We start from the raw sequence: 45,682 nt of genomic DNA, 5'->3' as shown, positions 1-45,682 counted from the left end.
GCGCCCCCCGGCCCCCCCCCCGCCGGGCCCCCCCCCACCACCCCCGCCCCCACCAACAACCCGCCCCCGGGGGTCTGAGCCCCACGCGCTACCCACCCCCCCCCGCGGGGCCCCCCCGGCGGCCCCCCCCCCCACCGCTGAGTGCGGGGCTGGTACTGCTCGCCTGCGGCATCACGGTGCCCGCCAACGCCGTCATCATCACGGTCAGCGACAGCGCAAGCACCGCCAACTATGCGCTGTCGCTGCAGGTGGGATCTGCTGCCGGTACCGATACGGTGCAGTTCAATGTCTCAGGCAACAATGCGGGCCTTACACCCACCGCCGTCACCGGCTCACCCGCCATTGATATCTCGGTCACGCCGGTGCGCCCGATCATTGCTTCGGAAGTCGCCCGGCCCGTCACCTTGCGGGTGGACTCCAGCGCCGGCCTGGTCTGCCAAAGCGGCGCCTGTGGCAGCACCGTCATCCCGTTCAGCAAGATCAGTTGGACAGTCAGCAACAGCAGTGGCTCGGCAGCCGGAGATATTCAGAGCGGTCAGTTCAACGGTGCGACCAACCAACAGATCGCCAGCTTCAACGCCAATGCCAACATCTGCTCGATTCCGATCATCATTCTTTGTCTGGGCACCTGGACGTACCAGACGCGCAACATGAATGCTACGCGCATGACATTCAGCTATGCCAACGACACGTTCTACCCGGCAGGGACCTACCGGGGCACGGTGTATTTCACCGCGTCGATGGAATAAGGAGACGGGTACATGCCCAGCTTTCGCCTTCGCTGTTGTGCTGCTCTATTGGCCATGGCCGGCGCCTGCGGCCAAGGCGCCCATGCCCAGGCCACCCGGCTGGACGACTCCAGCTCCCCACGTCCCCAGATCAACTCGGATTTTCGCAATGCGCAGATGCTGGATCCGAACACCATCAGCCTGCCTTTCGGACATGTGGAATACCGCTTGGCCACCGCCGCCTATGTGGGCAAGCAGGCCCGCATTTACTACGTCATCCCGTTGGCAGTAGCCGGCCTGCGCTCGCCCGCGGGCATGCAGGTGCAGTGGCGCAGCAGCGGCCAGTTCCAGCCCGGCATGGGCCGCCCCGGTGACCGGGTTCAGGTCTGGACCGGTGTGGTGCGCCCCCCCTGGATCACCGAAAACTTTGACCTGCAGCTGCGCATTGACCGCCGCGAGCTGCAGATGGGCCAGGGTGGCAGCCTGCGCTTTGAATCCTATTTTGAAATCGAGACCCAGCCATGAGCTTTTTCACTTTTGCGCGCTGCGCCCTGGCCCTGGCCTTGCCACTTATCACTGGCCTGGCCCAATCCGCCGCTTTCGAGATGGCCGTGTCGCCCTCGCGCTTTGAGCTGACTGCCAAAAACGGCGAGCGCATTGGCCAGTCCATTGACCTGCACAACCTGGGCTCGGCAGCGACTGCCTTGTCGGTACGGACCCTGGACTGGAGCTACTCGGCCGAAGGTCAGATCAGCTACCACGACGAGCTGCTGCCCGGCAGCTGCCGCCCCTGGGTGGCACTGGAGCGCCGCACCGTCAAGGTGCCGGCGCAGACCAAGCAGGCCTTTCGCTTCCAGATCACGCCGCCGGCCGATGCGCCGCGTGGTGAATGCCGCTTCATGATCGCCATCGAAGGGGTGGAGCCCGCCCAGCAGACCATCATCCAGAGCGGTGGCGCCAGCCTGAGTCTGCCGGTCACCGGCCGCATTGCCGTGGCCGTCTATGTGATGCTGGGCGGCGCCGAGCCCAAGCTCGAAGTGCAGCAGATCGGTATGCGCGAGATGGCTGGCAAGCGTGTTCCCGCCATCACCGTGCGCAACAGCGGCGATGCCCATGGCCGGCTGGATGGCACCGTCGACGCCAAGGATGCACAAGGCCGCGACTTTATGCTCGCCGTCGAGGGAACCCCCATCATGCCGGGCCAGACCCGGCACCTGGCCTTGGTTCCCAAGGCGGACGACGGCCAGACTGCGCTGCAGCCCAGCTACCCTGTCAAGGCCAGCGGCATGCTGGACTGGGACAAGGGCAGCTTCAAGCTGAATGCTGAGTTCCCATGAGCAGACAGCGCCGCCAGTTGGGTCTTATGCGTCAGGCGCTACTGCTGATGCTGGCAGCGGGGAGTGCCGGGGTGCAGGCTGCCAGTTCAACCGCAGGCCCTAGCAACAATCCGGCGCTCACAACCCCCCGGGTGGCGCTGAACTTCTCCATCCAGATCGACAAGTTCCTGTTCTTCCGTATCGGCGACGGTGCCTGGCCCACGCCGGGCGGCACCACCTCGCAGGTCAGCTTTAATCTGAGCCCCTCTATCCCTGCGGTGCCCACCACGCCGACCACGGGTAACAACACGGCCGTCAACTGGAGTGGCACGGCGCCCACGTTTGCGGTTGCCGCCAGCGGCAATGTGCTGCCGGTGGAGGTGCGCAGCAATGGCGGCCAGGTCAGCGTGTTTGCCACCGTCACCACGGCGCTGACCAGTGGCGCCAACACCATTCCGATGAACATGGTCAGCATCACCAGCAGCGACGCGGCGCTGCCGGCGCCCACCATTCCGGCCAGCGGTACCGGCACCAGTGTCAATGTCACAGGCGGCGGCACCGGCACGGTCAACAGCCTGGTCACCATCCGCACGGCCAACTGGACCTTTGGCTACAACAGCACCATCAGCCGCACGGCCGGCAACTACAGCGGGCAGTTAAGCTTCACAGCGTCCGTGCCTTGAGGCCCTGCGCGAGACCCTGCAGCCCCTGGTTATTGGTTACGATGGCATTCCCATCTGACTTTTGAATGATTTCGCCATGCCCACCAGCGCCGAACGCCTTGCCCAAAGCCTGCAGACCCTGACCACGCTGGGCGACGAGGCGCAGCGCATCTTCACCCAGCTCTACCCCGAGTCCGCCCAAGAGGCCGCGCAGGCCGCAGACCAGCGTGCAGCGCGCGGCCTGTCGCTGGGCCCTCTGGATGGCAAGCTGGTGTCCATCAAGGACCTGCTCGATGTAGCAGGCCAGGTGACCACCGCCGGCGCAAAAATGCGCCGCCACAGCGCCCCGGCCGCGCAGGATGCGCCGGTGGTGCAGCGCTTGCGCGCTGCCGGCGCAGTGATCGTCGGCAAGACGAATATGACGGAGTTCGCGTTCTCGGGCGTGGGCATCAACCCCCATTTCGGCACGCCGGGCAATGCGGCCAATGCGCTGCACATCCCCGGCGGCTCGTCCTCCGGCGCTGGGGTCAGCGTCGGCCGGGGCCTGGTCGATATCGCCATTGGCTCGGACACCGGCGGCTCGGTGCGCATCCCCGCCGCCTTCAATGGCGTCACCGGCTTCAAGCCCACGCAGGCGCGGGTCTCGCGCGACGGGGCATTTGCGCTGTCCTACACCCTCGATGCGCTGGGCCCGCTGGCCCGCACGGTGGCCGATTGCGCGGCCGCCGACGCCACCATGGCCAGCGCCATCCCCCAGCCTCTGCCCCAGCGCAGCCTGCAAGGCCTGCGCATTGGCCTGCCCCAGGGCCTGCCCTGGACCGATTGCAGCGACGAGGTGCTGGCCCAGACCGAGCAGGCCATCGCCACATTGCAGGCGCAAGGCGCCAGCATCCGCAAGCTGCCCTGGCAAGCGCTGATGGCCGCGCCCGCGCAGCTGCAAAGCGAGGGCACCCTGATTGCGGCCGAGGCCGCCGCCATCCACCAGCAGGCGCTGGTAGACGCGCGCGATGCCTTTGACCCACGCGTGCTCTCGCGCATGGACAAGGGCCGCGCCTTGACGGCGCCCTACTACATCCAGCTGCTGCAGCAGCGCCAGCAATGGATGGCCCAGATGGATGCCGCCATGCAGGAGGTGGACCTGCTGCTGCTGCCCACCATCGCCATCACCGCGCCAGCCATTGCACCGCTGCTGGAGGACGACAGCGCCTTCTTCGCCGCCAATGCACTGATTTTGCGCAACACCTCGATCTTCAACTTCTACGACCTGCCGGCCATCTCGCTGCCGCTGCCGCGCTCTGCGGGCAGCCTGCCCGTCGGCCTGATGCTGGTGGCTGCGCGCATGCAGGACGCCAGCTTGCTGGCCCTGGCCGCTGCCGCCGAGCAGGCGCTGGCCCAGGCATAAGGACGCCGCATGGGACGCGCAAGCCTGCAATGGACCGACGAGATGCTGGCCGCCTTGGGGACGGACAAGGATGCGGTGCTGGCCGAGCGCTGGGGCACCAGCGCCAAGACCGTGAACCTCAAGCGCAACAGCCTGGGCATTGCCGCCTTTGGCCATGTGGACTGGACGCCGGAGATGCTCGCCGCGCTGGGCCAGGACAGCGATGCCAGCCTGGCTACCCGCTGGGGCATCAGCAAGGCCAGCGTGGTGGCCAAGCGTGGATCCCTAGGTATTGCGCCGCAGGACAGCAGCCGGGGCAAGCACAGCCAGCACAGCTGGCAACCTAACGAGGTGATGCTGCTGGGCACCGCATCCGACGCCGATGTGGCTGCGCAGTTGGGCCTGAGCCTCGCCGCAGTGCGCAATGCGCGCATGGCCCGCGGCATTGCAGCGGCGCGCCCGAACAAACCGCCGATCGCCAAAAACTAAGCCCCCCAGGCCGGTACCGACCAGAGAGGGCTTGGGTCAGCGGCGGCCATCCCGGGATGGCCGCTGCGGATGCGGCTTAGAACTGCTCGTTCTCGCCCAGATAGCGCCACTGCCCCACCGGCAGATTGCCCAGCACCACCTTGCCGATGCGGATGCGCTTCAAGCCCACCACAAACAGGCCCACGGCCTCGCACATGCGGCGGATCTGGCGCTTCTTGCCTTCGCGCAGCACAAAGCGCAGCTGCTCGGGGTTTTGCCATTCCACGCCTGCGGGCAGCAGCGCTTCGCCATCCAGCGACAGGCCATGGCGCAGCAGCGCCAGCTTGTCGCCAGGGAAGTGCTGCTGCACATCCTGCTCAACGGCGCCATAGGTCACACGCACCAGGTATTCCTTCTCGACCTCGGAGTCCTCGCCAATGATGTGCTTGGCAATGCGGCCGTCCTGGGTCATCACCAAGAGGCCAATCGAGTCGATATCCAGACGGCCGCAAGGGGCCAGGCCCTTGAGCTGGCTGAAGTTGAAGCGGGTCTTGCTATGGTCCTCGCGCCAGTGGTTGGGCGGGTTGACCAGCACCACCGCCGGCTCATGGCCATCTTCGGCCTGGCCGCTGACATAGCCCATGGGCTTGTTGATCAGGATCGTCACCTGCTGGGCCTGCAAGTCCTGCGCCTCGCGCTGGATCTCGATCTTGTCGGTCAGCTCCACCAGCTGGCCCATCGTCGCGACCACGCCATTGACCAGCACCCAGCCGTTCTCGATCCAGGCATCGCCCTCGCGGCGCGAGCACAGGCCCAGGTCGGACAGGCGCTTGTTCACGCGCACCTGGCCTTCGGCCTTCAACTGCTCATTCTGGGCCTGGGCCTTGGCGGTCTGCATGGTGCGCTGGGGCGCATCGGCACGCCAGACGTTGGACGGCATCTCGCGGCGCGGGGCTTCCCGGCGCGGGGCATCCCGGCGCGGAGCTTCGTCGCGTGGACGCTCCGAGCGGAAGCCATCCTGGCGTGGGCCGGCGCCAAAGGAACGGGGTCCGCCCTTACGTGGGCCGCCCTCGCGGGGGCCGTCCGAGCGGGGGCCAAAACCACGGGGACCGTCATTGCGGCGGTCGTCCTGGCGTGGGCCAAAGCTACGTGGGCCCTCGTTGCGACGGTCATCCTGGCGGGGGCCTGCGGGGCGGCGGCCATCCTGGCGCGGGTCGCGCGAGCCAGCACCTACCGAGACAAAGTCACCGCGCCCGGCATAGGGGCGCCCGGCGGAGGGGCGGCCAGCATCGGGGCGACCCGCATAAGGGCGCGCATCGTCACGGCGGCCACCATCAGCGCGGTCGCCAAAACGGCGATCCTGGCCGTAGCCACCACCGCGTGCCTCGCCACGGCCAAAACCGCCGTCGCGGCTGTCGCGGCCCGGCCTGTCGCGGCCCGGCCAGCTATCCCGGCTGCCATGCTCACCCCGGTTGTCGCGCGCGTCACGACCATCGCGGCCATCACGGCCATCACGATCGCCTCGGTTGTCGCTGAATCGGCTGTCGCCGCCAGGACGAGGCCCTGAGGGGCGTGGGCCACCAGCTGAACGCGGACGGTCCGCACCCGGCCCTCCGTCACGGCCACGCGCGACGGGAGCGGGCGCGGGTTTGCGGGTCAGGGTGAGTTTTTTGCGGCCTTCGCCATCGTCGGCGGCAGGCGAATCAGCTGGAGAGCGGGGATTTGACATAGCCCGCTATTGTCGCGTGTCTTGCCATTCCAAGCAGGGCGCACGGCTATGAAGGCTGTGGACAAGTCTGTGCAGAACTGCCAGCGGATAGCCCTGGCCCCGGCCGGTGCGTTTACAACTTGCGCCGGTTTTTTACGCCAAACCCCGCTCTGCGGCTCGACCAGCGCCGCCCAGCCCTGCATCTGTGGACGCCGCAGCCCCGGCCTGCGAGGGCGCAGCCGATATGCATCGGAATGCATACAGATGTGAGCACTGCAAACCAGCCTGAAATGCTTCAATTATTGAGGCGTAGCATGGGCTTATCTACTTTTAGGAGATTCCCATGGCACAAGCACCGTCCTTTCTCTCATCGCAACCGGCGCTGCGCTGGCTGCCCGCGCTGGCCCTGGTGCTGGGCGCAGCGGCACTGAGCGGCTGCGACAAGGGCGCCTCGACCGCGCCTATGCCGCGCGCCACCCCGGACAACACCACGCCCGGTGGCTCAATGCCCGCACCGCCACCTGCAGGGGCGACGCCAGAAACACCCGCAGCGCCAGCCACCAAGCCATAAGCGCCAGGCCAGCGCTACAAATCGAAATCGGCGCGCTGCGGCTTGACCAGCCAGCCCTGTCCGCGCAGGGCCTGCAGATCGAGCACACGCAGGCCGCCGTATTCGATGCGGATAAAGCCCTGGTGCTGCAAGGCCGCCAGGGCTTCGTTCACCCGCTGGCGCGACAGGCCCACCAGGTAGGCCAGTTCCTGCTGGGTGATGCGCAGCACGTCGCTCACCCCCGGGCAGAGCACGGGGTTGAACAGCGCAGCGAGCGTGCGGGCCACCCGCTCCTCGGGCCGGTTCAAACGGTCGATCTCGCGGGCGCTGATGAACTGCGCCAGCCGCTCGTTGAGCTGGTGCATCACAAAGCGGTTAAAGCCCAGCGAATGGTCCAGCAGCCAATGGAAGGCATCGACGGGGATGCCGCAGACGGAGCTTTTGCGCAGCGCCTGGATGTCGTAGCGGTAGATCTCGCGCTTGAGCGCCGTGCCCTCGCCAAACCAGCCGGTGCGCGGCAGGCCGGCAAAGGTCATCGTGCGGCCCTCGCTGTCTTCGGCGCTCATCTTCAAGAGGCCCTCGATCACGCCAAACCAGTAGGTCACCGGCTTGCCGACGCGGCAGACATACTCGCCCTGCTCGGCCTCGGTCACCATCAGCTGGCGCACGGCATAGTCGCGCTCGGCAGGCTGCAGAACGGGGATCCAGGGGATGTCGGCCACTTCCGCAGCATGCGGGGCACGGCGGCGTTGGTAGAGAGAGGCATGCGGGCTCATGGCGGCCAAGAATGCACCAGCTTGATGCGGCTGCAAAGGGGGTGGTTACCAAGGCCAGTCCTGCATTTGTCACCTGCGCAGCAAGCCGGCGCTGCGGGCGGTCGCAGCCGTGAGACATCAGAAAAAAGCCCGGACTTGCGCGCGCTGCTGCAGGCTACACTGGCAGCCCTGCTCCATCATCCCCACACCATGAGGTCCCCATGTCCGATCTGAACACCGCTTTTGAAGCCGCCAAGGAAGCCGCCCTGAACATGAGCGAGCGCCCCGACAACCAGACCCTGCTCAAGCTCTATGGCCTGTACAAGCAAGGCGCGCATGGCGACAACAACGAGCCCAAGCCCGGCTTTACCGACTTTGTCGCCTCGGCCAAGTGGAACGCCTGGAACCAGTGCAAGGGCATGGCGCAGGATGATGCGAAGCAGCAGTACATCGACATGATCCAAGAGCTGCTGTAAGCAAAACTTCTCTATAGTTGCAGGCGGAAAAACGCCAGCACCTCAGCCGCCCAGCGCTGTTGGAAAGCGCGGCGGTCAAAGCCCGCCGGGTCGCTGCAGATCTGGGGCGCGGCGGCCGCCAGCTGCGCACTGCAGGGCGCCAAAAACGCAAAGTGCGCGGCACCTGCCACCCCATGCACAGGCGTCTTGGCAGTCTTACCGGCAGGCAGCCATTGGGCCAGCGCCTGCACCGAGCCTGCAGGCACGCCCTCCCCACCTTGTTCTGACGCCCACAGCTGCAGCGGCAGCTTCAGCTTTTCCAAACCACTGCTGGCACCAAAAGCCGCCAGCGGATCGGCCAGCACCATGGCTTTGATGCGTGGCTCCGGCTGGGGCTTCAGCGCAGGCGCCTGTCCCTGCGCGATCGCCTGGCACAGGGGCGACTGCGGCTCGGGGCAATGGCCCGCCAACTGCGCAAAATCGGGCCTGGCACCGGCGAGTACCAGGCCGGTATAGGCGCCGCGTGAAAAACCCAAAAAGCCGATGCGCTGCGCATCCAGCACGGCGCTCCAGCGGCTGTCTGCCAGCACGCCATCGATCGCGCGGCGCACATCGGCGGGCCGCGCCTCCAGCGCCGCAAAACTGCCGCCTTGCGCCAGGTTCATGGCAGAGTCCAGGCGGTGGTTCAGGCTCAGCACGGCGATACCGCCATCGGCCAATGCGGAGGCCATCGTCCAGTGGCTGAGCGCACTGCCCGCATAGCCATGCGAGAGGACCACCCAGGGCAGCTTGCCGCTGGCAGCGACCGGGCAATTGTCCGTCGCCATCAGCTCAAAAGGCCCGCGCTTGATGGGCTCTGGCGGCTGGGCGCAAGGCGTCCAAAGCATGGCCTGCAGCGGCGGCTCGCCCGCGACCGTGAACCGCTGCAGGCCCGCGCTGTGTGCCGCCCAAGCGCTACCCGCCAACAGCGCTGCCAGCAGCGCAGATCGACAACGTCCCATCCGATATCTCCCCTTCTTCGGCCCAAGCGCCGGAATATTTGCCAGCCGCAGGAAAGTACCTACAGCGTTTTCCCGCAGATTGTCGTCATAAAGACAAAACAACGTCAAAGCTGAATCTACATTCGGTTTCAACAGGACGCAAGGCATGGCACTTGTGATCTACAAAAAACGGCATAGGAGACAACCATGTCAACGACATTTCCCAAGCTATTGCTGCAGCACGCGGCCCAGCGGCCCGGGGCCGCAGCATTGCGTGAAAAGGAATACGGCATTTGGCAAAGCTATAGCTGGTCCGAGCTGGCCGTGATGGTGGCAAAGATAGCGGCCGGTCTGTCGCAAGCGGGCCTGGCGCGCGGCGAGCACCTGGTGCTGATGGGGGCCAACCGCCCGCGCCTGTATGCCAGCATGCTGGCCGCCCAGTCGATTGGCGCCATCCCTGTGCCGCTCTACCAGGACGCGGTGGCGGCCGAATGCGTGTTCCCGCTGAACAATGCCGAGGTGCGCTTTTGCCTGGTCGAAGACCAGGAGCAAGTCGACAAGCTGCTGGAGCTGCGCGAGCAATGCCCGCAGATCAGCCATGTCTACTACGACGACCCGCGCGGCCTGCGCAACTACGAAGAGCCCGGCCTGGCCTCGCTCGACAGCCTGATCGCCAGCGGCGAGACCTTTGTTACGGCCAACCCCGGCTGGTTCCAGCAGCAGGTCGAGGCCACCCACAACGGCGATGTGGCGGCGATGTTCTTCACCTCTGGCACCACCGGCAACCCCAAGGGCGTGGTGCACACGCATAGCTCCTTGCTGGAGAGCGCCTCGGCCGGCGCCGAGTTTGAAAAGCTCGGCCATGGCGAGGAAGTGCTGGCCTACCTGCCCCCGGCCTGGATCGGCCAGAACATCTTCAGCTACTCGCAATGGCTGGCCTGCGGCTATGTGGTGAACTGCCCCGAGTCCAATGCCACCGTGCAGATCGACCTCAAGGAAGTCGGCCCCACCTACTACTTTGCACCTCCGCGCGTGTTCGAAGGCATCCTCACCAGCGTGATGATCCGCATGGAAGACGCCGGCCTCATCAAGCGCAAGATGTTCCAGCACTTCATGGCGGTGGCCAAGCGTGTGGGCCCGGCGCTGCGCGATGGCCAGCCGGTGAGCCTCTTGGACAAGATCAGCTACAAGCTGGGCGACCTGATGGTGTTTGGCCCGCTGCGCAACAACATGGGCTTTAGCCGCGTGCGCGTGGCCTATACGGCCGGCGAGGCGATTGGCCCCGACCTGTTCAGCTTTTTCCGCTCCATCGGCATCAACTTGAAGCAGCTCTACGGCTCGACCGAGACCGCCGTGTTCGTCTGTATCCAGCCGGACAACCAGGTGTTTGCCGACACCGTGGGCAACCCGATTCGCGGTGTCGAGATCAAGATGGCCGACAACGGCGAGATTCTGGTCAAGTCCCCCGGCCTCTTGAAGGAGTACTACAAGAACCCCAAGGCCACCGCCGAGGTGCTGAGCGAAGACGGCTGGTACCACACCAGCGATGCCGGCTTTCTGGACAAGAGCGGCCAGCTCAAGATCATCGACCGCGTCAAGGACGTCGGGCGCCTCAAAGGCGGCAGCAACGACGGCGCGATGTTTGCACCCAAGTATGTCGAGAACAAGCTCAAGTTCTTCCCCTTCATCAAGGAGGCCGTGGCCCTGGGGGATGGGCGCGAGAAGGTCTGCGCGATGATCAATATCGACTTCGAAGCTGTCGGCAACTGGGCCGAGCGCCAGAACCTGCCCTACGCCGGCTACACCGACCTGGCACAAAAGCCGCAGGTCTACACCTTGATCCAGAACTGCGTCGAGAAGGTCAATGCCGACCTGGCCACCGATGCCATGCTGGCCGGCAGCCAGGTGACGCGCTTTTTGATCCTGCACAAGGAGCTCGATGCCGATGACGGCGAGCTGACCCGTACCAACAAGGTGCGCCGTGGCTTTATCGCCGACAAGTACGGCGTGCTGGTCGATGCGCTCTACGCCGGGCGCAGCGAGCAGTTCATCGAGACCCAGGTGAAGTTTGAAGACGGCCGCAGCGGCAGCGTCAGCGCCACCTTGAAGATCGCCGACAGCAAGACCTTCGCGCCGCTGAAGTCGGTTGCCTGAGCGCCCAGCCAAGAGAAAGCCACCCATGAGCAAGAAAATCGGTGACGTCATTCTTGACATCAAGAACATCAGCCTGCGCTTTGGCGGCGTCAAGGCGCTGACGGATATCTCCTTCAACGTCAAGGAGCATGAGATCCGCTCCATCATCGGCCCCAACGGCGCCGGCAAGAGCTCCATGCTCAACTGCATCAACGGCGTCTACACGCCTTCCGAAGGCGCGATCAGCTTTCGCGGCCAGACCTTTGCGCACATGAACAGCCGCCAGGTTGCCGAGATGGGCGTGGCCCGCACCTTCCAGAACCTGGCGCTGTTCAAGGGCATGAGCGTGATCGACAACATCATGACCGGCCGCAACCTGCAGATCAAAAGCAACCTGCTGCTGCAGGCGCTGCGCCTGGGCCCGGCCCAGCGCGAGGAGATCCAGCAGCGCGAGTTTGTCGAGCACATCATCGACTTTCTGGAGATCCAGGCCTTCCGCAAGACACCCGTGGGCCAGCTGCCCTACGGCCTGCAAAAACGGGTCGACCTGGGCCGCGCGCTGGCGATGGAGCCCAAGGTGCTGCTGCTCGATGAGCCGATGGCCGGCATGAACGTCGAGGAAAAGCAGGACATGTGCCGCTTCATCCTCGATGTGAACGACGAGTTCGGCACCACCATCGTGCTGATCGAGCACGACATGGGCGTGGTGATGGATATCTCCGACCGGGTGGTGGTGCTGGATTACGGCAAGAAGATTGGCGACGGCACGCCCGAAGAAGTCCGCAATAACGAAGATGTGATCCGCGCCTATCTGGGCGCGGGCCACTGAGCACAGACCCCAGGGGACCGCAATGGCATTTTTTCTTGAAACTTTGTTTGGTGGCCTGATGGTGGGCATGCTCTACGCGCTGATCGCGCTGGGCTTTGTGCTGATCTTCAAGGCCTCGGGCGTCTTCAACTTCGCCATGGGTGCGATGGTGCTGTTTGCCGCGCTGGCGATGGCCCGCTTTTCGGAATGGATTCCGAAGTGGCTGGGCATGGAGCCCGGTGTGCTCAGCATTGCGCTGGCGCTCGTCGTCGCCATGGTCATCATGGTTGGCGTGGCCTGGGCGATCGAGCGCTTTGCGCTGCGCTACCTCGTCAACCAGGAGCCCATCGCGCTGCTGATGGCCACCTTGGGCATCGCCTACTTCCTCGACGGCCTGGGCCCGATGATCTTTGGCTCGGCCGTCTACAGCATCAATGTGGGCATGCCCAAGGACCCCATGTTCGTCCTGGAAAACATGTTCCAGGGCGGCGTGCTGATCAGCCAGGAAGACCTGTATGCCGCCGGCATTGCCGCCGTGCTGGTGCTGGTGCTGAGCGTGTTCTTCCAAAAGACCAAGACCGGCCGCGCGCTGCGCGCCGTGGCCGATGACCACCAGGCCGCCCAGTCCATCGGCATTCCGCTCTCGCGCATCTGGGTCATTGTCTGGTCGGTGGCTGGCTGTGTGGCGCTGGTGGTGGGCATCATCTGGGGCTCCAAGCTGGGCGTGCAGTATTCCCTGTCGCTGGTCGCCCTGAAGGCCTTGCCGGTCGTGATTCTGGGCGGCCTCACCTCGGTGCCCGGCGCCATCGTCGGCGGTCTGATCATCGGCGTGGGCGAGAAGCTCTCCGAGGTCTACCTGGGCCCCTATGTGGGCGGCGGTATCGAGACCTGGTTCGCCTACGGCCTGGCACTGTGCTTCCTGCTGTTCCGTCCGCAAGGACTGTTCGGCGACAAAATTATTGACCGTGTATGAAATACATCTACAAGAATTTTGCGAAATCGGCACTGCATTCGCTGTGCGAATGCGGTGGCTGCAGCAAGCTGCTGCAGCAGGCAGCCGCAGGCTGCGCCCATGTGTACAAGATCATTGACCGCGTGTAACTGGAGACTGACCTATGTTTTATCGTGAAAATGGCCAGTTCAAGTCCAGCTACGCGGCCGATCAGCAGATCTTCCCGGTGCTGCAGGACAAGTGGGCGATGCTCGCCCTGCTGCTGGTGGCCTTTGTGCTGGTGCCCCTGGGCTTTAGCGACTACACCTTCAAGGCGGTGCTGATCCCCTTTCTGATCATGTCGCTGGGCGCCATCGGGCTCAACATCCTGGTGGGCTACTGCGGCCAGATCTCGCTGGGCACCGGCGCCTTCATGGCAGCCGGCGCCTACGCGGCCTACAACTTCCATGTGCGCTTTGAAGGCATGCCATTGATCCTGTCGCTGATCGGTGGCGGCCTGGTGTCCATGCTGGTGGGCGTGCTGTTTGGCCTGCCCAGCCTGCGCATTCGTGGTCTGTACCTGGCCGTGGCCACCCTGGCGGCCCAGTTCTTCATGGACTGGCTCACCAGCCGCGCCGCCTGGGTCAGCAACTACTCCTCGTCCGGCTCGGTCAGCGCCGGCAAGCTGTCAGTGTTCGGCATGCCGATCGAGACGCCGGTGCAGAAGTACCTGTTCTGCCTGGTCATCCTCTGCGTGCTGGGCCTGATGGCCAAGAACCTGGTGCGCAGCGCCATCGGCCGCGAGTGGATGGCCATGCGCGACATGGATGTGGCCGCCAGCGTGATCGGCATCCGCCCCATGTACGCCAAGCTCTCGGCCTTTGCCGTCAGCAGCTTTATCGTCGGCATTGCTGGCGCGCTCTGGGGCTTTGTCCACCTGGGCGCCTGGGAGCCCGCCGCCTTCAGCCTGGACCGTTCCTTCCAGCTGCTGTTCATGATCATCATCGGCGGCCTGGGCTCCATCGTGGGCAGCATCTTTGGCGCGGCCTTCTTTGTGCTGCTGCCGATCTTTCTGACCCAGGTGCCGCACTGGCTGGGCCTGCCGATCTCGACGGCGACCGCCACCTACCTGGAGCACATGGTGTTTGGCGCGCTGATCGTGTTTTTCCTGATTGTCGAACCCCATGGATTGGCCAAGCTGTGGGCCACGGCCCGCCAGAAGCTGCGTCTGTGGCCGTTCCCGCATTGAGTGTTTTTTACCGAGAGCAACGCAGAGTGTTCGCAAGTGGGGGTCACCCGCCCCAACAACCCTAAGGAGATAGAACCATGTCTTTCAAGAAAGCTGTGATCGCCGCTGCTACGGCAGCCCTGGGTATGGGGGCCATGATGGCTGCCCCGGCCGCGCAAGCCCAGGAGCAATTCGTTCCGCTGCTGGTCTACCGCACCGGCCAGTTCGCACCGCTGGGCATCCCATGGGGTGACGGCAAGCAGGACTACCTCAAGCTCGTCAATGCCAAGGGCGGCATCAACGGCGTGAAGATCAAGTTCGAAGAGTGCGAAACCGCCTACGACACCGCCAAGGGCGTGGAATGCTATGAGCGCCTCAAGGGCCGCGACGGCGGCGCTTCCGGCTTTGACACGCAATCGACCGGCATCACCTTTGCCGTGACCGACAAGGCCGCGGGCGACAAGATGCCCGTCATCACCCCTGGTTACGGCCTGTCGCAATCGGCCGATGGCAAGGTGTTCGAGTGGAACTTCCCGCTGCTGGGCAACTACTGGACCGCTGCCGATTCCATCGTGCAGGACATCCTGAAGAAGGAAAAGGGCAGCCTCAAGGGCAAGAAGATCGCGCTGGTCTACCACGACTCGCCTTATGGCAAGGAACCCATCCCGCTGCTGCAAAAGCGCGCCGCCAAGGAAGGCTTTGACCTGATGCTGCTGCCCGTCACTGCCCCCGGCGTGGAGCAGAAATCCACCTGGCTGCAGATCCGCCAGAACCGCCCTGACTATGTGCTGCTGTGGTCGGCCGGCGTGATGACGCCGACTGCCGTGCGCGAAGCCCAGGCCACCGGCTACCCCCGCGAGAAGATGTACGCCATCTGGTGGGGCGGCTCCGACCATGACGTCAAGGACATCGGTGCCGGCGCCAAGGGCTACAACACCGTCACCATCCACAACACCGCCGAGCGCGACAAAGTGCATGACGACGTCAAGGCCTCGCTGTACGACAAGGGCCAGGGCACCGCGTCCGATCCCAAGGAGCTGGGCCAGCTGGCACACACGCGCGGCATGGTGATCGCGATGCTGCAGGTCGAAGCCATCCGCACCGCCCAAGAGAAGTACGGCAAGGGCAAGGTCATGACCTCCGAGCAGGTGCGCTGGGGCCTGGAAAACATGAACATGACCCAGGAGCGCTTGAACGAGCTGGGCTTTGGCAAGATCATCCGCCCCTTCAAGACCAGCTGTGACAACCACCTGGGTGCCGACTGGGCCCGTATCGCCACCTGGGACGGCAGCAAGTTCAACGTGACCTCGGACTGGTACCAATCGGACAAGACCTTGATCGACCCACTGGTCAAGGAATACGCCGACAAGTACGCCAAGGAAAAGAACGTGACGCCGCGTTCCTGCAGCTAAGGCTGCGTGGTCCCTGGGCCTGATGGGCCCGGAGCCTCTCGTGGCTGGCCCCTGGCGCCCTTCCCTTGCGGAAGGCGCCCGCTTCCCCGGGGCCGCCCGCCCTCCATTTTGTTGAGAGATCAGGTGACGGCATGACCGATTCCCCGCAAACAGCTTCCACCCCATCCGCAGCAGCGCCGCTTTTGGTCGTCAACGGCATCGAGGTGATCTACAACCATGTGATCCTGGTGCTCAAAGGCGTCTCGCTGTCGGTGCCGCGCGAATCGATCGTGGCCATCCTGGGCGGCAATGGCGCCGGCAAGACCACCACCTTGCGCGCTATCTCCAACCTGCTCAAGGGCGAGCGCGGCGAAGTCACCAAGGGCAGCATCGAGCTCGAAGGCGAGCGCATCGAAGCACTGACCCCGTCGGACCTGGTCAAGCGCGGCGTCGTGCAGGTCATGGAAGGCCGGCACTGCTTTGCCCACCTGACCATCGAAGAAAACCTGCTCACCGGCAGCTACACCCGCACCAGCAAGGGCGAGATCGCCGCCAACCTGGACAAGGTCTACAACTATTTCCCCCGCCTCAAGACGCGCCGCACCAGCCAGGCGGCCTACACCTCGGGCGGCGAGCAGCAGATGTGTGCCATTGGCCGCGCGCTGATGAGCAACCCGCGCCTGGTGCTGCTCGATGAGCCCTCGATGGGCCTGGCGCCGCAGATCGTCGAAGAAGTCTTCAACATCGTGCAGGACCTGAACCAGAAGGAAAAGGTCACCTTCGTGCTGGCCGAGCAGAACACCAATATGGCGCTGAAGTACGCCGACTACGGCTACATCATGGAGAGCGGCCGCATCATGATGGACGGCGCCGCCAAGGACCTCGCCAACAACGAAGACGTCAAGGAGTTCTACCTGGGCATGGGCGGCGGCGAGCGCAAGAGCTTCAAGGACGTCAAGAGCTACAAGCGCAGAAAGCGCTGGCTGGCCTGACCGCACCGCCTCAACGCACCGATTACCGCGCCGGCCGATGCCCAGATGCCGGCGTCTGCGGCAGATTCGCCCCCAAAAAATACCGATTACCCGTCCCGGAGAAACCGCATGAGCCCGCACTACGACGATCTGGAGTCCCGCGCCCCCGCTGCCCGCGAAGCCGATCTGATGGCCCGCCTGCCCGCCCAGATTCGGCACGCCCAGCAACACTCCCCCGCCTTTGCCAGCATCCTGCAAGGCGTCGATGCCGCCAGCATCAACAGCCGCGCGGCGCTGGCGCAGCTGCCCGTCACCCGCAAGCATGAGCTGCTCGAGCGCCAAAAGGCTGAGCGCGCCCAGCACCCGGGCCGCGCCATCTTTGGCGGCTTCAACACCGCGCCGTTTGGCAGCGCCATGCCGCGCATGTTTGCCAGCCCCGGCCCCATCTATGAACCCGAAGGCCAGCGCAGCGACTACTGGCGCATGGCCCGCGCCATCTATGCGGCCGGCTTTCGCGCTGGCGAGCTGGTGCACAACAGCTTCAGCTACCACTTTGTGCCCGCCGGCTCGATGATGGAATCGGGCGCCCAGGCGCTGGGCGCCACCGTCTTCCCCGCCGGCACCGGCCAGACCGAGCAGCAGGTGCAGGCCATGGCCGATCTGCACCCCCATGGCTACATCGGCACGCCCAGCTTTTTGAAGATCATCCTGGAAAAGGCCGAAGCCCAGGGCCAGCGCATTGCATCGCTGACCAAGGCGCTCGTCTCCGGCGAGGCCTGCCCGCCTTCGCTGCGCGACTGGTTCAGCGCCCGGGGTGTCGCCGCCTACCAGTGCTATGCCACCGCCGACCTGGGCCTGATCGCCTACGAGACCGAAGCCCGTGAAGGCCTGGTGCTGGACGAGAACGTGATTGTCGAGATCGTGCGCCCCGGCACCGGCGACCCGGTGGCCGAAGGCGAGGTCGGCGAGCTGGTCGTCACCACGCTCAACACCGACTACCCGCTGATCCGCTTTGGCACCGGCGACCTCTCGGCCATCCTCCCCGGCCAATGCCCCAGTGGCCGCACCAACACCCGCATCAAGGGCTGGATGGGCCGCGCCGACCAAACCACCAAGGTGCGCGGCATGTTTGTGCACCCCGGCCAGATCGCCGAGGTCGTCAAACGCTTTCCCCAGGTGCAAAAGGCGCGCCTGGTCGTCAGCGGCGCGATGGCCCAGGACCAGATGAGCCTGCAGGTGGAAACCACCGAGCTGGGCGCGGGCCTGGCCGAACAGATCGCCGACGCCGTGCGCGAAGTCACCAAGCTGCGCGCCGACATCGCGCTGCTGCGCCCGGGCGAGCTGCCCAATGATGGCAAGGTGATTGAGGATGCGCGGAGTTACGACTGAGTGGGCTTTTTTGGCAATAGGCGGGGGAGCGGAGGCCATAGGAGGTGACTTCCTCTCGTCCCATTTGATGCTTTGTCTGGTTTATTCACCGCAAGATTTGCGGTGAATAGCACTTTTAATCGCCGCATGACTGCCTGGGCGGCCGCTGCTGTCCTGATTTTCGCCTAGAAAATACGCCGCACGCCAGCGCTAGGCCTGCGCCAGACTCGCCACCCATGGCGCGGCAATGCCCCAACCGATCAAAAAGTCGTGATCATTGCAGCAGAGCAAATAGCGCGCCTCGTCGTCGCACACATAGAACTCCATTGCAGAGGATTCCTTCAACACAAGCAGCAGGTCAGCGCCACTGCCAAATTGCCAGATTGCTGTTGCCCCTGGCAGGAACATGAGGCAGCTCGCAGCGCCAACATACTGAGGAATGAGCTCCCAGCCATCGGCTCGAGGACATCCTTCAGGTGCAGAACGGCTTCCCCAAGGTGAGGGATGCAACACATCAACGCCGAGCTGCTCTCGCAATTGCGCAACGACGGTCGTCCGCTTGACCGCGCTCAATGCCACTATCTGGATATCGGCGCTTCTGACGACCACAGAAACAGAGTCGGTAATCATTGCAGTTCTCAGCCCTCCAATGTGCTCCAACCGCTGATTGCGCCTACGCGTCTTCCCTACGGTCTGCTTGCAACCTGCCATGCCGAAGCAGACGTGATGTGATACCACCACGAGATCGCTCATGTGCCTTTGCCAGCGCTGACACATCCGACCCCGCATCAAAAGCTGAAAGCAGTTGCTCATCCTCTTCCGGCGACCATGATTGCCCTGCCTTGCTCGCCCCCTCCATCTTGGGCCGCAACGGCTTTTCAACGGTCTTGTCCAGTGCCATGACCGCCATGTTCAGCGCCCGGATGACATCAGGGCTATGAACGGGGTTGTCCTCAGGCAGCACAAGCCCAGTTTTTGGGTCCAACCCTCGCGCCAATAATTCGAGCACTTGTTGTGCGTCAGCCAATGTCATTTTTCCTCCTCGCCGTCAGAGAGACGACACAGACGGCCAAGCTCTATTTAAAAGAAAAACAAAAGCGATGCCCAGAGCACTATGTGCCAATACCGTTTTGCCTCCTATTTCAAGCGGCCGGATTCAAGCAGATAACTCACAAAGCCATCGTGCAGACTTTCACCTAAGTTATTGCCGTCCTCATCCACCAGATGCACGCGCCCCTTCTCAGCCAAGGCAGTTCCTCCATCGATGGAAGTCAAAATGGAGACCGCAAAACCTCTCAGGCATTCTGCAAATACCTTTCTGAGGTCGTCCTCATCTACTCCTGCTGCAACAAGAGCTCGCTGGAGATTTTGGTAGGGCTCTTGCTCCTCGACCCATACCAAGTCAGTTTCAGGTTTCGTCAAGGCATCTCCCGCTGCCTTGACCCAAGTGTCCATCGATACCGCTATGTCCTCAAAAAAATCTGATTCGTGCATATTTCCATCAAAAAATGACAAAGACTGAAGTCAATACTTCTGCAATTCACTATCAAGCGCGATATTCAACTCATCTACACTTGGAGTCATCCCTTTACCCTCAGGCTTGAAAAAAAACCCCAGGCAATACCCCATCTTTTTTTAGTTTAGGGAACAAATCCTCCATCAACTCTGCAAGCGTAATAAGACGTGGCTCATAACCCTCCCACTCACTGACTGCACATAACTGAGCATAGTCTTTGGCTGGCCAAAGTGGAAATACCGTAACACCATCATTTGTAGCGGCAAGAGCCCACCCATCTTGATAAAGACCCCAGGCCTCTTGCCTATCAGCCACAACTTTGACAAAGTGATCAAAACGCTTCTTATCAGGCAGCGCGAGAACAATCTCGATCTGCTTGAAATTTAGTGTCATTGCCTTTGATAATGCTTTAGCCATCTATGGCTATGTACCGGTTTGCAATCTGCCCACAGACATACAGCGCAATGTACCCTGCATTTTTCACATTATCAAAATCATCCAAAAATGCGACCAATTCAATTGAAAGAAAATAGTCTATATCCCAACGCTTCTCGCTTTCCTCAGTCAGCGGCAGATTGTGGATCAAATTTAAAATTCTCCCAGCACTGATGTATTCCGAGCCTCTAATTTGATCTACCGCTTCCTTTACACAATGAACCAAGATGCGCTTACTACTTGAAACATTGACTAAACTTGCTGTCGCAAGTACATTTTCTAGACAAGGTAAAACATGCTCATTAGAACGTCCTGTCATCAAAATATTTCGACTTGAAATTATCTCTGCTGTAATCGAACTAACCGTATTCATCAGTAACCTCCGGGTGTAAAATCCAAATCTGCTGGAGTTTTATATGCTCCATATGGCAGCTCTACACGATTGATCGGAACATCAATAATACCAGCTCGAGGGGCAGCTAGAGCACGATGATGTCCATCAAGGATATACAAACTACCTTTGTGAGAAGTAACTGTCAAAGGTTCGATGATTCCCTCCGCTCTTATCCTCTTAGTCAACCTATCAAAGTCTTTACCGCTCATGGTTTTACCATGAGTTGCAATCAAATTCCCGACTTTTGCAGTTTCCTGCACCACGCTTTTAACTGCTGTGGCACCTGCCAAAACTGCCCCCCCCGCCAAAGCAGCACCACCTAACGCCTCCCCTGCCGCAATCTCACCAGCTACGATGCCAACCCTTGAGGCATTCACAGTAGCAGTGACGGCAAACCTCAAAGCTACTGTTCTAGCAGCATGCGCCGTTGCAGTCAGCGCAAAGGGGATTAGAAAGGCAATGCGCCCATCCGGATCCAGATATTTAGTTGGGTTGTTATTCCCATACGCATAGCGGTTGAAGCTGTGCAGGTTGCCATCTTGGTAATCAACCGGGTCTATGCCAAGAAACCGCCCAATCCCAGGATCGTAGTAGCGCGCTCCAAAATACTGCATGGTGGTGTCGGCATCTTGCTCTTTGCCGTGAAACCACTGGGTCTGCGCTTCGCTCTCTGGCTGCCACTCCGTCTTTTGGCCGTAGGCGAAATATGATTCCTTCCAGAGCACATTACCTGCCGCATCGGTTGCGGCAAGGGGGCTGCCGCTGATGTCGCTATGGATGTAGGTGATAGTTTCCTTGGCGGTGGCCAAGCCGCCTGTGCCTAGGAGCAGGCTGCTGATGACGACGGTGAAGATCGCTTTCAGCCACACACTACTCCCCTCTGCTTGATTGACAGGTTTGCGCCGTGTGGTGCTTCTCTGCCAGAAGGCGGAGATCAACCGAAAGAATAAGCTGAACGAGGACGATTGCTTCAAGTGCTGTTCCATGGTTCTCCTCCATTCAGTTGTCTTGCGTGCAAAGCACTTGGTTTTCGTCTGTCAGCTGCCGCGCCTCTTCTTGGGTGACGGCTCTGGTGGTGCAGGTCTCAGGGGTACTGACCGTGCCACCACCCAGTTTTGGTATGCCCTGGAGCTTGTGGGCCTCATATTTCAGCTGCCCTGCGTTGACTACGGCCTTGGCTGTCTCCATGCCACGCGGTGTTGCCCATACCGGCAAGGGAATGGATTCAGGAGCCGCCTTCAGATCGCTGGTTTGCAAAGGAGCAGAGGGCTTGTTGTCTGGTAGCTCGATCGTTATGCCGCTGCCAACGGGAACCACCACCGCCTGGGCATGGGTAGCACCTGCAAACAGGCTCAAGGCCAGCGACAGGGCGAGGGTTCCAAAGCGTGTGCAGAGGGGAGAGCACATAGGCCGCGATGTATGCGAGTTATTCATGGCGTAGATCCTTGGTGGTTTAGTTCAACTCGATGCTGCGTTCCGCCACCTGCCGCCGCCCCAGATAAATGAGCTCTTTGCGCAGGCTCGAATCCATGGTCTGCATGAGCAGGCCTTGTGAGTCATGCAAATACTGGGTGGTGCCCTGCGCAGCTACGGCCTGAGCCCGCATGTTGGAGCCGTCGTAGTTATGCAGCTTTTGCGCGGCCGTCCCACAATCGGTGCAGCGCAGGTTGTTGGCACGGTCGTGACCAAAGGTGTTGTATCCGTTGGCCCTCACGTTACCCGCCTGGTCGTATTCAAAGGCTCGAGAGAAACCACCTGCTACTCCTGTGAGCAGTCCTGTTGCAGTGTCGTAGGTGTAGGTGTTGAAGCCCGTGGGTGTACGCAAATACGTTAGATTGCCGGTCCTGTCGTACCCATACTGGCGGTTAACTGTGGTCGTTGCCTCCGTGATAAGGCGGTCCAGCTTGTCGTATGCGAATGCCCTTGCGTACACGCCATCGGCCAGCTCGTTAATGTTGACCATGTTCCCGACGGGATCATAGACATAGGTGCTATTCACAAATCTGCTGGAGCCTTGGCCATACGCCAAATCCGAGGGCCACTGCCGGCTATTGATACCCATGGTGGAGACCACGCCATTGGCATAGCTGATTTGGCTGGGCATTCCATTCGGGTGGTAATCCACACTATGTATATAAGGCAGTACCGCACGTGCTCGCCCAAATGCATCAGGCATGTAGTTGACCTGATTGCCAGATGGGTAGGTGAGAGAAGCCAGAGCTTCATTGCTGTCGTAGACATAACCCAATGTTTGCGTACTTGCGCCGATGCTCAGGCTTTCTTTGGTGATCTTGTTGTTTTCGTCGTAGCTGAAGCTGCGCGAGATATCACCGCTTAGTGAGACAACTAGATTGCCGTTGGCATCATAGGTATTCTTCACTGCAGGGGCATTTGGCACCGCCGCATCTTCCGAGCTGGGATAGCTTATATCAGTCAGCCTATTGCGACTGTCGTAAGCGTATATGGTTGCTGGGCCTGCTCCGATCCTCTGGCTTATCAGGTTCCCAATAGCATCCCTCTCAAAAGTTGTTGTGCCAATTTCAGGATCAGTTTTTGAAGTCAGGAAATATCGACTGTCATAACCATAGCCGCGGGTTTTACCATCCATGCTCACCGTCGTTAGCTGCCCAAGAATATTCCTGGTCTGGCGCACATCGGCAAGCGCGAACAAACTTCCATTTACCGTTTCACCTGACGCGAGCCTGACTCGTTCACGCTTATCAGGATCAGAGTAAGCCCTGTAATAGTCGATCGATGCACGCCCCGTGGAATCTTGGTTCACCACATATAGATTGCCATAGCTGGTGTAGTTGATATGTTGGGCATTTGTCGTGCCTACAGGATTACCATTGAGAGTAGCGACAACCCTGCTTAACCCATCGTAGACATAGCCCGTCCCCATCGTACTGTTGGGATAGGATTGATGGATGAGCTCACCCATCACGTTGTGACTGTAGTTAACCCAGACAGGTACCTGTCCTGGAGCACTTGCCTCCCGACGGAGGGTACGACCGAGCCCATCGAAGGAGGTGGCCTCAGTCATATCACCTCTTTCCACAACACGGGTATTTGGAGTCCAAGCCACGGATATTACTGCCCCACTTGGCTTTGCAACCGAAGTGACACGATTCAGCAAATCGTGTGTGAACCTTGTGGTATTTCCACGGGCATCTGTTTCAGCAATTACATTACCAGCATCATTGACAGATCTACCGACAGTGGAGCCATCAGCATATGTTTCTTTTCTGGGAATACCCCGGTGATAATCAGAAAAGCTTTCTACCTGCCCTAGCGCATTAACCTTAGTCGCGATATCGCCTGTTGGATGGTATGTTGCTGAGCTCACGACCCCAGCGATACTCTCCAACACCACATTCCCATTCGCATCAAACTGGCGTTTGGCCTCATGCTGCTCCCCCTCACTGACCATAACAGCATTTGCAATGCTATTTATTATCCACTTATCCGTATCCACATGGTGATTCAGCGTAGTTTCTCGAATATAAGTCCGATCTGCAGAATTTGTTGCCATCTCTACCACTCTACGCGCATTTCCATATCCATCAAAATCCGAATTCGTTAGCGCAAAGCGTTCACCAACCCGGTTGTAGTTCTCAATTCGGGGAACGCGCGCCACAGGATTGAAGCTGTTGCTAGTATAATTTTGAGCAACAACATCTATTTGACTAGAAATTACAAAATCCTGATAGGCCAGTAATACGTTTTCATGCTGACTGGTACGCCCAAGGTAGATACCAACAGATGTTGGAGCCTGACGTACAGAGTGATAGCCTGCATGATAGTGCTCTACAACTTTTCCAGCCGGATCTGTAATTTGGGTAATATTAACTTGGCTTCTGTCATCAGGAGGCATGCTGTACGAATGTGTTATTGAAGTGCCAACACGATTCACGGGTAGCTCGTTAGTAGCGACTCTATAAACGTAATTCCAATTCCCGGGCTGACTCTCTTCTGAACCAGCATTGGCAGTTTTCCCTAAAACTACAGTACTTTGGCGACTACGCGGCGTCCCGGCTAAGAAGTAAACATGGCCGTAGCGATAGTCAATAGTCCCACCACTCGGATAACTCACCTTGCTGAGTGACCCCACACCAGGAGTAGCTTCATAACTGAAATTCCAGGAATGACCATCTGGTCTTTTTACGGCTGTTAAGTAATTGCGAGACCCTGCACCTGGAGCAACAGTGTATTCCCACTCGCGCGAGTTTCCCGCATCAACCACCTTGGAAAGCTTAGAATCGACATAATTAAAATCCAGGCCACGTCCGTCACTTGTTACGACCTTAGCCATCGCCATGACGCCGTTGTCCAGAAATTGATAACTGATGTTGAACCAGTTGCCATTTCTATCGGTAATTCTTTCAGGATAGTAAGCCGTTTGTTTGCTGCTCACTGCCCCAAATGAATTCCCTTTCTTGGTCATTCGAAAGCTTTGACCACCAGGAGATTGGACAATGAAAATTCCATCAATACACTTTGCACGCCAAAAATCTTTGGTCATCCAAGTTAAATGGCCATCAAACGCCTGCTCGTAGAAGATTTGCCGGCTTCCATCCGATTTTTCGAATACTGGATTGGCGGAAGCGACTGTCCATGAAGAAGAACACAAAGCTTTATTAGAGCCTCGCAGCACGCGCCCCATGTGCATGGTCCACCCGAGCCCAACAGGGCTATATTCAAAGTCAGCCCATGCCGAAGTAGTTGCGAAAGGATCATCGATACTGTTATAGCTACGCTGAATGGCAAGATCCATCCCACCATTTCCAGGAATTACCAAGTCGGTGACTGTATAACTTAATTTCCCAGTAAAAGTACTTATTGTCTCGTTAGGAGAGTGCGACACCGACCCACCTAATGAAGCAGCTTTTTCTTCGAAAAAGTCAGGGATACTGGGAAGGCTTGATTCGTCCGATTGGGCATAGGCGCCCTGAACAACCATCAGTGCTGCAGCATAGATAGCTGAGTGCTTAACTCTTTTTTGACGATACCCCGGTGTTTTTTCAACGACCCCTTGAGAGTCCCGATCAAATATCCCTGACATAGTTTCTCCTCTTTGAGACAGCCAAAACCGTAACCACTCCCACGCGCTGGGGAGTGGGATATACGGATGGCGAACTCGTGTTTGGTGTAAAGAAGCAGTTTGATTTTTTGCCAGGAACTATCAGTCTTTGGCAATCGTTAACCACTATTTACTTAGGAGAAATATCAGATTGATGTATGTCTACGAGAAAGCAACAGACTCAAGTCGCAAATGGGAGTGCGCTCCCACACCGCATGCATCGAAGTAAACGCAAACAAACATTGTTTGAATTTCAACACACAAATTGATTAGAGAAACTGCAACTCAATGCAAATTTAGGTGCTATATCAATTAATCAAATCACTATAGAATTTCGTTATCCAATTTAGCAACTCCACCTTAACAATAAGTTATCTCGTTTACCATGCAATGCACCCTCACAGTACCCTGTGACAGCCGCCATATTACGCAATGTGAATATAGTTATCCAGATAAATTACCAGAATAAAATTACAAATTAGTTTGCAGCTGTAAGTGCATTGCTAAGTTGCATTTGGCTAGTCAATAGTTCAGTTCTGCCTCCGGAAAACATGGGTTACAAAAAACTTGATCCGCTGATGCACCGCGTTTATTGCCCACGTTTGCGATTAGCCGGTAAAAGTGCTCAGTGGCTGATCATCCAGGGCCGGTTCCCCACCTGGCTTTTCAGCGCCGGCTGCGCCGCTGCAGCAGCGTTATTGGTTTTGGCGCCCCCACTGCAGCAACCACAGCCACTGGGATGCCGCAGCCGCCCATAGCTGCCAGCCCCAGGATCGTTGTCGCGCGACATGCGCGGCGCATGGCGGGCGCGCTCGTTGACCTCAGCGGCGCGGCGCTGCTGGGGAGATGTGCAGGCCAGGCGCGGGGCCTGGGTGATGACGCGCTCGGAGGCCGCGCCACACTGCGGGCAGGCGCAGGCCAGGTTGCGGTCGGCCAAGCGGCGCAGCGCGTCGAATTCGCCGCAGCGCTGGCAGGCGTAGTCATAGGTGGGCATCAAAGTCTCCTGCACAAAAAGATAAAAGCGGGCCGGCGCTGCGGCCCGCGCAAGCCAGCGTCTTACTTGTCGTACGAGATCGGCATATCGATGCTGCCATCCAGGTACTTGACCGGGCCGGCGGCATTGGGGTTGATGTCGAACTCAAAGATCTGCGTGGGCAGCCACAGGGTGGCGCAGGCATTGGGCACATCCACCACGCCGCTGATATGGCCCTGCACGGGGGCAGTGCCGAGGATGGAATAGGCCTGCGCGCCCGAGTAGCCAAACTTCTTCAGGTACTCGATGGCGTTGAGACAGGCCTGCTTGTAGGCCACGTTCACATCCAGGTAGTACTGCTTGCCCGATTCGTCGACGCTGATGCCTTCAAAGATCACATAGTCGTTGTAGGTCGGCACGATGGGGCTGGGCTTGAAGATCGGGTTCTTGATGCCGTACTTGGCCATGCCGCCCTTGATGATGGAGACCTTCATGTGCACCCAGCCGGCCATCTCGATGGCGCCGCAGAAGGTGATTTCGCCATCGCCCTGGCTGAAGTGCAGATCGCCCACCGACAGGCCGGCGCCATCGACATAGACCGGGAAGAAGATCTTGGAGCCGCGCGAGAGGTCCTTGATGTCGCAGTTGCCGCCATGCTCGCGCGGGGGCACGGTGCGCGCGCCGCTGGCGGCGGCCTTGTCGCGCGCCTCACCCTTGAGCTGGCCCATGTGCGCCGTCGCCATGAAGGGCGGGTTGGCCAGGTTGCCGTCCGGGTTGGTGTCGATCAGCGCCTGCTCGCGCGCATTCCAGGTCTCGAGCATCTTGGGATCGGGCAAGGTGCCGATCAGGCCCGGGTGGATCAGGCCGGCATAGCGCACGCCAGGGATATGGCGCGAGGTGGTGAACATGCCCTGGAAATCCCAGATCGACTTTTGCGCCGACGGGAAGTGGTCGGTCAGGAACCCGCCACCGTTCTTCTGTGAGAAAAAGCCGTTGAAGCCCCACTGGCTCTCGTCCTTGGCGCCGATGTCGAGCAGGTCCACCACCAAGAGGTCACCGGGCTCGGCGCCTTTGACGCCGACCGGGCCCGAGAGGTAGTGCACCGTGGTCAGGTCCACATCGCGCACATCGTCGGCGCTGTCATTGTTTTGGATGAAGCCCCCCGTCCAGTCGTAGGTCTCCAGCACAAAGTCATCGCCGGGGTTGACCCAGCAGGCCATCGGAATATCGGGGTGCCAGCGGTTGTGCACCTTCTCGTTGGAAGGGGCCGGTTGGGACAGATCAACCTTGATCAGGGTTTCGGGCATGTGCAACTCCTGTGATGCAGTCAATGGAACAAGAAACGCGCGGGCGGCCCGCGCAAGCGGTGTCAAACCGACAGGTACGACTTGATATGGGCCTCGTTGGTGTTGGCGCGGTCGGTCTCGTGCACGATGCGCCCGCCCTCGATCACGAAGAGCCGGTCGGCCACATCCATCGCAAAATGCAGCACCTGCTCGGAGACGACGATGGTGATCTCGCGCATCTTGCGGATCTCGTTGAGCGCCTTGGCGATGTCCTTGATGATGGACGGCTGGATGCCCTCGGTGGGCTCGTCGAGCAGCAGCACCTTGGGGTTGGTGACCAGCGCGCGGGCAATGGCCAGCTGCTGCTGCTGCCCGCCCGAGAGGTTGCCGCCCTTGCGCCGGCGCATGTCCCACAGCACCGGGAACAGCGCGTAGATCTCATCGGGAATCTTGCGGTCGCGGGAATTTTCCAGACCGGTCTCGATGTTCTCCTCGACGCTCAGGGTCGGGAAGATCATGCGACCCTGGGGAACATAGGCAATGCCCTTGGCCACGCGCAGATAGCTCTCGTCGCGCGACACATCCTGCCCCGCAACCTGCACCGCCCCGCTCTTGAGCGGCAGCACGCCCATCAGCGCCTTGAACAAGGTGGTCTTGCCCATGCCGTTGCGGCCCATGATGGCCAGGGTCTCGTTGGGCCGGCCTTCGAAGGAGATGCCATGCAGCGCCTCGCTCTGTCCGTAGGCCACGTGGATATCGTTGACTTTCAGCATATGCGGCTCCTCAGTGGCCCAGGTAGACATCGATGACTTTGGGATCGGACTGCACGGCCTCCATCGAGCCCTCGGCCAGAATCTTGCCCTGGTGCATGACGGTGACCTTGTGCGCAATGCGGGCCACAAACTCCATGTCGTGCTCGATCACGATCACCGAGCGGCCCACGCAGATGCGCTTGAGCAGATCGGCCGTCAGCTCGCGCTCGCGCGCGCTCATGCCGGCAATCGGTTCGTCCAGCATCAGCAGCTCGGGCTCCTGCATCAGCAGCATGCCAATCTCCAGCCACTGCTTTTGCCCGTGCGACAGCAGGCCCGATTCCATCTCCAGCACATGGTCCAGGCCAATCTCCTGTGCCACCGCCTGCACGCGCTGCTGCACGGCCGGCGTGCACTGAAAGCGCAGCGCGCCAAACACCGAGCGCCCCTCGGGGTAGGACACCTCCAGGTTCTTGAAGACCGAGAGGTTCTCGTAGATCGAAGGCGTCTGGAACTTGCGGCCTATGCCCTTGCGCACGCGCAGGTACTCGTCCATGCCCGTCAGCTCCTGGTTCTGGAACTTGATGCTGCCGCTGCTGGCCTTGGTCTTGCCGCAGATCAGGTCGAGCAAGGTGGTCTTGCCCGCGCCGTTGGGGCCGATGATCACGCGCAGCTCGTTCTTATCGACATAGAGGGTCAGGTCCTCGATGGCCTTGAAGCCGTCAAAGGAGACCGTCAAACCCTCCACCGCCAGTGCGAAATCGGTATTGCTCATTGCGTGCTCCTGGTTCAGACGCCTTCGGCCGCGGGCTTGCCGGCGACCGGCTCCTGCGCTTTGCTGCTGGTGGTTGCGGGCTTGGTGCTGGCAGGGCCGGCGCCGTGGCTGGGTGTGCTGACCGGTTTGGCTGCGCGCCGGGCCAGCAGCGGCTTGACCTTGCTGGCATACAGGCCCGCCAGGCCATTGGGGAAGAACATGGTCACGACGATGAACAGGCCCGCCATGCAGAACATCCAGAGATCAGGGAAGGTCTCGGAGAAATAGGTCTTGCCAAAGTTGACCAGCAGCGCGCCGTAGACGGCCCCCACCAAGCTCATGCGGCCACCAACAGCGGCAAAGATCACCATTTCGATGGAAGGCACAATGCCGACGATCGATGGCGACATAAAGCCCACCTGCAGTGCAAACATCGCGCCACCAATGCCCGATATCGCAGCGGCCAGGCAGAACACAAAGACCTTGAACATCGACACGTCGTAGCCGGAGAAGCGCACGCGGTCTTCCTTGTCGCGCATCGCCAGCAGCAAGGTGCCCAGCTTGCTTTTCTGGATCCAGAGGCAGGCGACGACCGACAGCAGCAGCAGGCCGCAGCAGACGTAGTAGAGGATGTACTTGGCGCTGTCGGTGCGGATGTCCCAGCCCAGCATCGTGCGCAGATCGGTCATGCCGTTGACGCCGCCGGTGTAGCCCTGCTGGCCGATGATCAGCACCGTCAGGATCAGCGCCACCGCCTGGGTGATGATGGCAAAGTAGACATCGCCCACGCGGCGGCGGAACATCGCAAAACCAATGATGAAGGCCAGCAGCGCGGGCACTGCCACCACCGCAAACAACGCAAACGGCAGGTACTCGAACGGCGTCCACCACAGCGGCAGCGCGGTGAGCTGGTTCCAGTCCATGAAGTCGGGGATGCCCGGCGTGGACTGGATCGCGGTGCTGACCTTGTCCGAGGCTTCGAGCTTGAGGAACATGGCCATCGCGTAGCCCCCCAGGCCAAAGAACACGCCCTGCCCCAGGCTCAGCACACCGCCCCAGCCCCAGAGCATCACCAGGCCCACGGCCACAAACGCATAGCACAGGTACTTGCCCACCAGGTTCAGGCGGAAGATGTCCAGCCCCAGCGGCAGCAGTGCCAGCAGCACGACTGCCAGGATGGCCACATGGCCCAGGCCGGTTCGCTCCAGCCACACACGCATATCTTTCATGGTTGTCATCCTTTGCACCGGCTTTAGCGGCGCACCTTGCTGGCAAACAGACCTTGGGGCCGCAGCATCAAGACCACGACGATGAAGGACAAGGTCAGCACCTTGGCCATGGAGCCACTGAGGAAGAACTCCGTGATCGACTGCACCTGGGCAATGCCAAAGGCCGATGCCACGGTGCCCAGCAGGCTGGCGGCGCCGCCAAAGGTGACGACCAGGAACGAATCCACGATGTAGAGCGAGCCGGAGGTGGGCCCGGTCGAGCCGATGGTGGTGAAGGCCGCCCCGGCAATACCCGCCACCCCGCAGCCAATGGCAAAGGTCAGGCGGTCGGTCTTCTTGGTATTGATGCCGATGGCGTTGGCCATCACGCGGTTGCTGACCGTGGCGCGCACCCGCAGGCCCCAGCGGCTGCGGTAGAGCGCAATCAGCACGCCGGCCGTCACCAGCAGCGCCAGCGCCAGCACAAACATGCCGTTGATCGGAATGTCCAGCCCCTCACTGGGCGACCAGGAGCCCATCAGCCAGTCGGGCAGGGTGGGGCTCACCTCTTTGGGGCCGATCACCGTGCGGAACACCTGCTGCAGCCCCAGGCTCAGGCCCCAGGTGGCCAGCAGGGTATCGAGCGGGCGCTTGTACAGATGCCGTATCAACGCCCACTCAGCCAGCCAGCCCAGCACAAACGCAAACACAAAGGCCGCCACGATCGACAAGGGGAAGTAGTAAGGCATCCAGGCCGGGGCATGGGCTTCCACCAAGGTGGAGGCCATGAACACGGTGTAGGCACCGATGGTCATGAACTCGCCATGCGCCATGTTGATGACACCCATCTGGCCAAAAATAATCGCCAGGCCCAGGCCCATCAGCAGCAATACCGCAAACAGGCTGAGGCCTGCAAAGCCCTGCATCAGCCCGATATTCATCATTTCAGAAAAAGTCATGGCGCTCTCTTGTCGGGTGGTGGTCGGCGGAAATGCGGGCCAGAGGGGGAATGCCCCGGGGCCCGCTCTCGGAGTCCTGATTTACTGGTAACCCTTGGGGAAGGGATCAGGCTTGATCAGCTCGGGCGACTCGGACACCACCTTGAAAGTGCCGTCCGGCAGGCCTTGCGCAATGCGCGACTTGCTCCAGAGGTGGTGGTTGGCGTCGATCTTCACGTAGCCTTCCGGGGCAGTGTTGAGCTCAATGCCTGGCGATGCGGCCACGACCTTGTCGACATCGAAGCTGCCGGCCTTCTCGACAGCGGCCTTCCACAACCAGGGGCCGAGGTAACCGGCCTGGGTCACATCGCCGATGACCGACTTGGGGCCGTACTTGGCCTTGAAGGCCTCGACAAACTTCTTGTTGTTGGGGTTGTCCAGCGTCTGGAAGTACTTCATGCTCGAGTAGAAGCCGGCAAAGTTCTCGCCGCCAATGCCCAGCATTTCGTCCTCGGTCACCGACAGGGTCACCAGGAACTGCTTGTCGCCGGTGATGCCTGCGGCCTTGAGCTGCTTGTAGAAGGCCACGTTGGAGCCGCCCACGACAGCGGCAAAGATCAGATCGGGCTTGGCCACCTTGATCTTGTTGATCAGCGAGTTGAAGTTGGTGTTGCTGAGCGGGTAGTACTCCTCGCCGACGACCTTGCCCTTCTGGAAGGTCTCGATGTGCTTGCGTGCAATCTTCATCGAGGTGCGCGGCCAGATGTAGTCCGAGCCCACCAGGAACACCTTGGAGGCGTTCTTTTCCTTCTTGGCCCAGTCGAGGCTGTACAGAATCTGCTGGGTCGCTTCCTGGCCGGTGTAGATGACGTTCTTGCTCTGCTCCAGGCCTTCGTAGAACGTGGGGTAGTAGAGCAGGCCGTTTTCCTTCTCGAACACCGGCAGCACGGCCTTGCGCGAGGCCGAGGTCCAGCAGCCAAACACGGTGGCCACATGGTCGCTGATCAGCAGCTTCTTGGCCTTTTCAGCAAAGGTGGGCCAGTCGGAGGCGCCATCTTCCTTGATCACGCGGATCTTGCGGCCCAGCACACCGCCCATCGCATTGATCTGGTCAATGGCCAATTGCTCGGCCTGGATCGAGCCGGTCTCCGAGATCGCCATGGTGCCGGTCGAGGAGTGCAGCTGCCCGACCACCACCTCGGTATCGGTGACGGCCAGCTTGCTGGTGTTGACCTGGGCGGTCGGCGGGGTCTGGGCGCGGGCCAGCATGGGCAGACCCGCCACGCTGATGGCACCCAGGCCTTGCAAGAGACGGCGGCGGCGAAGCGACTGATGGAAATCCTGAGACATGCTTTTCTCCTCAAGTGGTTCAGCGGGCTGAACTGGTAACGGGTTGAAACCTGTAGCCACTCTAAAAGTGCGGCCGCCAAACACCCATACGTCATTTGACGTAGGCCCTGCGTAGCCACCGCGGGCTAAGCTTGTTCGCCCAATGCGCCTTGGGGTGCACCTTGCCGGCCACACCTTGCCGGCCACACCTTGCCGGCCACACCTCGCCGGCCGCACCTTGCCGGCCGCACCAGCCTTGCCGTGGCCTGAATATTGCTTAGTCTGCGGATCCCTTGCCCCCAGCGCCTGTGCGCTGCCTGTGATGACCAAGCCGTCCCAAAAGATCTTCCCGATCCGCCGCGAATACAACGCCTGGGTGGCCGACGAGACCATGGAGGACTACGCACTGCGCTATACGCCGCAAAAGGCCCGGCGCTGGAGCGAGTGGCAGCTGCTGAACACGGCGATGGGCGGGCTGTCCTTTCTGGCGCTGGAGGCGATTGGCGCGACCATCACCTTGGCCTATGGCTTTAGCAGCGCCGCCTGGGCCATTGCGGTGATGGGCATCGTCATCTTTCTGACCGCCTGGCCCATCTCGGTCTGCGCGGCGCGCTATGGGCTGGACATGGACCTGCTCACCCGGGGCGCCGGCTTTGGCTACCTGGGCTCGACCATCACCTCGCTGGTCTACGCCACCTTCACCTTTATCTTCTTTGCGCTGGAGGCGGCCATCATGGCGCTGGCCGTGCAGATGGCGCTGGGCTGGCCGCTGGTGGTCTGCTATGTGCTGTGCGCGCTGGTGGTGATACCGATGGTGCTCTATGGCGTCACCTTCATCTCCAAGCTGCAGGCCTGGACCCAGCCGCTGTGGGCCGTGATGCTGCTGGCCCCCTACCTGTGGCTGGCCTTCCAGCAGCCGCAGTTTGTGCAGGAGCTGCCGGGCCTGTCGGGCCTGACCTCGGGCAGCGCCGATTTCAACTGGCTGTATTTCGGCTCGGCCAGCACGGTGATCTTTGCGCTGATCGTGCAGGTGGGCGAGCAGGTCGATTACCTGCGCTTCATGCCGCGCAAGACGGCCTCCAACCGGGGCCGCTGGTGGTTTTGCGTGCTGATGGGTGGGCCCGGCTGGATTCTGGTGGGTGCGGCGCGCATGCTGGGCGGCGCCTACCTGGCCTATGTGGCGCTGCAGTTTGGCTCGACCGTGGCCGAGGCATCCGATCCCACCCACCTCTACCTCACCGCCTTTGGCAAGATCGTGCAGGACCCGGGCGTCGCCCTCTGGATTACGCTGGTCTTCGTCATCATGGCGCAGATCAAGATCAATGTGACCAATGCCTATGCCGGGTCGCTCGCCTGGTCGAACGTGTTCTCGCGCCTCACCCGCAGCCACCCCGGCCGCGTCGTGTGGCTGGTCTTCAACGTGATGATCGCGATGCTGATCATGACCTTGGGCGTGTTCAGCGCGCTGGAGAAGGTGCTGGGCATCTACAGCAATATCGCAGTCGCCTGGGTCGGCGCGCTGGTGGCCGATCTGGTCATCAACAAGCCGCTGGGCCTGAGCCCGACGGGCACCGAGTTCCGCCGCGCCTACCTGCATGACCTCAACCCCGTCGGCCTGGGCGCCATGGGCATTGCCGCGCTGGCCGCCGGCATTGCCTACAGCGGCCTGCTGGGCGAGCTGGCCAGCGCCTTTGCGCCCTATATCGCGCTGGCCATTGCGCTTTTGGTATCGCCGCTGCTGGCCTGGGCCACCGGCGGGCGCTGGTACATCGCCCGCCAGCCCGCGCAGTTCGAGGCCGCGCAGCTGCAGTGCGCCGTCTGCCAGAACCAGTTCGAGCGCGCCGACATGGCCGCCTGCCCCGCCTATGGCGCGCCGATCTGCTCGCTGTGCTGCTCGCTCGATTCGCGCTGCCATGACCGCTGCAAGCCCAGCACCGCGCGCGCCCAGGTGCAGTGGCGCAGCCTCTATGAAAGCCTGCTGCCCCAGCGCATCCAGCGCAGCATCAACTTCCGGCTGGCCTCCTATGCGGGCACGGTGCTGCTGCTGACCAGCCCCATGGCGCTGGCCCTGTTCGTGGTCTATATGCAGCAAAGCCTCTCGCCCGGGCAGACGGATCTGCGCTGGGCCTTTGTGCGCGCGTTCTCGCTGCTGGCGCTGCTGTGCGCGCTCTACGCCTGGTGGCTGGTGCTGGCCAAGGACAGCCGGCGCATGGCGCGTGAGGAGTCCGAGCGCCAGACGCAGATGCTGATGCAGGAGATCGAGGCCCACCAGCGCACCGATGCCCAGCTGCAGGCCGCCAAGGAGCATGCCGAGGCGGCCAACCAGGCCAAGTCACGCTATGTGGCCGGCATGGCCCATGAGCTGCGCACGCCGCTGACCAGCATCCTGGGCTATGCCCAGCTGCTGCTGCGGCGTAGCGACCTGCCCGGCCCCGCGCACGAGAACATCAGCACCATGCTGCACAGCGGCCAGCATATGCATTCGCTGATCGATGAGCTGCTGGACCTGGCACGCATCGAGGCCGGGCGCCTGCGGCTGGACCCGGCGCCGCTGCAGTTCCCCGAGTTTTTGGAGGCCGTTAACCGCATGGTGCGGCCGCAAGCCGAGGCCAAGGGCCTGCAGTTCGAGCTGCAGACGCAGGGCCGCATTCCAGCCTGGGTGCGGGCGGATGCCAAGCGCCTGCGCCAGATTCTGATCAACCTGCTGGGCAATGCCATCCGCTTTACCGACAGCGGCAGCATCCGCCTGCAGGTGGACTGCCACAGCGATGTGGTGCGCTTTGACATCCGCGACACCGGCATCGGCATCGCGCCGCAGGACCATGAGCGCATCTTCATGCCCTTTGAGCGCGGCAGCGCCGGGCGCCGCGCCGCCAGCACCGGCACCGGCCTGGGCCTGACCATCACCCGCATGCTGACCTTGCTGATGGGTGGGGAGCTGAGCCTGCAGAGCACGCCCGGCCAGGGCAGCACGTTCTCGGTGCGCCTGTACCTGAGCGAGGTACACAACCCGCCGCGCGCACTGGCCGGCCAGCCCCAGGCCCGGCCCTTTATCGGCGGCTACCTGGGCCCGCGCAGAACCCTGCTGCTGGTCGACGACCAGCCCATCCACCGCCAGCTGATCGCCGGCGTGCTGATCCCGCTGGGCTTTACAGTACTGGAGGCGGCCAGCGGCCAGGAATGCCTGGAGGTCATCCGCGACACGCCGCCCGATGCCATCTTGCTGGACCTGAGCATGGATGACCTGAGCGGCTGGCAGACCGCTGCGCTGGTGCGCCAGCAGTACAGCGCTGTGCACCTGCCCATCGTCATTGTCTCGGCCGACCTGTTCGAGAACCAGCCCGAGCAGCTCGAGCGCGCCGGCTGCCAGGCCTTTGTCGGCAAGCCGGTGCTGGAGTCCGAGCTGATGGACACGCTGGCCTGGCTGCTGAAGCTCGAATGGATAGAAGACATGGCCACTGGCTCGGCTGGCTCGGCCAGCTCAGCGGCCACGCCCCCCGCAGCGCCGCCACCTGCGCCGCAGGAGCCGCCCCTGCCGCCGGATCTGCAGTCGGACATCACGCGCCTGGCGCGCTTTGGCGATGGCGCCGGCCTGCGCAAACTGCTGGCGGCCGCCCAGGCCAGCCACCCCCAATCGCGCGGCACGCTGCAGGCCCTCGATGCCGCTGCCCAGCGCTTTGACTTTCCCCTCATTCTGGAGAGCCTCGGGCCTGCAGGGCCTGCGGACCGCTGACCATGCCCACTTTCACGCCCCATGCCGGTGTTGTCCTCGTCGTGGACGATGCCGTCGAGACCCTGGGATTTCTCTGCGACGCGCTCAGTCAGCAGGACTACACCGTGCTGGTCGCCCGCAATGCGGCCGAGGCGCTGGAGCGCCTGGAGATCGCCACGCCGGACGCCGTGCTGCTCGACTGCGTGATGCCCGGCGAGAGCGGCTTTTCGCTGTGCCGCAAGATCAAGGCCCACTCGGCCTGGGCCCATGTGCCGGTCATCTTCATGACCGGGCTGTCGGAGACCGACCATATCGTCGAGGGCTTTGCCTGCGGCGGCGTGGACTATGTCGTCAAACCGCTGAAGCTGCCCGAGGTGCTGGCGCGCCTGGCCCGCCATATGCACAACGCCCATGTGGGCCGCATGGCCCAGGCCGCGGTCGATGTGGCCGGCATGGGCGTGGTGGTGCTCGACCGCCAGGGGCGCCTGGCCTGGCGCTCACCGCAAGCGGCGCTGTGGCTGGAGCAGGCCTTTGGCGCCAGTGCGGCAGCGGCAACGGCCTGGTTGCAGTCGGCCTGGGATACGGCGGCCCAGCACCCGCTGGGCAGCGGCAGCCTGCTGGCCCAGTCGGTGGGCGAAGTGGGCATTGGCGAGCGTATGCTGGTGCTGCGCCTGGGCCATGAGGGCCTGCGCGCCAGCACCCAACGCCTGCAGGACGCGGCGCTGACCCCGCGCGAGACGGAAGTGCTGGGCTGGCTGGCCAAGGGCAAGACCAACCGCGACATTGCGCAGATCCTGGGCATGAGCCCGCGCACCGTCAACAAGCACCTGGAGCATGTGTTTGAAAAGCTCGGCGTGGAGACCCGTGCTGCGGCGGCAGCCATCGTCAGCGGGTCGTTGGCGGCGTAAGCTCGGTGAAAGCCACAGGAAGGCTACGGATATTGCTTGGCTTGAAAGCCCCTGGTTGCGGGCCAAACGGCTTGCGCCAGCGCAAATAAATGTCCATCACTGCCTCTGGGCGCACGACATTTCGCCCAAGGCTTACGACATTTCAACTATCAATATTGATAGCAGCCCTGATAAACCGTGGTTGAGCCGGGCGGCCATTTGGCTTTAAGTTCGCGAAAAAAGCCTTTGTCAAAAACTCGAAACACTCAGGAAAAACAAGGGTTTACCTTAGAAAAAACCCCAGTCTGTTCTCGTTAGGATGGCACTCTTTTTCCCATTCAAGAGAGACAAGCCGTTATGAACAAGATGATGCAATGGACTGCACTGGCCCTGGCGGCCGCTACCGCCACCGGCGCCTATGCCGACGCCTCCTACCCCAACAAGCCCATCACCATCGTCGTGCCGTTCACCGCTGGCGGCCCCACCGACCGCGTGGCACGCGACCTGGCCGAAGCACTGCGCAAGCCCCTCAACGGCGTGACCGTGGTCATCGACAACGCCGACGGCGCAGGCAGCACCATCGGCATGGCCAAGGCCGCACGCGCCAAGCCAGACGGCTACACGCTGCTGCTCAACCACATCGGCGTGGCCACGGCCCCCATCCTCTACCGCAAGCTGTCCTTCGATGTGACCAAGGACTTCGAATACCTGGGCATCATCAACGACGTGCCGATGACCCTGGTCGGCAAGCCCACCCTGGCACCGAACAACTACAAGGAACTGGCCGCCTACCTGAACAAGGAAAAGGACAAGGTCAACCTGGCCAATGCCGGTATCGGTTCTGCCTCGCACCTGTGCGGCCTGCTGCTGCAAAGCACCCTGAAGATCCCGCTGACCGCCGTGCCATACAAGGGCGCCGCTCCGGCGATTGCCGACCTGATGGGCAACCAGGTCGATGTGCTCTGCGACCAGACCACCAACACCACCGGCCAGATTGAGGGCAAGAAGGTCAAGGCCTATGCCGTGACCACCAACAAGCGCCTGACCACGCCATCGCTCAAGGACCTGCCGACCCTGCAGGAAGAAGGCCTGAACGGCTTTGAAGTGACGATCTGGCACGGCCTGTACGCCCCCAAGGGCACGCCGGCCGACATCCTGAAAAAGGTCAACGACGCGCTGAAGGTCGCCTTGAAGGACCCCGAGTTCATCAAGAAGTCCGAAAACCTGAGCGCCGTGGTCGCCACCGACCAGCGCATCACGCCCGAAGGCCACAAGGCCTTTGTGCAGGCCGAGATCGCCAAGTGGACGCCGATCATCAAGGCCGCCGGCACCTTCGCCGACTGATCCTCAGCCCCCATGCAAAAAGACTGCCTCGGCAGTCTTTTTTCGTTGGCGTGAGAACGTTGCTGAGCGATCAACCGCCCCAGACCACATCGGCCTGCTCGGCCGCACTGCGGCGCAGCATCTCGATAAAGGGCACCGCCCGCTGCTTGAGGCCGACGCTGGCCTTCACATCCTGGCCATCGGCGTCTTCGGGGTCCTGGTCCAGATCCTGGGTTTTTGCCGCCTGCGCGCGCTCGTCCTCAGCGGCCACGGCGGCCTGGAGCGCAGCAATGGCCTGCGGAATCTGGTCGGTGGTGATGATGCCGCGTGGCGAGGCGTCCTTGCCGATGATCTGCAGCACCTTGCGGGCATCGGGCTCGAGCATGATCATGTCTGCAGTGGCCTGAGATTTGAATTTGAATAGCACGGTGCGCTCCTTATCGATACATATAGTCCCGGGTGAACGGGTATTGTGATTGTGCACCAGGCATGGTCCCTGTCGTCATCGATCTATCGGGCATGACAGCCAGCATCTGGTGCAGCGCCACCCAGCCATGCTCAAAACCGGTGGCGCAACCGGCCAGGTAGAGGCGGTAGGCGCGCAGCGTTTTGGCCGCCTGCGCGGGGTTGCCCTTGTGTGAGAGGATGGCCAGCGCCTCACCCAGCTGCGCCTCCAGCGCATCGGACCAGGCCCACAAGGTCTTGGCGTAATGGGGGCGCAGGTTGTCGGTGTCTACCATCTCCCAGCCGGCATGGGCCATCTCTTCGAGCACGGCGCTGACATGGATCAGCTCGCCGCCAGGGAAGATGTATTTCTCGATGAAATCGCCCATGCCCGCGCCCAGCTGTTCGTTGTCGGTGCCGCCAGCGGTGATGCCGTGGTTCATCAGCAAGCCGCCGGGCTTGATCAGGCGCTTGAGCACGCTGAAGTACTCCTGCATATGCGCGCGGCCCACATGCTCGAACATGCCTACCGAGGCGAGCTTGTCAAAAGGCTGGTCCACCTGCAGCTGGCGGTAGTCGCTCAGCAGCATCCGGACGCGGCCTTGCAGGCCTTTTTGTTCGATCAGCCGGTTGACATAGGCATGCTGGTTCTTCGACAAGGTGATGCCGGTGCCCTCGATGCCGTAGTGCTCGGCCGCCCACAAGAGCAGGCCGCCCCAGCCAGCGCCCACATCCAGAAAACGCTCGCCGGGCTGCAGCCGCAGCTTGCGGCAGATCAGATCGAGCTTAGCCTCCTGCGCCTGCGCCAGGCTGTAGCCAGGCTCGGCATAGTAGGCGCAGGAGTAGACGCGGCGCGGGTCCAGCCACAGGCCGTAGAAGTCGTCCGAGACGTCGTAGTGGAACTGGATCTGCTCGGAATCCTTGGTCAAGGTATGGAGCGCTGCCGAGCGGGAGCGCGCCAGCAGCCGGCTCCACCAGGTCGAGCGTGCGGCCACCGGGTCGGCGGGCATCAAGGCCACCGCTGCGGCCATGGCATCGCGCATCGTGCCTTCGATCTCGACATGGCCCTCGACGATGGCCGCGCCGACCACCCCCACATCGCCCGCCGCCAGCGAGGCCAGCGCCGCCGCATTGTGGCAACGGATACGTACTTGCGCCTGGTCCGGCGGACCGATCCATCCGCCCTGGGGCATGGAGATGGCAACCAACACTGGCAAACCCGCCAGCTTCTCTTCGAGCTTGGACTGCAGGATATTCATGCCACTTATTGTGTGACGCCGCTCCGCGCCGTCAATGGCATTTGTCTGACACACCTACTGACAGCATATGTATAAAAGATACAGCGAGCAGCGCCGATCAAGCGCGCTTAGCATTGCCCAGCGACCATGTCCACATCCCTGCCCTCCGACCCGACCATCCCTTCAAACCCCGCGATTTTGCAGGGTTTGGCCGCGCTGCAAGCGCGCTTTCCAGACCATGACTGGGTGGTGCTGCAAGCCGACCCGGATGCCTGCCATGTCTGGCGCCTGGCGCCGCAAAACGCGTCACCTATTCGACACGATCTGCCACTGGGCTATGGCCAATTGGCAACACAGTACCTGAGCCGCGCATCGGCAGGGGCCGGCCAGGTGGAGCAGGTGATTGAGCTGGTGGAGGACCAGATCATGCCGCTGACCCGCAGCTGGCCAGCGCCGGGGCCCCAGCTGGCTTTGCTGTGCCGCGCGCCGGACATGGCAGCGCTGGCGGCGCAGCTGCACGATCCGCAAGCTGCCCTGCAGACGACCGACGCCATCGAGCAGCTGTTCAACCGCTATGCCCAGTACATGATGGGCGGCAGCCACGGCGGCCTGCAGCTGACGCCAGCGCAGGCGGCGCTGTTGATCTTGCTGCGCGAATGCCTGCACCACTGGGGCTGCCAGCAGGTCGCGCTGCAGGTCGCTCTAGAGGTCGCTCCGCCTGAGGTCAGCGCGCCTCGCGGCTGAGGCCATCGACGGTCTGGAACAGCGCCTGCCGCGCCTGGCTGATGATCTGCCCCTTCCAGGCCACGCTCTCGTCGTAGAAGGCTTCGCGCATCTGCTGGTGGATGGCGGCTTGCTGGTCTGCCGGCGCCTCGGGGTGCTGGTGCAGCCAGTGGTCGGCGCGCAAGGCATCCAAGGTGGCATGCACGGGCAGCACACCGTACTCCAGGGCCATGCCGGTAAAGGCGGCCTGCGGGCATTCCTGCGCCACGCTGTTCCACAGCAAGCCGGTCAGCGGCGGCGACGAGGAGCTGCCATCGTCCAGCGAGGTGACTGGCGTGGCACCAGCGCCATCCCACCAGCGGCGCGCCCGCGCCAGCATGGCCGCATCGCCGGGCGGGCCGGTAAAGATGCGCTCGCCATAGCCATTGGGGCCCAGGCCGGTGTGCACGTCGATCCAGGCAATCTGGCGCGCCTGGCTGCCGTGCTGGCGCAGCACCTGGCGCAGGGTCTGGTTGCTCCAGGTGGGGGCCTGGCCGCCAAAGAACACGCCTTGCGGATGGCGGTACTGGCCCTGGGCGACCGCGGCCTGCCAGGCCTTGAGGCCATGCGCGTCGATAAAGTCCTGCATCGCCTGCTGCACCTGGGCCGTGGGCGGCCACTGGGCGGGCACGATCACGTCGTGCAGTTGGTCATAAGCCGGGTTGCCCGGCAGCGGCTGGGAGAAATCGACAAAGTTGCGGTTCAGGTCGACGTTCTCCTGCGTCACCCGCCGGCCGTAGGAAAAGCCATGGGGGTTGAGCGCATGCACATAGAGCACGGCCACGCCGGCGTTGCGTGCCTTGTCCAACCACTCGGCATCGCGCAGCGCATGGACCTGCACGCCGCTGCCGCAGTAGCCTTCGATGCCATGGCAGGCGCTGCTGAGGATCAGCAGCTGGTCGGCGTCCATCGCGCCATCGCGGGCCACATCCATGGCCAACGCTTCGCCCTCTACCCCGGTCAACGGATGGGGCTGGGACTGCAGCGCCAGGCCGGCGGAGGCGGCGGCCTCGAGAAACTGCTGGCGTGCTGCAGCATAGCTGGCTGAAAAGGCTTGTTCTACGGCGCTCATGCGGCGATACCTCCGTGGCGGATGTCGGCATTGACCATGCGCTCGACCTGCACCGCACAGTCATAAAAGGACGGTGCGCGTCCGATATCGGTCAGTTGCTGGTGGGTCAGCTCGTTGACGTTGGTGCCATTGGGCCCGTCCTTGCGCCACCAGATGCCCAGCCCCACCACCACGCCGGGCCGGGCGCGGCCATTGATGCTGGCATGGCAGACATGCTCGCCCCGGGTGTTGAAGACGCGCACCAGATCGCCATCGGCAATCTCGCGGCTTTGCGCATCGCTGGGGTGCATCTCCAGCATCGGGCGCACTTCGGCACTGCGCAGCTTGCGCACATTGACGAAGGTGGAATTGAGAAAGTTGCGCGCCGGCGGCGAGATCATCGCCAGCGGATGGCTGGCCGTAGGCAGCTCATGGTTGGGCAGGTAGTCGGGCAAGGGGTTGATGCCTATGGCCTCCAATGCCGCACTGTGGAACTCGCACTTGCCCGAGGGCGTCGCAAAGCCGCCCTCGGCAAAAGGGGCGTCGGGCAGGTCCTGCGCGACAAAGCCCTGGTCCAGCAGCTGCTCAAACGGGATGCGCGTGGGGTCGACCGCCTGGCGGCACAGTTCCTCGTCGCTGTCGGCAAAATGCGGCGCGGCAAAGGCACTGTCGTAGCGCGCCATTTGGGCCGCCAGGTCGCGGAAGATCTGCGCATTGCTGCGCGCCTGGCCCAGCGGCGCAATGGCCGGGCGGTTGAGCAGCACATCGGTATGGCCGTAGCTGGTGTGGATGTCCCAGTGCTCGAGCTGGCTGGTGGCGGGCAGCACATAGTCGGCATAGTCGGCCGTGTCGGTCATGAAGTGCTCCAGCACCACGGTGAACAGATCCTCGCGGGCAAAGCCCTGGACCACCTTGGCCGAATCGGGGGCGACGGCTACCGGGTTGCTGTTGTAGCAGATGAGCGCAGCAATCTGCGGGCCAAACTCGGCGCTGGCGGGCTTGAGCAGCGCATCGCCAATCGTGCTCATGTTGACGGTGCGGGGCTGGCGCGCGCCCAAGAGCGCCGGCATCTGCAGCGCCCCCCGGCGCGCCGGGGCTGACGAGGAGCTCGACAGCAGCAGGCCGCCTGCGCGGTGGCGCCAGGCGCCGGTGAGCGCTGGCAGGCAGGCGACGGCCCGCACCGCATTGCCGCCGCCGCGCGCACGCTGCATGCCGTAGTTCAGGCGAATGGCCGCCCGCTCGGTCGTGCCATAGTCGCGCGCCAGGCTGCGGATCTGCGCGGCATCGATGCCGCAGACCTGGGCGGCGCGCTCGGGCGGCCACTGCAAGGCACGTTCCTTCAGCGCATCCCAGCCCAGCGTGTGCTGGGCGATGTAGTCGTGGTCCAGCCAGTCGTTGGCGATCAGCTCATGCATCAAGGCCAGCGCCAATGCCGCATCGGTGCCGGGCAGCAGCTGCAGGTGCTCATGGCATTTGTCGGCGGTCTCGCTCTTGCGCGGATCGATGCAGACCAGCTTGGCGCCATGGCGCTTGGCCTCCATCGCATAGCGCCAGAAATGCAGGTTGCTGCCAATGCTGTTGCTGCCCCAGATGAGGATCAGCCGGCTCTCGGCAAAAAACTGCACCCGCATGCCCAGCTTGCCGCCATAGGTGTGCAGCAAGGCCTCCGAGCCCGCGCTGGCGCAGATGGTGCGGTCCAGCAGCGAGGCGCCCAGCTGGTGGAAAAAGCGCCGGTCCATGCTCTCACCCTGCACCAGGCCCATGGTGCCGGCATAGCTGTAGGGCAGGATGGCCTGCGGATCGGTTTGCGCAATGCGGTGCAGCCGCGCGCTGATATCGGCCAGCGCCTCGTCCCAGCCCACCGGCTGGAACTGGCCGCTGCCCTTGGGCCCCACCCGCTTCATCGGCTGCAGTACGCGGTCTTCGTGGTAGCTGCGCTCGGTGTACTTGCTCACCTTGGCGCAGAGCACGCCGCCGGTATGCCCATGCGCGGGATTGCCACTGACCTTGGTGGCTATGCCATCGACCACCGTGGTGACCAGCGAGCAGGTGTCGGGGCAGTCATGGGGGCAGGCCCCCAAAACGGTAGTGGTGGCAGCGGAGGTGGTCATGGCAGTGGCGGCGCCCAGACGGGCGCAAAATCGGGGGGAGAGTTGTGCTGCACATGGTAGCGCCAGATGGCAGGGGCTGGGGTCGCGTGCAGCAGGTTTTCGAGCGGGGCCCAGGCCCAGGGTTATTCCCAAGACATTTCAGCGCAGGGGCGCCCGGCTTTGCTGCACCATAGAGGGCTTGGCACGCCGCCCGCCCATGCCTTGGCCCCGCAGGCGCCGCCAGACAGATACACCCCCATGTAGCCAACAGGATTTTCCATGAAGCTGATTGATTCCATCGTGGCCGAAGCGGCCAGCATCGCCCAGATCCGCAAAGACATCCACGCCCACCCGGAGCTGTGCTTTGAAGAAGTGCGCACGGCCGATCTGGTGGCAGCCAAGCTGACGGAATGGGGCATTCCGATCCACCGCGGCCTGGGCACCACCGGCGTGGTCGGCATCGTGCACGGCAAGGATGGCGGCGCCAGCGGCCAGGCCGTGGGCCTGCGCGCCGATATCGATGCGCTGCCGATGCAGGAGTCCAACACCTTTGACCACGCCAGCCGCCATGCCGGCAAGATGCACGCCTGCGGCCATGACGGCCACACCGCGATGCTGCTGGCCGCTGCCAAGCACTTCTCCAAGTTCCGCGATTTTGACGGCACGGTCTACCTGATCTTCCAGCCCGCCGAAGAAGGCGGTGGCGGCGCGCGCGAGATGATCAAGGATGGCCTGTTCGAGAAATTCCCGATGCAGGCGGTGTTTGGCATGCACAACTGGCCCGGCATGGCCGCCGGCAACATGGCTGTCAGCCCCGGCCCGGTGATGGCCTCCAGCAACGACTTCAAGATCACCATCACCGGCAAGGGCGGCCACGGCGCGATGCCGCACATGGGCAATGACCCCGTGCCGATCGCCTGCCAGATCGTGACGGCCTTCCAGACCATCATCACCCGCAACAAAAAGCCGCTCGATACCGGCGTGATCTCCGTCACGATGATCCACGGCGGCGAAGCCAACAACGTGATCCCCGACCGCGTGGAGCTGCAAGGCACGGTGCGCACCTTCCGCACCGAAGTGCTGGACCTGATCGAAGCGCGCATGCGCCAGGTGGCCGAAGGCTGCTGCGCGATGAACAACGCCCAGTGCGAGTTCCACTTCAACCGCAACTACCCCGCCACCGTCAACAGCGCCCCCGAAGCCGAGTTCGCCCGCCAGGTGATGATCGACATCATCGGCGCCGATAAGGTGAAAGCGCAAGAGCCCACGATGGGCGCCGAAGACTTCTCCTTCATGCTGCAAGCCAAGCCCGGCGCCTACTGCTTCATCGCCAACGGCGAAGGCGACCACCGCGCCATCGGCCACGGCGGCGGCCCCTGCACCCTGCACAACCCCAGCTACGACTTCAACGACGACCTAATCCCCCTGGGCGCCACCTACTGGGTAGAGCTGGCCACCAAGTGGCTGGCCCAAGCGAAGAAATAGGCGAAGCCAGACCAGCGAATCAAAAACAAAAAAAGCGCCCGAGCAAGACCCGGGCGCTTTTTCGTTGAAACACAGCTGAAACCACCCCGCCCCACCCAGGCACCACCTGCCATCAACCGGTATGCCAGAGTGGGCACAAGAAGCAAGCGCAGCACCCACGCCACTACCCCAACGCCGAGATAGGGCTTGAGA

44 protein-coding genes are annotated in these 45,682 nt (G+C 62.3%); 21 read left to right on the top strand and 23 right to left on the bottom strand.

From position 1 onward, the window contains the following. Nucleotides 1-176: 176 nt before the first annotated feature. The 6 genes from WH303_RS01155 (at nucleotide 177) to WH303_RS01130 (ending at nucleotide 4,576) form a co-directional block, all read left to right on the top strand. Complete coding sequence (locus WH303_RS01155; protein ID WP_339516287.1) at nucleotides 177-749, top strand: hypothetical protein; 573 nt, start codon at nucleotides 177-179, stop codon at nucleotides 747-749. Between the two features lie 12 nt (nucleotides 750-761). Further along, on the top strand, nucleotides 762-1,253 hold the full coding sequence (locus WH303_RS01150) for a hypothetical protein (RefSeq protein ID WP_339516285.1): 492 nt from the start codon (nucleotides 762-764) through the stop codon (nucleotides 1,251-1,253). Further along, nucleotides 1,250-2,065, top strand: coding sequence for a hypothetical protein (locus tag WH303_RS01145; RefSeq protein WP_339516283.1), 816 nt, complete (start codon nucleotides 1,250-1,252; stop codon nucleotides 2,063-2,065). The genes WH303_RS01150 and WH303_RS01145 overlap by 4 nt, the downstream gene beginning before the upstream one ends. After that, entirely contained in the window at nucleotides 2,062-2,727 is a 666-nt protein-coding gene (locus WH303_RS01140) for a hypothetical protein (protein ID WP_339516281.1), read from the top strand. The genes WH303_RS01145 and WH303_RS01140 overlap by 4 nt, the downstream gene beginning before the upstream one ends. Nucleotides 2,728-2,803: 76 nt before the next feature. Beyond that, nucleotides 2,804-4,108 carry an amidase gene (locus WH303_RS01135; protein ID WP_339516279.1) on the top strand — a complete coding sequence of 435 codons (1,305 nt, stop codon included), beginning with the start codon at nucleotides 2,804-2,806 and terminating at the stop codon, nucleotides 4,106-4,108. A gap of 9 nt (nucleotides 4,109-4,117) precedes the next feature. Then, nucleotides 4,118-4,576, top strand: a complete 459-nt coding sequence (locus WH303_RS01130) for a hypothetical protein (protein ID WP_021024651.1) — start codon at nucleotides 4,118-4,120, stop codon at nucleotides 4,574-4,576. 76 nt (nucleotides 4,577-4,652) lie between these two features. Here WH303_RS01130 and WH303_RS01125 read toward each other — a convergent pair whose 3' ends face one another. Continuing rightward, entirely contained in the window at nucleotides 4,653-6,284 is a 1,632-nt protein-coding gene (locus tag WH303_RS01125) for a pseudouridine synthase (protein WP_339516276.1), read from the bottom strand. A 322-nt stretch (nucleotides 6,285-6,606) separates the two neighbouring features. Between WH303_RS01125 and WH303_RS01120 the strand changes: the two genes are divergently transcribed. Beyond that, entirely contained in the window at nucleotides 6,607-6,834 is a 228-nt protein-coding gene (locus WH303_RS01120; RefSeq protein ID WP_339516274.1) for a hypothetical protein, read from the top strand. Between the two features lie 14 nt (nucleotides 6,835-6,848). On the opposite strand, the gene WH303_RS01115 is transcribed toward WH303_RS01120, so the two are convergent. Beyond that, entirely contained in the window at nucleotides 6,849-7,589 is a 741-nt protein-coding gene (locus WH303_RS01115; RefSeq protein ID WP_339516272.1) for a Crp/Fnr family transcriptional regulator, read from the bottom strand. Between the two features lie 200 nt (nucleotides 7,590-7,789). Here WH303_RS01115 and WH303_RS01110 point away from each other — a divergent pair, with 200 nt between their 5' ends. Continuing rightward, complete coding sequence (locus tag WH303_RS01110) at nucleotides 7,790-8,044, top strand: acyl-CoA-binding protein (protein WP_021028674.1); 255 nt, start codon at nucleotides 7,790-7,792, stop codon at nucleotides 8,042-8,044. 11 nt (nucleotides 8,045-8,055) lie between these two features. On the opposite strand, the gene WH303_RS01105 is transcribed toward WH303_RS01110, so the two are convergent. After that, nucleotides 8,056-9,024: an alpha/beta hydrolase family protein gene (locus tag WH303_RS01105; RefSeq protein ID WP_339516269.1), complete on the bottom strand. Its 969-nt coding sequence runs from the start codon at nucleotides 9,022-9,024 to the stop codon at nucleotides 8,056-8,058. 186 nt (nucleotides 9,025-9,210) lie between these two features. On the opposite strand from WH303_RS01105, the gene WH303_RS01100 reads away from it, so the two are divergent. The 8 genes from WH303_RS01100 (at nucleotide 9,211) to WH303_RS01065 (ending at nucleotide 17,854) form a co-directional block, all read left to right on the top strand. Continuing rightward, a complete protein-coding gene (locus tag WH303_RS01100) occupies nucleotides 9,211-11,157 on the top strand; it encodes an AMP-dependent synthetase/ligase (protein ID WP_339516267.1) in 1,947 nt (648 codons plus the stop codon). A 25-nt stretch (nucleotides 11,158-11,182) separates the two neighbouring features. Beyond that, a complete protein-coding gene (locus WH303_RS01095; RefSeq protein ID WP_021028671.1) occupies nucleotides 11,183-11,965 on the top strand; it encodes an ABC transporter ATP-binding protein in 783 nt (260 codons plus the stop codon). A 22-nt stretch (nucleotides 11,966-11,987) separates the two neighbouring features. After that, on the top strand, nucleotides 11,988-12,917 hold the full coding sequence (locus tag WH303_RS01090) for a branched-chain amino acid ABC transporter permease (RefSeq protein WP_021028670.1): 930 nt from the start codon (nucleotides 11,988-11,990) through the stop codon (nucleotides 12,915-12,917). Continuing rightward, nucleotides 12,914-13,045, top strand: a complete 132-nt coding sequence (locus WH303_RS01085; protein ID WP_339516264.1) for a hypothetical protein — start codon at nucleotides 12,914-12,916, stop codon at nucleotides 13,043-13,045. The genes WH303_RS01090 and WH303_RS01085 overlap by 4 nt, the downstream gene beginning before the upstream one ends. A gap of 14 nt (nucleotides 13,046-13,059) precedes the next feature. Beyond that, on the top strand, nucleotides 13,060-14,124 hold the full coding sequence (locus WH303_RS01080) for a branched-chain amino acid ABC transporter permease (RefSeq protein WP_339516262.1): 1,065 nt from the start codon (nucleotides 13,060-13,062) through the stop codon (nucleotides 14,122-14,124). A 77-nt stretch (nucleotides 14,125-14,201) separates the two neighbouring features. Then, nucleotides 14,202-15,515 carry an ABC transporter substrate-binding protein gene (locus WH303_RS01075; protein WP_021028667.1) on the top strand — a complete coding sequence of 438 codons (1,314 nt, stop codon included), beginning with the start codon at nucleotides 14,202-14,204 and terminating at the stop codon, nucleotides 15,513-15,515. Nucleotides 15,516-15,646: 131 nt separating this feature from the next. Next, nucleotides 15,647-16,486 (top strand): ABC transporter ATP-binding protein, encoded by an 840-nt coding sequence (locus tag WH303_RS01070; protein WP_021028666.1) that lies wholly within the window; start codon nucleotides 15,647-15,649, stop codon nucleotides 16,484-16,486. Between the two features lie 108 nt (nucleotides 16,487-16,594). Further along, nucleotides 16,595-17,854, top strand: coding sequence for a phenylacetate--CoA ligase family protein (locus WH303_RS01065; RefSeq protein WP_182344804.1), 1,260 nt, complete (start codon nucleotides 16,595-16,597; stop codon nucleotides 17,852-17,854). 189 nt (nucleotides 17,855-18,043) lie between these two features. Here WH303_RS01065 and WH303_RS01060 read toward each other — a convergent pair whose 3' ends face one another. From WH303_RS01060 to urtA, 15 genes are all read right to left on the bottom strand, one after another. Continuing rightward, nucleotides 18,044-18,463, bottom strand: a complete 420-nt coding sequence (locus tag WH303_RS01060; protein WP_339516259.1) for a hypothetical protein — start codon at nucleotides 18,461-18,463, stop codon at nucleotides 18,044-18,046. 43 nt (nucleotides 18,464-18,506) lie between these two features. Then, the gene (locus WH303_RS01055; protein ID WP_339516257.1) at nucleotides 18,507-18,866 is read right to left on the bottom strand and encodes a hypothetical protein; all 360 of its coding nucleotides are present in this window, start codon (nucleotides 18,864-18,866) and stop codon (nucleotides 18,507-18,509) included. 104 nt (nucleotides 18,867-18,970) lie between these two features. Continuing rightward, nucleotides 18,971-19,327, bottom strand: a complete 357-nt coding sequence (locus tag WH303_RS01050) for a hypothetical protein (protein ID WP_339516255.1) — start codon at nucleotides 19,325-19,327, stop codon at nucleotides 18,971-18,973. 100 nt (nucleotides 19,328-19,427) lie between these two features. Next, on the bottom strand, nucleotides 19,428-19,766 hold the full coding sequence (locus WH303_RS01045) for a DUF2750 domain-containing protein (RefSeq protein ID WP_339516253.1): 339 nt from the start codon (nucleotides 19,764-19,766) through the stop codon (nucleotides 19,428-19,430). Further along, nucleotides 19,759-20,157 carry a hypothetical protein gene (locus tag WH303_RS01040; protein WP_339516251.1) on the bottom strand — a complete coding sequence of 133 codons (399 nt, stop codon included), beginning with the start codon at nucleotides 20,155-20,157 and terminating at the stop codon, nucleotides 19,759-19,761. The genes WH303_RS01045 and WH303_RS01040 overlap by 8 nt, the downstream gene beginning before the upstream one ends. Then, nucleotides 20,157-21,164, bottom strand: coding sequence for an RHS repeat-associated core domain-containing protein (locus tag WH303_RS01035; RefSeq protein WP_339516249.1), 1,008 nt, complete (start codon nucleotides 21,162-21,164; stop codon nucleotides 20,157-20,159). The genes WH303_RS01040 and WH303_RS01035 overlap by 1 nt, the downstream gene beginning before the upstream one ends. Before the next feature lie 13 nt (nucleotides 21,165-21,177). Next, nucleotides 21,178-21,612, bottom strand: coding sequence for a hypothetical protein (locus WH303_RS01030; protein WP_339516247.1), 435 nt, complete (start codon nucleotides 21,610-21,612; stop codon nucleotides 21,178-21,180). Nucleotides 21,613-21,631: 19 nt separating this feature from the next. Further along, entirely contained in the window at nucleotides 21,632-25,240 is a 3,609-nt protein-coding gene (locus WH303_RS01025; protein ID WP_339516245.1) for a DUF6531 domain-containing protein, read from the bottom strand. A gap of 643 nt (nucleotides 25,241-25,883) precedes the next feature. Further along, complete coding sequence (locus tag WH303_RS01020) at nucleotides 25,884-26,252, bottom strand: zinc ribbon domain-containing protein (protein ID WP_339516243.1); 369 nt, start codon at nucleotides 26,250-26,252, stop codon at nucleotides 25,884-25,886. A 62-nt stretch (nucleotides 26,253-26,314) separates the two neighbouring features. Next, nucleotides 26,315-27,538 (bottom strand): formamidase, encoded by a 1,224-nt coding sequence (gene fmdA, locus WH303_RS01015; protein ID WP_312987371.1) that lies wholly within the window; start codon nucleotides 27,536-27,538, stop codon nucleotides 26,315-26,317. A 62-nt stretch (nucleotides 27,539-27,600) separates the two neighbouring features. Then, nucleotides 27,601-28,290, bottom strand: coding sequence for an urea ABC transporter ATP-binding subunit UrtE (gene urtE, locus WH303_RS01010; RefSeq protein WP_116926172.1), 690 nt, complete (start codon nucleotides 28,288-28,290; stop codon nucleotides 27,601-27,603). A 10-nt stretch (nucleotides 28,291-28,300) separates the two neighbouring features. Then, nucleotides 28,301-29,044, bottom strand: a complete 744-nt coding sequence (urtD, locus tag WH303_RS01005) for an urea ABC transporter ATP-binding protein UrtD (RefSeq protein ID WP_021028661.1) — start codon at nucleotides 29,042-29,044, stop codon at nucleotides 28,301-28,303. A gap of 14 nt (nucleotides 29,045-29,058) precedes the next feature. Continuing rightward, on the bottom strand, nucleotides 29,059-30,243 hold the full coding sequence (gene urtC, locus WH303_RS01000; RefSeq protein ID WP_445228081.1) for an urea ABC transporter permease subunit UrtC: 1,185 nt from the start codon (nucleotides 30,241-30,243) through the stop codon (nucleotides 29,059-29,061). Between the two features lie 32 nt (nucleotides 30,244-30,275). After that, nucleotides 30,276-31,190 carry an urea ABC transporter permease subunit UrtB gene (gene urtB, locus WH303_RS00995; protein ID WP_182344788.1) on the bottom strand — a complete coding sequence of 305 codons (915 nt, stop codon included), beginning with the start codon at nucleotides 31,188-31,190 and terminating at the stop codon, nucleotides 30,276-30,278. Between the two features lie 81 nt (nucleotides 31,191-31,271). Then, the gene (gene urtA / locus WH303_RS00990; RefSeq protein ID WP_339516226.1) at nucleotides 31,272-32,519 is read right to left on the bottom strand and encodes an urea ABC transporter substrate-binding protein; all 1,248 of its coding nucleotides are present in this window, start codon (nucleotides 32,517-32,519) and stop codon (nucleotides 31,272-31,274) included. 301 nt (nucleotides 32,520-32,820) lie between these two features. On the opposite strand from urtA, the gene WH303_RS00985 reads away from it, so the two are divergent. The 3 genes from WH303_RS00985 (at nucleotide 32,821) to WH303_RS00975 (ending at nucleotide 38,441) form a co-directional block, all read left to right on the top strand. Beyond that, the gene (locus tag WH303_RS00985; RefSeq protein ID WP_339516224.1) at nucleotides 32,821-36,231 is read left to right on the top strand and encodes a hybrid sensor histidine kinase/response regulator; all 3,411 of its coding nucleotides are present in this window, start codon (nucleotides 32,821-32,823) and stop codon (nucleotides 36,229-36,231) included. A gap of 2 nt (nucleotides 36,232-36,233) precedes the next feature. Further along, nucleotides 36,234-37,118, top strand: a complete 885-nt coding sequence (locus WH303_RS00980) for a response regulator (protein ID WP_339516222.1) — start codon at nucleotides 36,234-36,236, stop codon at nucleotides 37,116-37,118. Between the two features lie 336 nt (nucleotides 37,119-37,454). After that, nucleotides 37,455-38,441 carry a tripartite tricarboxylate transporter substrate-binding protein gene (locus WH303_RS00975; RefSeq protein WP_339516220.1) on the top strand — a complete coding sequence of 329 codons (987 nt, stop codon included), beginning with the start codon at nucleotides 37,455-37,457 and terminating at the stop codon, nucleotides 38,439-38,441. 70 nt (nucleotides 38,442-38,511) lie between these two features. On the opposite strand, the gene WH303_RS00970 is transcribed toward WH303_RS00975, so the two are convergent. After that, a complete protein-coding gene (locus WH303_RS00970; protein WP_116926167.1) occupies nucleotides 38,512-38,847 on the bottom strand; it encodes a DUF1840 domain-containing protein in 336 nt (111 codons plus the stop codon). Nucleotides 38,848-38,857: 10 nt separating this feature from the next. Next, nucleotides 38,858-40,123, bottom strand: a complete 1,266-nt coding sequence (locus WH303_RS00965) for a class I SAM-dependent methyltransferase (protein WP_339516217.1) — start codon at nucleotides 40,121-40,123, stop codon at nucleotides 38,858-38,860. 126 nt (nucleotides 40,124-40,249) lie between these two features. Between WH303_RS00965 and WH303_RS00960 the strand changes: the two genes are divergently transcribed. Continuing rightward, nucleotides 40,250-40,846, top strand: coding sequence for a hypothetical protein (locus WH303_RS00960; RefSeq protein WP_339516215.1), 597 nt, complete (start codon nucleotides 40,250-40,252; stop codon nucleotides 40,844-40,846). On the opposite strand, the gene WH303_RS00955 is transcribed toward WH303_RS00960, so the two are convergent. Both WH303_RS00955 and WH303_RS00950 read right to left on the bottom strand, forming a co-directional pair. Next, nucleotides 40,827-41,936 carry a M14 family metallopeptidase gene (locus WH303_RS00955; protein ID WP_339516213.1) on the bottom strand — a complete coding sequence of 370 codons (1,110 nt, stop codon included), beginning with the start codon at nucleotides 41,934-41,936 and terminating at the stop codon, nucleotides 40,827-40,829. The two genes, WH303_RS00960 and WH303_RS00955, sit on opposite strands and share 20 nt — an antisense overlap. Continuing rightward, entirely contained in the window at nucleotides 41,933-44,026 is a 2,094-nt protein-coding gene (locus WH303_RS00950; protein ID WP_339516211.1) for a molybdopterin-containing oxidoreductase family protein, read from the bottom strand. The genes WH303_RS00955 and WH303_RS00950 overlap by 4 nt, the downstream gene beginning before the upstream one ends. 258 nt (nucleotides 44,027-44,284) lie before the next feature. Here WH303_RS00950 and WH303_RS00945 point away from each other — a divergent pair, with 258 nt between their 5' ends. Continuing rightward, complete coding sequence (locus WH303_RS00945; RefSeq protein ID WP_339516209.1) at nucleotides 44,285-45,490, top strand: M20 aminoacylase family protein; 1,206 nt, start codon at nucleotides 44,285-44,287, stop codon at nucleotides 45,488-45,490. Here the strand turns inward: WH303_RS00945 and WH303_RS00940 are convergent. Continuing rightward, nucleotides 45,442-45,682: hypothetical protein (locus WH303_RS00940; protein ID WP_339516207.1), on the bottom strand; the 241-nt coding region annotated here is incomplete at its 5' end. The two genes, WH303_RS00945 and WH303_RS00940, sit on opposite strands and share 49 nt — an antisense overlap.

The sequence above is a fragment of the Comamonas sp. MYb69 genome, from assembly GCF_037479315.1.
Lineage (GTDB): Bacteria > Pseudomonadota > Gammaproteobacteria > Burkholderiales > Burkholderiaceae_C > Comamonas.
The sequence above is the reverse complement of the archived record's forward strand: the minus strand, read 5'-3'. Positions and strand labels throughout refer to the sequence as shown.

Coding starts and splice junctions, on each gene's coding strand:
- WH303_RS01120 (WP_339516274.1), top strand. CDS start 6,607: ATGGCACAAGCACCGTCCTTTCTCTCATCGCAACCGGCGCTGCGCTGG.
- WH303_RS01110 (WP_021028674.1), top strand. CDS start 7,790: ATGTCCGATCTGAACACCGCTTTTGAAGCCGCCAAGGAAGCCGCCCTG.
- WH303_RS00980 (WP_339516222.1), top strand. CDS start 36,234: ATGCCCACTTTCACGCCCCATGCCGGTGTTGTCCTCGTCGTGGACGAT.
- urtA (WP_339516226.1), bottom strand. CDS start 32,519: ATGTCTCAGGATTTCCATCAGTCGCTTCGCCGCCGCCGTCTCTTGCAA.
- fmdA (WP_312987371.1), bottom strand. CDS start 27,538: ATGCCCGAAACCCTGATCAAGGTTGATCTGTCCCAACCGGCCCCTTCC.
- WH303_RS00945 (WP_339516209.1), top strand. CDS start 44,285: ATGAAGCTGATTGATTCCATCGTGGCCGAAGCGGCCAGCATCGCCCAG.
- urtB (WP_182344788.1), bottom strand. CDS start 31,190: ATGACTTTTTCTGAAATGATGAATATCGGGCTGATGCAGGGCTTTGCA.
- WH303_RS00960 (WP_339516215.1), top strand. CDS start 40,250: ATGTCCACATCCCTGCCCTCCGACCCGACCATCCCTTCAAACCCCGCG.
- WH303_RS01105 (WP_339516269.1), bottom strand. CDS start 9,024: ATGGGACGTTGTCGATCTGCGCTGCTGGCAGCGCTGTTGGCGGGTAGC.
- WH303_RS00955 (WP_339516213.1), bottom strand. CDS start 41,936: ATGAGCGCCGTAGAACAAGCCTTTTCAGCCAGCTATGCTGCAGCACGC.
- WH303_RS01050 (WP_339516255.1), bottom strand. CDS start 19,327: ATGCACGAATCAGATTTTTTTGAGGACATAGCGGTATCGATGGACACT.
- WH303_RS01035 (WP_339516249.1), bottom strand. CDS start 21,164: ATGGAACAGCACTTGAAGCAATCGTCCTCGTTCAGCTTATTCTTTCGG.
- WH303_RS00975 (WP_339516220.1), top strand. CDS start 37,455: ATGAACAAGATGATGCAATGGACTGCACTGGCCCTGGCGGCCGCTACC.
- WH303_RS01070 (WP_021028666.1), top strand. CDS start 15,647: ATGACCGATTCCCCGCAAACAGCTTCCACCCCATCCGCAGCAGCGCCG.
- WH303_RS01115 (WP_339516272.1), bottom strand. CDS start 7,589: ATGAGCCCGCATGCCTCTCTCTACCAACGCCGCCGTGCCCCGCATGCT.
- WH303_RS01095 (WP_021028671.1), top strand. CDS start 11,183: ATGAGCAAGAAAATCGGTGACGTCATTCTTGACATCAAGAACATCAGC.
- WH303_RS01030 (WP_339516247.1), bottom strand. CDS start 21,612: ATGAATAACTCGCATACATCGCGGCCTATGTGCTCTCCCCTCTGCACA.
- WH303_RS01040 (WP_339516251.1), bottom strand. CDS start 20,157: ATGAATACGGTTAGTTCGATTACAGCAGAGATAATTTCAAGTCGAAAT.
- WH303_RS01150 (WP_339516285.1), top strand. CDS start 762: ATGCCCAGCTTTCGCCTTCGCTGTTGTGCTGCTCTATTGGCCATGGCC.
- WH303_RS01140 (WP_339516281.1), top strand. CDS start 2,062: ATGAGCAGACAGCGCCGCCAGTTGGGTCTTATGCGTCAGGCGCTACTG.
- WH303_RS01125 (WP_339516276.1), bottom strand. CDS start 6,284: ATGTCAAATCCCCGCTCTCCAGCTGATTCGCCTGCCGCCGACGATGGC.
- urtE (WP_116926172.1), bottom strand. CDS start 28,290: ATGCTGAAAGTCAACGATATCCACGTGGCCTACGGACAGAGCGAGGCG.
- WH303_RS01025 (WP_339516245.1), bottom strand. CDS start 25,240: ATGTCAGGGATATTTGATCGGGACTCTCAAGGGGTCGTTGAAAAAACA.
- WH303_RS00965 (WP_339516217.1), bottom strand. CDS start 40,123: ATGAATATCCTGCAGTCCAAGCTCGAAGAGAAGCTGGCGGGTTTGCCA.
- WH303_RS01045 (WP_339516253.1), bottom strand. CDS start 19,766: ATGGCTAAAGCATTATCAAAGGCAATGACACTAAATTTCAAGCAGATC.
- WH303_RS01065 (WP_182344804.1), top strand. CDS start 16,595: ATGAGCCCGCACTACGACGATCTGGAGTCCCGCGCCCCCGCTGCCCGC.
- WH303_RS01080 (WP_339516262.1), top strand. CDS start 13,060: ATGTTTTATCGTGAAAATGGCCAGTTCAAGTCCAGCTACGCGGCCGAT.
- urtC (WP_445228081.1), bottom strand. CDS start 30,243: ATGCGTGTGTGGCTGGAGCGAACCGGCCTGGGCCATGTGGCCATCCTG.
- WH303_RS01085 (WP_339516264.1), top strand. CDS start 12,914: ATGAAATACATCTACAAGAATTTTGCGAAATCGGCACTGCATTCGCTG.
- WH303_RS01130 (WP_021024651.1), top strand. CDS start 4,118: ATGGGACGCGCAAGCCTGCAATGGACCGACGAGATGCTGGCCGCCTTG.
- urtD (WP_021028661.1), bottom strand. CDS start 29,044: ATGAGCAATACCGATTTCGCACTGGCGGTGGAGGGTTTGACGGTCTCC.
- WH303_RS01135 (WP_339516279.1), top strand. CDS start 2,804: ATGCCCACCAGCGCCGAACGCCTTGCCCAAAGCCTGCAGACCCTGACC.
- WH303_RS01145 (WP_339516283.1), top strand. CDS start 1,250: ATGAGCTTTTTCACTTTTGCGCGCTGCGCCCTGGCCCTGGCCTTGCCA.
- WH303_RS00985 (WP_339516224.1), top strand. CDS start 32,821: ATGACCAAGCCGTCCCAAAAGATCTTCCCGATCCGCCGCGAATACAAC.
- WH303_RS00950 (WP_339516211.1), bottom strand. CDS start 44,026: ATGACCACCTCCGCTGCCACCACTACCGTTTTGGGGGCCTGCCCCCAT.
- WH303_RS01075 (WP_021028667.1), top strand. CDS start 14,202: ATGTCTTTCAAGAAAGCTGTGATCGCCGCTGCTACGGCAGCCCTGGGT.
- WH303_RS01020 (WP_339516243.1), bottom strand. CDS start 26,252: ATGCCCACCTATGACTACGCCTGCCAGCGCTGCGGCGAATTCGACGCG.
- WH303_RS01060 (WP_339516259.1), bottom strand. CDS start 18,463: ATGATTACCGACTCTGTTTCTGTGGTCGTCAGAAGCGCCGATATCCAG.
- WH303_RS01090 (WP_021028670.1), top strand. CDS start 11,988: ATGGCATTTTTTCTTGAAACTTTGTTTGGTGGCCTGATGGTGGGCATG.
- WH303_RS01055 (WP_339516257.1), bottom strand. CDS start 18,866: ATGACATTGGCTGACGCACAACAAGTGCTCGAATTATTGGCGCGAGGG.
- WH303_RS01100 (WP_339516267.1), top strand. CDS start 9,211: ATGTCAACGACATTTCCCAAGCTATTGCTGCAGCACGCGGCCCAGCGG.